Below are 57,671 nucleotides of genomic sequence, written 5' to 3' on the forward strand. Positions count from 1 at the left end.
ACGTTGTGCAGGACGTTCACGCCGCCGTCGTCGTTGCGCAGCACGATCAGGGAGTAGGGACCATAGTCGACGGTGACGTAGTCGCCCGGCTCCGGGAGTTCGGCAATGCTGGCGGCAAAAATCCAGTGCTGGCCAAAAATGGCTTCCATGTCGATTTTGAAAATCGTGGAATCGGTGTAGAAGGGTGCATCGAGGGAATACCCTGCGCGCCGGAAAGCGAACAACTCGGTGATTTCCGCCAGCTGCTCAGCAGGCAATGATGAGGCGAGTTTTCCGCGTGAATTGAGGGGCAGGTGCACTGGAGCAGTCATGGGTTTCCTCCCGGGAGGCGTGGGTACTTGTGAGATCTGTCGAGACCGCGGATGCGTGGTGCAACCGTTGCCAAAAGTCGTTGTTCCACGAGATTAGGGCGGCGCGGGCTGCAATAAAAGCGCAAGATTCCGGAGATAACAGTGCACAATAGGTGCATGATTGATCAACGCCTCACAACACTTCGGGTGTTTGCCCGATGCGGCACCGTCGGCGCAACCGCAGAGCTCTTGGGTTACTCTCCCTCCGCCGTCTCCGCACAATTGCGGGAGCTCCAGCGCGTGCTTGGCATGCAGCTGCTGACGAAGGACGGCCGGGGTGTGCGGCTGACCGCCACGGGCCGCTTTCTGGTGGAGGGCTCGGACGCCCTTGTTGCTGAATGGGAGAGCCTGCGGGCTGCTGCCATGGAGGCAGGCGACCAGGTGCAGTCCCGTTTTGGCCTCGGCGGATTCTCGACGGCGGCCGCCCAGTTACTCGCGCCCTTGGCCGCTGCCTTGCGCTCAACACGCCCCCTGCTGGAGGTGCAGGTTCTGGAAGCCGACCCGGACCGCTGTTTCGACTTGTTGGTTGCCGAGCGAATCGATCTCGCGGTCATCGTTGCCATGCAGTCCCACACCTATGTTGAGGACGATCCCCGCTTCGAGCAGACCGTTCTGCTTGATGACCCCCTGGACGTGATCATTCCCTCCGACCATCCGCTGGCATCGCGGGAAACGGTGACGCTCGAAGAGCTGGCGTCGGAACCCTGGATTACTGAGGCAGCCGGATCCACCTACCATTCCCTGTTCACCGCGGCGTTTACGGCAGTCGGGGTGACGCCCCGTATTGCCCATGAGGCCGTTGAATGGGAAACCCAGATCGCCTTCGTTGGTGCCGGGCTGGGTGTGGGCCTGCTGCCGCGGCTGGCGCCCCTGCGCAGCGCCGAAAATGTGGTTCGACTGCGCATTACGGGCAAGGGGAAGCCTGCGCGCCGGATTGTCGCTGCGGTGCGCAGCGGCAGCATCGCTTCGCCCCTGATCCAGGAATCGCTCGGCATTCTTCAGGACAGGGCCCATCGGATCCTCACGGCACGGCCCGAAGACGATCACTGAAGCAGCACGGTCACGGTTAGTTGCTGACGGGCAGGCAGGTCCACCCGCAATAAAGGCGGGACGTTGAGGGGCAGCTCAGAGTCCCTCAAACAGGTCGGTCAGCAGCGGACTGTTCGGCGGCCTGGCCGGCCACGCGATGATCGAAGACTCCCGGGACACGATTCTGGCCCACCGGCGCTCGTTCACGCCGGGGTCGACAATGACATGTCGCTGGGATTTGTGCTCCAAAAGGCCCGCGACGATCCGGTGCGCCACCGTACTCGTGTCCACGTCAATATCGATCCACTCATCCGGAACCGGGCGCAGATGGTATTCACGGGCAGGGTCCCAAGGCTCCAGGCCCTGTTGTTGCCGCCTCTGGTTCCAGCGTTCAAAGGTGGACGCGCGCAGGGCGCCGTGAACGAGCCGTTTCAATCCAGGGCCCGGAACCTGGCGTGCCCGTGTGAAGGCTTCGTCCGTGGCCCTGCCTATTGCGATGTGGTCGCGGTGCCCTGTGATCCCGTCGGGCCCGAAAGTCGCCACTACCTGCGGGCGCTCCTGGAGCAGGATGGCCAGGATCCTCCTGACCAGCTCCTCGAAGTCCACTTCCGGGACGTGCCCGTCGTCGTAGTCCAGCCATTCGTGCCGGTCCGGAATGGTGCCGTGGGCCCGCCAGGCATTGACGCTTTCCTTTCGCCGCCAAGTGCCCAGCTCCTGCGGCGTAGTGGGGACGCCCTCTGCGATCTGCCCGGCCCCGCCGTCGGTCGCAAGGACCAGGCAGAACCGGAACCCGGGGTCGTTCTCGTGCAGGGCAATGGAGCCCGCGCAGCCATAGGCATCATCATCGGGATGCGCAACCACAACGGCCAGTGAACGGGCTTCGTCCATAGGACAGAGGCTAAACCCCGCGGATCCAGAAATACAGAGTGCCAAGGGGTGCTCGACGACCACCTGCCGCCTTTACCAACGGAAAGCGTTGCTCTTATATCTTTTTTCGGCTATTGATATATGAGTCCTATACTAGGGCTGCATCTGCGAAAGATGGATCGTCAACTCAATGAGGAGTGGAACAGCATGCAGCAACTCGCGCACCGGCTCGAACGTCTGGGCACCGAAACTGCCTTCAGCGTCGCCCAAGCCGCGGCCGCCTGGAAGGCGAAGGGTAATCCTGTGTTCCCCTTCCATCTCGGCGACATCAACATACCGACGGCCCCGCACATCGTTGAAGCAATGAACCGGGCCATCGCCGACGGCCATACGGGTTACTGCCCCGGTCCTGGCATCCCGCAGCTTCGCGAAGCCCTCGCCGAGGATATCGGCGCCCGCCGGGGAATCCAGTTCTCACCCGACAACGTCGTGGTGATGACGGGCGGCAAACCCGTTATCACCAAGTTCCTGCAGGCGGTCATGAACCCCGGCCAGGAAGTGCTCTATCCCAACCCCGGCTTCCCGATCTACGAATCGCAAATCGAATACCTCGGCGGCACGGCCGTGCCGTACCGCTACGTGCCCACAAGCCAGGGCTTCGCCATTGACCTCGACCAGGTGCGTGCATCAATCACCCCGAACACTGTCGCAATCATCTACAACGACCTGCAGAACCCCATCTCGGCCGAATCGACGAGTGCGGAGCGGGAGGCAATCGCGCAGCTCGCGCAGGAGCACGACCTCTGGGTCCTCTCCGATGAGGCGTACTTCGAGACGCGCTATGAGGGTGTCTCGAGCTCCATCGCGTCACTTCCCGGCATGGCCGAACGCACCGTGATCCTCTACACCTTCAGCAAGAAGTTCGCCATGACCGGATCCCGACTGGGCTGCGCCGTCGCCCCGATCCAGGTTGCCAAAATCCTCAGCACACTCAACACCAACGACGAGTCGTGCACCACGCACTACGTGCAATGGGCCGGCATCGAAGCGCTCCGGGGCACCCAGGAGCCTGTACGGGAGATGCTCGACATCCTGCGAGGGCGCAGGGACGCCGCCTGCGAACTCGTGAACGACATTTCCGGCGTGCATGTCGCTGTCCCGCAGTCCACGTTCTACCTGTTCCCTGACGTCACCGACGCCATGCAGCGCATGGGTTACACGGCAGTGGGCGATTTCGCCTCAGCAGCCCTGTACGAGACCGGCGTCTCCTTCTGCACCCGGGAGCACTTCGGCCGCCGCCAGCCCGGTGAAGAGCGGCAGTACATCCGGCTCGCCTACTCCGGCATCGACGTAGCCGATATCCGCGACGGCCTCGGACGCCTCCGCAAGTGGATCGAGACCGCATGAGCCGGGTGGTCGTTACGGGACGTGTACCCGAAACCGCACTCGAGAAGCTGCGCGCAGAGCACGACGTCGATGCCTGGTCCGGCCCGGAGTCCATTGGCCGCGAGGAGCTCCTGCGCCGGGTAGCCGGGGCCGATGCCGTGGTGAGCCTGCTCACCGAACGCATCGACGCCGAGCTGCTGGACGCTGCGGGCCCGCAGCTCAAAGTTGTGGCGAACGTCGCCGTCGGTTATGACAACATCGACGTGCCGGCCTGCACCGCACGGGGCATCGTGGCCACCAACACGCCGGGCGTGCTCACGGAGGCCACCGCCGACATCGCGTTTGGCCTCATCCTCTCGGCAACGCGTCGGCTGGGCGAGGGGGAACGGCTCATCCGCTCCGGCCAGGCCTGGAAGTGGGGCATGTTCTTCCTGCTCGGCAGCAGCCTGCAAGGCAAGACCCTCGGCATCGTCGGGATGGGCGGCATCGGCCAGGCCACCGCACGCCGTGCCAAGGCCTTCGGCATGGAGATCGTCTACCAGTCGCGCAGTGACATCGATCCAAGGGTGGCAGCCGAGCTGGGCGCCCGGCGGCTCGAACTCGATGAGTTGCTGGCTACCTCGGACATCGTCTCGCTGCACTGCCCCTACGGGCCTGCCACCCATCACCTGATCGGCGCGGGGCAATTTGCGGCGATGAAGGATTCGGCATACCTCATCAATACTGCGCGGGGCCCGATTGTCGATGAAGCAGCACTCGTCGCTGCCCTTCGCGACGGGCAGATTGCAGGCGCCGGGCTCGACGTTTTCGAAAAAGAGCCCAGCGTGCACCCAGGATTGCTCGAGCTCGACAATGTGGTGCTCGTGCCGCACCTGGGCTCCGCCACTGTGGAGACGCGAACCGCAATGGCCATGCTTGCCGCCGACAATGCCCTCGCCGTGCTCTCAGGTGAACGGCCGCCTGCACCTATCGCCTAGGACAAACCAGCTGCCCCGAGCGACACAACAACGCGGCCAAGTAAGGCCCCTGTCCATTGGACGGCGGCAGCAATGACCGGGCATCACATCTTAGAGAGAAGAAATAGTGACACGTATTGGCATTGTGGCCGAGTTGGGCCGCGAAACACGGGTGGCGGCGACGCCTGTCACCGTGAAGCAGTTGTTGGGGTTGGGCTACGAGGTTGTGGTCGAGAAGGGTGCAGGTGAGTCGGCATCCTTCCGTGATGAGGCTTACGCCGAAGCGGGTGCCCTGGTTGTGGGCGCTGATGAGGCGTGGGGCAGCGAGGTGGTGTTGCGGATCAATCCGCCCACTGAGGATGAGATCGCCCGTCTCACCGAAGGTGCCACGCTGATCGGGTCATTGAGTCCGGGATTGCGGCCGGAGTTGGTGGAGGCGCTGGCTTCGCGCCCGATCACGGCGCTGGCGTTGGATGCGGTGCCGCGGATCTCCCGGGCCCAGTCAATGGACGTGCTCAGCTCCATGGCAAACATTGCCGGGTACCGTGCCGTGATCGAGGCCGCGCACGAGTTCGGCCGGTTTTTCACCGGTCAGGTGACGGCGGCGGGCAAGGTCCCGCCCGCGAAGGTGCTGGTCGCGGGCGCAGGCGTCGCCGGGTTGGCCGCGATCGGCGCTGCGTCCAGCCTGGGCGCTATAGTCCGGGCGACTGATCCGCGGCCGGAGGTTGCCGATCAGGTGAAATCCATCGGCGGAACCTATCTTAAGGTCGAGGTCGCCGAAGAGATGAAGTCCACGGATGGGTACGCGAAGGCCACGTCCGAGGCGTATAACGCCAGGGCTGCGGAAATTTACTCGGAGCAGGCAGCGGATGTGGACATCATCATCACCACTGCCCTGATCCCTGGGCGTCCGGCGCCGAAGCTGCTCACCGCCGTAGACGTGGCAAGCATGAAGGCCGGCAGCGTGATCGTGGACATGGCAGCGGGCCAGGGCGGGAACGTCGAAGGCTCCGTCGCCGGGGAACGGATTGTGACGGACAATGGGGTGGTGATCCTGGGCTACACGGATCTGCCGGCCCGTTTGCCGGCCCAGGCGTCCCAGCTGTACGGGACCAATATGGTGAATCTCCTCAAGCTCCTCACCCCTGACAAGGACGGGGTCCTTCGGATCGATTTCGACGACGTGGTGCAGCGTTCGGTGACGGTGGTGCGTGAGGGTGAGAAGACCTGGCCGCCGCCCCCGGTCCAGGTCTCCGCCGCACCCGCGGTGAAGACCGACGCCGGAACGGCCGCCGAAAGTACGTCACCGAAGAAGAAACAGGGCCTCAGCACAGCCGGCAAGGCCGGACTCTTCGCCGCGGGCATCGCGGTGCTGTTCGGGATCAACGCGGTCGCCCCGGCGCCGCTGCCGCAGCACTTCACGGTCCTCATGCTCTCGATCGTGGTCGGGTTCTATGTGATCGGGAAAGTCCACCACGCCCTGCACACGCCGCTGATGTCCGTCACGAACGCGATCTCCGGGATCATCGTCGTCGGGGCCCTGCTGCAGGTGACCTCCGAGAACATCGTGATGCAGGTCCTCGCCGCCGTCGCGGTGCTGCTGGCCAGCATCAACATTTTCGGCGGGTTCGCTGTCACCCGGCGCATGCTCGCCATGTTCTCCGCCGGGAAGGTCCGTTCATGAGCGCCGTCCCCGAAACAGCAGCAGGATTTATCTCAAGGAGCTCTACCGTGACTGACACCGTCTCCGGTCCGTTGACCGCCGACTCCATCGCGGGGGCGGCCTACATCGTCGCGGCCCTGCTGTTCATCCTGTCCCTCGCCGGGCTGAGCAAGCACGAGAAAGCCCGCGCCGGGGTCGCCTACGGCATCACAGGCATGGTCATCGCCCTCGCCGCCACCATCTGGCTGACTCTGCAGGACGCCTGGGGCACCGGCCACGCCCTCACCGGCCTGGGCCTGCTGGTCGCCGCGGTCGCCGTCGGCGGGGCCATCGGACTCTGGCGCGCCCGGGTGGTCGAAATGACCGGCATGCCCGAACTCATCGCCCTGCTGCACAGCTTCGTGGGCCTCGCCGCCGTGCTCGTGGGCTGGAACGGCCACCTCGAAGCCCCCGCGTTGTCGTCGGACCTGATGGCGATCCACCACGCCGAGGTCTTCATCGGCGTGTTCATCGGCGCGGTGACCTTCACCGGCTCGATCGTGGCGTTCCTGAAACTCTCGGCCCGGATGAAATCCTCACCCCTGATGCTGCCGGGTAAAAACGGGATCAACCTCGGCGCCCTCGCCGCGTTCGTTGCCCTGACCGTCTGGTACGTCAACGATTCCCAGCTCTGGTTGCTCATCGTCGTCACCGTCCTGGCCCTGGGGCTGGGCTGGCACCTGGTCGCCTCCATTGGTGGTGGTGACATGCCCGTGGTCGTCTCCATGCTCAACAGCTACTCCGGTTGGGCCGCCGCCGCGGCGGGCTTCCTGCTCAACAACGACCTGCTCATCATCACCGGCGCCCTGGTCGGCTCCTCCGGCGCCTACCTGTCCTACATCATGTGCAAGGCCATGAACCGGTCCTTCATCTCCGTGATCGCCGGCGGCTTCGGCATCGCCGCCCCCGCCGGCAAAGGGGACACGGACCAGGGCGAACACCGCGAAATCACCGCCGAAGCCACAGCGGAAATGCTCACCAACGCCTCGTCCGTCGTGATCACCCCCGGCTACGGCATGGCCGTCGCCCAAGCCCAGTACCCCGTGGCCGAACTCGCCCACCAGCTCCGCGAAAAAGGCGTGAACGTCAGGTTCGGCATCCACCCCGTCGCGGGCCGGTTGCCCGGACACATGAACGTCCTCCTTGCCGAAGCCAAAGTCCCCTACGACATCGTCCTGGAAATGGACGAAATCAACGACGACCTCGGCGACACCTCCGTGGTCCTGGTCATCGGTGCGAACGACACCGTCAACCCCGCCGCCGCCGAAGACCCCGGCAGCCCCATCGCCGGCATGCCAGTCCTCAAAGTCTGGGAAGCCGAAAACGTCGTCGTGTTCAAACGCTCCATGGCCGCCGGCTACGCAGGAGTCCAGAACCCCCTGTTCTTCCGCGACAACTCCCAAATGCTCTTCGGCGACGCCAAAACCCGCGTCGAAGACATCCTTCGCGCCTTCTAATTACGAGACGAGAGACCATGACCCTGTCCCGAATATTTCGTAACAGCACTCCCAGCATGGCGACGCGGCTCCGTGAACCGGAGCCAATCACCGAACAAGCACAAGCACAAGCACAAGCGCAGCTTGTCAGTTTCATCGACGAATTCCATGCATCAGCGTGGGTAGGACTCCACCACAGACACGAGTTTTTGCTCCATTACAAGCACGAGCTTTTGGAGCACCAGCACCCAGTGGCCGTTGGGCGTTGGTGACCTGACAGGTCACACTTAGGAGCAACTGGCTGCCCGAGCGATGCAACAAAAACGAGTACGAGCCCCGTCCCGGAGGGACAGGGCTCGTACCCGTTTAAGTAGCGGGGCCGGCGGCGGCTGGGGGAGGTGCACGTGGTCTCAGCCGTACACCTTCGCCGCCGGCTCCGCTGTCAACAGTACGGACGCGACACGAGGGTTACCCGGGTAACGGGTACCCGATTCCCGTGGAAGCCTTACTTGCCCTAGCCTGCCGGGACCGTGCCCGGACTAATGCGTCGCCTTGATTTCGTGGATGGTCAGGTCACGGAAAGTGGCGGCTCCTTCGTGGGCGTACAGGCGGATCCCGCTGTCGCCTTCAAGAGGGAAGACCCGGTGCGAGTGCACCACCCGTCCGTCTCCGACGAACATCTCCACGCTCGTGCGGTCCACGAGGATGCGGATGGTGAGCCTTCCCGTCGAGGGGTCAATCGGCGTCCGGGTTTCACCGCCGGTTGGGTTGATAGTTGGGCGCCTGTTCACGTAAACGAAGGGGCCCCGCAGGAATGCGCCGGCGGCGACATGCCGGCCGCCGCCCGGTGCGCGGCATACTTCAAGGCCGACGTTGGCGGGTGGGGAAGCGGGGTCCCACATTAGCTCGCAGGTGAGGTCGTAAGCGGCTGTGCGAACGTCGAGGTCCCGGGTGCCCCTTACAACGACGTCGCCCAGGAGATGGGTGCGCTTCACATGGTTTTGCAGCGCCGACGTGGGGGCGGAAACGAGGTGGTACACACCGTTCGTGTGTTTGAGGCGGACGTCGCGCACGATCATGTCATCGCCGTTGTAGCCGTCGGTCTCGAGGGTAGGTGTGTTGTGGGGGTAGTCCCAGAAGTTGGCCCACCCGATCGCCCGGCGGAGGGTCTGATCTTCCGCACCCGAGGCGTCGTGATGCGGATATGTGACTGCTCCGTAAAAGTCGTAGCCATAGTCGAGCCATTCGGGCTCGGGGTGATCAGGCGTGAAGGATGTGCCGTCGAAGGTGCCCGTCCAGTACGCGTAGGTGGCGGGCAGGCCGCGGCCTTTGCCGTTGGCGCTCGTGCCGAGGATCCAATGCGGGCTGCCGTCGTCGGCGGTCATCCGGAAGATATCAGGGCATTCCAGCAGCCCAAGATCGGTACGCACGAATTCGCCGACGCGCTGCCAGGACCGCAGGTCGGCCGATGTGTAGAAGCCGAGCTTTTGCCCCTCGGCGTTCATCATGAACCATCGCCCGCGGTCAGCGTCCCAGATCACCTTGGGATCACGGAAGTCATGCACTCCGGGGTTCGGCAACACGGGGGCTGTACCCCCGGGCTGGAACGAGCGTCCCCGGTCGGTTGAGTACCAGAGGTACTGAGCCTGGCGGCCATTCGGCGCCTGCGTCACGAGGGCTATTACCGCACCCTCGCCATACCCGGCGGTATTCCGCTCGTCGACCACAAGGGATCCTGACCAGCAGTCGCCGTTGCCGTCGCTGAACTTTGGGATCGCGACGCCGCGGTCGGTGAATGCCACGTGATCCGTGGTGGTGGCGCGGCGCCACGACGTGCCTCCGCCGCCCTGCAGGTAGTCGGCGTTGTACAGGTAGTAGTAGTGGTATTCCCCGTCCAGGTAGATGGGGCGCTGGGGGTCGTTCTTCCAGTTGTCGGGGACGCTGAAGTGATAGGTCGGGCGCATCCGGCGTGGTGATCCTTTTGACAGTGAGCCTTTTGATCCGGGGTCAGTCGTCTTCGCCGGCGCGGCTGCAGCGGGTTCGGCGAAGGAGGCTGAAAGTGCAAGCGATCCGCTGAGTGCAGCCACCCCGCTTCCGCTAAGGATTGCACGGCGGGAGACCGGGGGTGGCAGTTCAGTCATGCGGTTGCCTTTTCTTGAACGTTCGACGGCGGGACGTTGGGTTGGGCCGGTTCGCCCGCCAGGGCGTGGCCGTCGGCACCGGCCCAGGGCCGGTAGAGGTGGCAGCGCACCCAGTGGCGGTTTGCAGGGTCACCAACCTGATGGCGCACGGGTTCCTCGGCCGAACAGGCCTGGTTCGTGTCGCCGTCGTAAGCGCACGTCGTTGAAGCCATGACCGCTTGCCGCAGTTCGGCGCGGCGGACGGGATCGTATGAGCCTGCCCGCGCGGGGTCCGGGACAGCCGACACCAGGAGTTGCGTGTAGGGGTGCGCGGGGTTTGCCAGCAGGTCCAGGGACTCGCCCTCCTCAACAACTTCACCGGCGAACATCACGGCCGTCCGGTCCGCCAGGTAGCGGGCGGACGCGAGGTCGTGGGTGATGTAGAGCATCGAGATGCCCTGCTCGTCGCGGAGCTTGCGCATCAGGTTCAGCACGCCGATGCGGACGGACACATCCAGCATCGAGGTGGGCTCGTCGGCCAGGATGACTTGTGGTTCAACGGCGAGGGCCCGGGCAATCGCAACGCGCTGGCGCTGGCCGCCGGAGAGCTCGTGCGGATACGAGTTCAGCATGTCAGCCTGCAGGCCAACAGTGGTCATGAGGTCTTCGAGACGCCGCCGGGTCTCCTCCTCGGTACCGCCACTTTTCCCGTGGATCGCCAGCGAACGCCGCAGGAAATGCTCGATCCTGTGGGCAGGGTTCAACGAACCGAAGGGGTCCTGGAAGACCATCTGCAGCTGGGACCGAAATGCACGCGACGCCTGGAAACGATCGCGTTTGAGGATGTCGACGCCGTCGATCAGGATCGCGCCGGAGTTCGGCTTCTCGAGCCGGGCCACACAGCGGGCCAGCGTGCTCTTGCCGGAACCGGACTCGCCGACAAGCGCCACGATTTCGCCGCGGCCGATGGTCAGGTCCACGCCGTGCAGGGCGCGGACCGATGAGCGGGTGAACAGTCCTCCAATGGGGAACGACTTACCCAGGCCACGGATTTCAAGGGCGGGTGTGCTGGTGGTGGACCCAGCCGCCGGGAACGTCAGGGAGTGGCTCATCGTGCGGCTCCTTCCGGGTTTGCGGAATCAATGACTGAAGCGTCGGCACCAAACGGAGCCACGAAATGGCCGGGCGCAGCCTCGCCTAGGTCCGGGATGTTCCGGAACTTCACGCCGTCGGGCAGTCCCGTCAGCGGAACCCGCGGGCCGGTGAGCGGCGGGAACGCGCCCATCAGCGCCTGCGTGTAGGGGTGAAGGGGGTTGGCGTAAACGTCCTGGGCTTTCGCGGTCTCCACGATCCTGCCGCCGTACATCACGGCCATGCGGTGCGAGAGTTCCACCATGAGCGACATGTCGTGCGTGATAAAGAGGACAGAGAAGCCGAGCTCGCGCTGGAGGTCCTTGATCTGCGCCATGATCTCCTGCTGCACCACCACGTCCAGCGCGGTGGTGGGTTCGTCGAGGATCAACAGCGACGGCTTGAGTGCCACCGCCATCGCTATGACAGCGCGTTGACGCATGCCGCCCGAGAGTTGGTGCGGGTAGGACTTGAGGCGCGCCGGGTCTATTCTCACGAGTTCCAGCAGTTCAGCGGCGCGCCGCAGGGATTCCTTGCGGGAGTAACCGGCGTGGGTAGTAAAGATGTCCACGATCTGTTCACCGATGGTCAGCACCGGGTTGACCGAATTCATGGCCGACTGGAAGACCATTGCCACGTCCTGCCAGCGGAAGCGCCGCAGTTCCTCCGGGCTCATGGCCAGGACGTCCTTGCCGCCGAAGGAAATGCTGCCGCCTGCGATCTTCGCAGGATCCTTCAGGAGCCGCATGATCGAATTGGCGATGGTTGACTTCCCGCAGCCGGATTCCCCTGCGAGACCGAACACCTCACCGGTGCCGATGCTGAAGGAAACGCGGTCGACGGCGGTGGTGGAGCGGGTGTCGCCGATGTACTTGACGGTGAGGTCCTTGACGTCCAGGACGGGTTCGTGGGAGCCGAAGGACACTTGGGAGATGGTCATTTGGAGGCGCTCCTTTCGGTGTCTTTCGGGGTTTTGATCTTCCGCAGCCGCGGGTTGGTGACCTCGTCCACGGCATAGTTGATGAGGGCAAGGGCGAAGGCCACCAGCGCGATGCAAACGCCCGAGGGCACGAACACCCACCAGCTGCCGGTCAGCAAGGCGCCTTCGTTGCCCGCCCAGAAGAGGTTGTTGCCCCACGAGACCGTGCTGGCATCGCCCAGGCCCAGGAACTCCAGGCCTGCTTGGGCACCAATGCCGTAGATGACGCAGGCCAGCAGCGTGCCCATCACGATCGAAGCCATGTTGGGCAGGATTTCGCGGAACATGATCCGGCCGGCCCGTTCACCGGACACCACGGCCGCGGCCACAAAGTCCTTCGAGCGGATGGACAGGGCCTGCGAGCGCAGGACGCGCGCTGAGCCTGCCCAGCCGGTGACCACCAGGACAAGAATCACTGTGCCCAGTCCCGGAGGGAGGAACGCGGCCAGGATGACCAGCAGCGGCAGGCCGGGAAGGAGCAGGAAGACGTTGGTTACCAGGGACAGCGCTTCGTCGATGAACTTGCCGAAGTACGCCGAGGCAAGTCCCACCAGGATGCCGACGAAGGTGGACGCGAAGCCCACGGTGAGCCCCACGAACAGCGAACTCCGGGAGCCGTGGACCGTCAGCGCGAGCACGTCCTGACCCTTGGCTGTAGTTCCCAGCCAGTGCTCGGCCGATGGTTCCATGGATGCCATGGCGGTGATCCGCGACGGGTCGCCGGGGAAGAGTACCGGTGCCAGCAGGGCCAGTGCGATGAAGACGAGCATTACTGCCATGCCTGTGAGGGCTTTTTTGTTGGTGAGGATGCCGTGGACGAAGCTGCGGTTGGGCTTGCGGGCCGCCGGGGTTTTGGTGGCCGTTGTGCCGGGTTGCTTCAGGATTGCGGTTGTCATGATCGCTCCCTCTAATTACTGCGCACGCGCGGGTCGAGGCGGACGTAGAGGATGTCCACCAGGAAGTTGGCCAGCAGCACGGCGGCGGTGATGGTCAGGAACAGGCCCTGCATGAGCGGGTAGTCGAGGCCCTGGACGGCGTTGAGGAGCTGGTAGCCGACGCCGGGGTAGGCGAACACCACCTCGGTGAGCAGCGCGCCGCCCACCACGAATCCCAGCCCCATGCCGAAGCTTGTGACGGACGGGAGCATGGCGTTGCGGGCTGCGTAGCGGAGCATGATGCGGCCCGGGCGGAGTCCCTTGGCCTCGGCCATGGTGATGTAGTCCTCGGAGTTGGTGGCGATCATGGTGTTCCGCATGCCCAGCATCCAGCCCCCGATGGAGACCAGCACGATGGTCAATGCCGGAAGCACCAGGTGGGCGCCGACATCGCCAATGAACTCCCAGGTGAACCCTGGCTGCAAACCGGCAGTGAAGGCGTGCCGGATGGGGAACCAGTTCAGGACCACCCCGAACAGGTACAGTGCACCCATCGCGAGCCAGAAGTAGGGGAACGAGCCGATGAACACGAGCAGCGGCGGAAGCGCGGAGTCGACCGCGCCGCCGCGGCGCCAGGCTGCAAGGACACCCAGCAGGTTACCCACGACGGCGGCAATCACCAGGGCGGTTCCGCCGAGCAGGAGGGTCCACCCGATCTGGGACGAGATGACCTCGGTGACCGGGGTGGGGAACCGGGAGATGGAAACGCCCATTTGCCCTGTGAAGATGTTGGTCATGTAGCCGATGTACTGCTCCCAAAGGGGCCGGTCATCGACACCCAGCAGCTTTCGCAGGGCCTCAATCTGTTCGGGCTGCATTCTGTCCTGGGAGCGGGCGAACATACGGGAGACGGGGTCTCCCGGCATGAAGCGGGGGAGCAGGAAATTCAGGGTGATGGATGCCCAGAAGGCAATCAGGTAGAAACCCAGGCGGCGCAGGATGAAGCGCACGGTTTCCCTCCATTCGGGAATTACGGAAAGTTTGGGGGCTGGCCGCCGGATGATCCGGCGGCCAGCTGTTGTGTGCGGCATGGGCCCACGCCGCCCGGGTTCCCTGGCCGAAGCGAAGCGAGGCTAGGGAGGCGGTGGGGTGTTATTTGCGCGGTTCCAGCGTGGTCAGCACCAGCACCGTAGAAGGTGAGCGGACTGAAAGGGTTGCGTAAGGGTTGTCCTCGGTGGGCCAGCCGGTGAAGCGGGTGTCATTGAACGCGCCCCACTCCGGACCGGAGAACAGCGGCACCAGCGGTGCGGCGTCGTCGTATTCTTCCTGCAGCTTGTTGGCGATGTCCTTCTGTTTGGACTCGTCGGCCTCGGCAGCGAACTCCGCCAGCAGGGCGTCGGCGGTGGTGTCGCCGAAGCGGTGGTAGTTGTCGAACGTCTTGGTGCCCACGGGCTTGACCGTCGCAGTGCCCATGGCGGCGTTGAAGTACTTGTACGGGCTGGGATCGTTGGCGCTCCAGACGATGCCGGAGTCGAAGTCGCCCGTCTCGTAGCCGGCAACCACGGCAGCCCAGTCCGGTGACTCCACCTTTGCCGTGACGCCGACTTCTGCCAGGTTCTGCGCGATCACATTGGCCACGGACAGCCAGTCGGAAGAAGACGCTCCCACAGAGATCTTGAATTCGAACGGCTTGCCGTCCTTGAGCGTCCGCTTGCCGTCGGCACCCTTCGGGTAGCCCGCCTTGTCCAGCAGCTCATTGGCCTTCTGGACGTCCAGCTTGGTCCAGGTGCAGTTCTCCTTGACCTCGTTGTTCTTCCAGGTCTCGTAGTTACCGGACAATCCGGTGCAGTCTGCAGGCTCGGCGTAACCGCCCATGCCGATCGTGGTGACCTGCTCGCGGTCCACGGCCATGCTCAGGGCCTTACGGACATCAACATCGTTGAAGGGGGCCTTGGTGGTGTTGAGCTGCCAGTTGATCATGGCGCCGGTGGCCGGGAACCAGTAGTGGCGGTGTTCCTTGTCCTTGGAAACGAACGTCTTTTCGATGTTCGGGATGTACTGCGGGGCCCAGTCCACGTCGCCGTTCGCGGCGGCGAGGTTGGCGCCGTCGTTCCCTGCAAAAGCGAGCATCTTGATACCGGCAATCTTTTGCTTTTCGGGCTGCCAGTAGTTGGGGTTCTTCTTGAGCACAAACGACTGGGCCTGGAAACTGTCAACCTCGGTGTAAGGGCCTGTGCCGACGGGCTTGGCATTGGCGTCCTTCTCCGGGTCGGCAAGGGCGGACCATACGTGCTTGGGCAGGATGGTGAGGTGCCCGACATCGTAGAGGGCCGGCGACCAGGGCTTGTTGAAGGTGAACGTGACCTTATTGCCTTCGGCGCTCACGGTGTCCAGGTACTCGAAGCCGCCCTTGATCTTTTTCTGGAGCTCGAAGGTGTAAGCGACGTCCTCGGCCACGAAGGGCTGGCCGTCGGACCACTTAACGCCGTCGCGCAGGGTGAAGGTGATCGACTTGCCGTCGTCGGCGGCCTCCCAATTAGTGGCCAGCCACGGCACAGTGTCACCCTTGGCCGGGTTGAAGATCAGCAGCGATTCGTAGATGGACTGCTGGACCATTGGGTTGACGGTGGGGGCGAACGGGTTGAAGTTCTGCACGAACGTGCCCATGTCCTCACGCGGAATGGTGAGGAAGGCGCTGGCGTTCGCCGCGGCATCGGTGCCGGCAGCCTTGTTGCCGCTGGCTGCACAGCCGGTCAGCAGCAGTGCGCCTGCCGCCAGGCCGGCCGCCGTGATGCGGGCAGCCCTCAGGAATCGGGGTTGTGTCATGATGGTTGTCTCTTTCCTATCTTCATCTGCAAGGTGAAGGGGTGGGGGAGGGGTTGCTCTTCGAAAGTGATTTCGCGGTCAGACCGAAGAGCGTTCTAGCAGCGGACAGCCGACTAATTGCTGGTCGGCAATTACCGGCTGTCCTGCTGTAAGGGCTGCGAGCGTCTGGACTCCCAGGGCGCCCATTTTTTCGAACGGCAACGCAACCGTGGTCAGCTTGGGCCTGAGGTAGGCCGCAATCAGTTCCTGGTTGTCGAAGCCGATCACGGCGATGTCTCCGGGGATGGTCAGGCCCCGTTCCTTGATGGCGTCGTAAGCGCCCATCGCCATGCGGTCGTTGAGGCAGAACAGCGCGCTTGGCCTGTCCTCCCGTGGGTAGCGGTCCAGGATTTGGCACGCGGCCTCGTACCCGCCGTCCGCCGTTGCGTATCCGGGGACCACGAGCTCGGGATCCAGCTCGAGTCCGGCGGCGGCCAGTGCTTCGCGTGCACCTTCCAATCGCCCCACTGCAGCTGGAATGACCGGGTCAAGGTTGATGACTCCGATCCGGGTGTGGCCCGCCCGGAGCAAACGTTCGACGGCGACCCGGCCACCGCCACGCTCGTCAGGGACGATCGAGGGCAGCTTTCCATCCGCGTCGAAGCAGTTGATCAAGACGGTGGGTACTTCATTGGCGCTCTCCGGAACGTGGACGCCGCGGTGAAAAGTTGCTGCGTACAGAAGTCCTTCCACCCGCTGCTCCAGCAGCTTTTCGGTTGCGGCATCTTCCAGGCCCTGGTTGGGTCCCACGGCATCGGCCTGGTCGGAGGGCGCGATGAGCAGGAACTTGCGGTCGAGCCAGGCTTGGTCTTGTGCACCCTTGATGATGTCGACGGCGAATGGGGCCGTCACGATCTCGGTGACAATCCCGTACCAATCACTTCGCTGCGATGCCAGTGCCCGTGCTCCGGCATTCGGGCGGTAGCCCAGCGCCTGAACAGCTTCGATGATCCGGGAGCGGGTTTCCTCGGAGATGCTGGCATTTTCGCGGTTGCTCAATACGAACGAGACGGCAGTCCGGGAAACGCCGGCGTGCTTGGCCACATCATTCATGGTGACACCCCGCTGCCGCGCGGTCGCAGCATGATTTGAGGTGGTGGTCTTCGCCATTGAATGCTCCGGAGATCGTGGTGATGTTGCTTGCGAGTAACGCGCGTTACTAGTGCGTGTGATAGAGGTTACGCGCGTTACTCTCGCACTGTCAAGGGGTATTTTTCTTGGCTGTGGGGTCAGTGCCGCGCCCCCCCCATGGCGCCGCGGGGAGGGCGGGTGCTACGGGTGGGGCTGATGCTGGAGGCTGGCGCGAAGTTCATCTTCAGTTGGAAGCCGGGCGCCGGCCCGGGATACGGTGATCGCGGCCGCAGCGGCCGCCATGCATCCCAGCTGGTCAAGGACTGCAGGCGCCAGGCCCCCGGCACCGCGGGTGAGGAGTCCCAGGATCAGGGCCGCCATGTATGAGTCACCGGCGCCGATGGTGTCAACAACGGACGTCTTCACTGCAGGGACGGTAAGGGACGCGGCGGGTGTGGCGAGCAATGAACCTGATGGACCCGTGGTGATGACGACCAGGTCCGCCCCCAGGCCCAGGATGTGCGTCGCGGTTTCCTCGAGGCCCTTTTCCGGGTACAGCCATCCGGCGTCCTCATCGCTGAGTTTGACGACGCCGGTGAGGTGCACCAGTTCCTCGAACGTGCGCCGTGCTTCGGCATGGGTTCCGAGCAGGGCTGGCCTGATGTTGGGGTCGTAGGTGATGATGCACTGGCTGCGGAGCTCCTGGAGGATGGCCTTGACTCCACCTGCGCCCGGTGGCAGGAAACTTGCGATCGAACCGGTGTGGAGGACCTTGGGTGGGGTGAGAGCAAGGTCCGGCGCTTTCACATCCCAGGTGATGTCGAAGGCGTAGCCCGCCGAGCCGTCGCCGGCGATGGTGGCGGTCGCCGTCGACGTTCTCGCCTGGGAGCGGGAGCCGGGCAAGAGCGCCACCCCGGCGCCGGTGAGGTGCTCCTCGAGAGCATCACCGCGGCGGTCAGCGCCCATGGAGGTGAGCAGCCCGGTACTGACTCCCAGCCGGGCCAGGCCGTAGGCGACATTCGCCGGCGACCCGCCGGGGTGTTCGTTGGTGCCCTCTGGCGTGGTGACGACGTCGATGAGGGCTTCCCCGATAACGACGACGTCCAGCACCTGCCGCGGAGGGTGCGACTTGCCGTTGTTGTGCATGTCTGTTTTTCCTTGCTGTGGGTGCCGCCCTACGCGAGCTGCGTGACCTGAAGGCTGTTGATGGTGGCCCCGCCGCCGACGGCGTAAACGGCGAGGTCGGTGCTGGTCTCGGCCGGGAAGATCAGTTCGGTCATGGTGACCTGGCCGCCTTGGGCAAAGACTTCAACGGAGCAGTGGTCAACGTAGATAGTGAGCTCGTAGGACCCGTGCTTCGGTAGGACAGGAGCGGTGTCGATGGAGAGGAAGGATGCGTGGAAGTCTGTCTTTCCGGATTCCCGCCGGTCCACGAACAATTGGGCTTGGCCGGGCCGAATGCCCACACGGGTTCCCTTCGTGCCGTCCCCGCGCAGGATGAGCCCGAATTCCTCTGCACTTCCCGGCGTGAAGCTGGCGTCAATGCGCTGGACGGTGCCGGCCGCGCCGGCCAGAACCTGCACGCCGTCGTGGATGGTGGTTTCGGAAAGGCGGAAAGACTCCGGCTGGGCCAGGGCAGCCAGGTCACCCGCGGGCTGCTGGACCAGGCACAGTTTTCCGTCACTGGTCTGGAGTGAGATTTCGCGGGCGAGGCTCATCGGGCTGCGCCAGGGTGTGGTGGGGATGTGGTTGGCGTAGTCCCAGTTGTTCATCCAGGCGATCATGAGGCGGCGGTTGTCCGGGGCGTCGCTGAAGGAGACGGCAGCATAGTAGTCCCGGCCCCAGTCCAGCCACCGGTATTCGCCAAGCCGGTCAGCATCCTGGAGGCCTTCGGTGATGGTGCTGGCGGAGGTGAAGGTGGTTCCGTCGAAGTCTCCGATGAAGTATTGGCCGGCTGAGCCGTTGTTGGGCCCGCCGGGGTTGAGGTTGACGGTAAGGACCCACTTGAGGTTGGCCGGGTCACCGTCCACGGGGAGGGGGAAGAGGTCCGGGCATTCCCAGACGCCGCCGGTGGCGTTTGCGGGACCGAAAGTGCTCAGCAGTTCCCAGTTCTTCAGGTCGTCGGATTTGTAGAGGACCACCTGGAAGTCTTTGGCTTCGACGGCGACCATCACCCAGTAGCTGCCTGCGTCGCCGTCGTACCGGATGACTTTGGGATCACGGAACTCGGCGGACCCGCGGTTCAGGACGGGGTTGCCTGTGTGTTTTGTCCAGGTGTAGCCCCCGTCCAGGCTGTAGGCCAGGGACTGGGCCTGGACTCCCTCATGCACGGAGCCCGGTTTGTAGGCGCTGGTGTAGATCGCCACGAGAGGGGCAACGGACCCGTTGCCGAATCCGCTGGTGTTCTGACGGTCATAGACGATGCTGCCGGAAAAGATGTCTTCGTTCTCGTCGCAGGCGATGGCTACGGGGTGTTCGGTCCAGGCCAGCAGGTCGGTAGAGGTGGCGTGGCCCCAGGACATGTTGCCCCACACGTTTCCCAGCGGGTTGTTCTGGTAGTAGAGGTGATAGACGCCGTCGTGAAAAATCAGGCCGTTGGGGTCATTGAGCCAGGTGTCTTTGGCGGTGTAGTGCAGGGCCGGGCGGTAGGAGTCTGTGGTGGCCGTGCTGATCGGGGTGAGTGTATCCATGGGGTTCCTTTCGAAAGTGTGTGCTATTTGCTCGCGCCGGCCGTGAGGCCTTCGCGCAGGGTGCGTTGGCCGAAGATAAAGACGACCAGTGCGGGCAGCATGGACAGGATCACGCCGGCGAGGACCACCGATATGCTCCCGGTGCCGAGGTTGCCTTGGAGCGTGACCAGGCCGAGGGGAAGCGTGAAGTTCTGCTCGCTGATGGTGAGGATCAGTGGCCGGAAGAACTCGTTCCAGTGGAAGTTGAAGGCAAGGATCCCGACGATGGCCATGCCCGGGACCGCCAACGGAGCGTAAACGGAACGGAAGATCCGCCACGGCCCGGCACCATCAAGGGCGGCCGCTTCCGCGAAATCATTGGGCAGGCCCAGGAAGTATTGGCGCATCAGGAAGGTGCCGAAGGCGGTGGGAATGGCCGGCAGGATCAGGGCCAGCAGCGTATCGGACAGGCCCATCCCACGGATGAGCATGAACACCGGGACGATGGTGACCTGCACCGGGACCATCATGGTGGCCAGCACCAACGAAAAGATGGCCTTCTTGCCGCGGAAGTCCAGGCGGGCGAACGCGTAGCCCGCAAGGGTGGCCGAAGCCATCTGGCCAAGCGCGATCAGCCCGGTCACCAGGGCGCTGTTCAGGACCAGGAGGCCAACGTTGATCTGCCTGAACACCTCCTGGTAGGCGGTGAAGTCAGGATTGATGGGCAGGAAGGACGGGGGCAGGTTGAATGATTCCGACGGCGCCCGCAGCGACGTGGACAGGGTCCACAGGACCGGGCCGAGGGTCAGCGCGGCCGCCACGGCCAAAGCGGTGTACCGGCCCACGGCTCCGGCAGCGGGCAGGCCGCGCTTACGGGAGCGCCTGTGGGTGGCCGGCGTGCCGGTAGTGGAACCGGAATCCTTGTCGGTCCCGGTATGCAGGGTCTGGCTGGACATGAGGGACCTCACTGGTAGAAGACGAAGCGGCGGCTGAGGCGGAACTGCAGGGCGGTGACGGCAAGGATCAGCACGGTGAGGACCAGGCCGATGGCCGAGGCTTCGCCGAACTCCAGTTGCTGGAATGCGGATTCAAAGATCACCATGACAGCAGTCCGGGTGGAATCCCCGGGGCCACCGTTGGTCAGGACGTAGGGCTGGTCGAAGACCTGCAGGGCACTGATGATGGCCATGACGGAGGCGACGAGCACCGTGGGACTGATCAGCGGAAGGGTGACATTGCTGAACTGTTTCCAGCCTGTGGCGCCGTCCAGGTTCGCTGCCTCGTGCAGTTCCTTGGGAATGTTCGTCAGGGCGCCGAGGAAGAGCAGAAAGGAGAACCCGAAGTTCTGCCACACATAGACCAGAACCACCACGGCTGCCGATGCCACGGGACTGGTCAGCCATGGCACTGCGGGAACGCCGATCAGGGACAGGAGCCAGTTCACCACGCCGAACTGTTCGTTGAACATGTACCGCATGAAGATGGACACCGACGCGGCGGAGAGGACCAGGGGAAAGAAGAAGGTGGAACGGAGGAACACCCTCAGCCAGGACGGCATCCTGCCCTGCAGCATGGAAGCCAGGCCAAGGGCGATGCCCAGTTGGAGGATCACCGCGACGATGACGAACATGATGGTGTTCAGGAAGGACACGCGGACGGTGGGGTCCTCTGCCAGTGAGGCGAAGTTGGCGAAACCGACAAACTGTGGTGCCGAAATGATGTCCCAGCGGAAGAAGGCCAGGACCAGCGAGCCGATGATCGGCAGGAAGGTGAACAGGGCCATCCCCAGCAGCGTGGGGGCCAGGAAAATCATGGCCAGCCATCGCTCGACGAACGAGCGGCGCGCGGCCGGCGGTTTTGCGGTCTGGCGCGGGGCGGTGGAAGTGGTGGTCATGGGTTCCTCCTCAGAGCCAGTTCGAGATCACGCTGCAGGGTGCCCATCGCGGTCCGTACATCAGCGGAGCTGCCGCTGACAGCGGTGGAAACATTTTTCATCAGGGCAGTTTCGACGGCGGCCTGCTGGGGCGGCGCGGGGATGGGGCCGGAGGTGGGGAACCGGTCGAGGGTGTCGTAGAACACTTTCCAATGCCGGGGCCCGGTGGCCGCGTAAAAGGACTCGTTGACCATTGACCGGCGGGTCGGAGTGGTGTTCGGCTTGGGAATGGCCAACTGCATCGCTTCCCGGCTGGAGCAGAACTTCACCCATTCCCAGGCTGCGTCCTTGTCCTTCGCCGTGCGCATGATGGCGTAGCCGGCTGCGCCGAACTGGTGCCGCTGCGTCCGCCAGCGGGGGAAGAACTGCACATCGAACTGGTCGGCGGTCATTCCGGCGTCGTGCAGGCCCTGCGCCCAGTAGCCGCCGGCCGGCGTGGTGCCGATGCGGTTGTTGCCGAACAAGCCGACCAGGGTGTTGCCGCCGCCTGATTCAGGACGGACGCCAAGTCCTTCGGCAACCAGTTCGCGCAGGTAGTCGAAGGTCTCGATAACCCGCCCGTCTTCCGCGTTGGGGGCCAGCCATTGATAGCCGCCGCCACGCGTGGCGCGGGCGGGGTCGTTCGGGTAAAAACGGTCCCACATCCAATCCCCGCCGGAAGCCTTGGTTTCGGTGAGAAAGCTGGTGTCGTTGGCGTACAGCCAGGGCACAACCCCGCCGAAAAGCCGGTTGGTCCAGTAATACGGGGTGAAGTCGGCCGGGCGGGCCTTCCGAAGGGCGCGGAGGGTGGCGCTGAAGTCGTCCTGCGTCCAGTCGTCCTTGGGCCGGTCAAGCCCTGCCTGGGCGAAGGTGGTGGTATTCAGATACATGTTCGCCGCGTTCCAGTCCAGCGGAAGCTGGTACAGGCTGCCTTGGTACATGAAGGCTTCCAGCAGGCTCGGATGAACGTCATCGAAGTAGTCGCTCATGTCGGCGGCGTCCCGGCGGACATAGTCATCCAGCGGCTCGGCGAGCTTGTCGGCGAACAGTTGGGCGCCCTCGGTGGCCACGTAGACGACGTCCGGCGGTGTTCCGGCGGCCACCATGGTGAGGATTTTGGAAAAGAAGTCCTTCCAGTCGGCGCCCTGGATGGCCTGTACCTGGACCGGAATATCAGGGTGGGCGGCGGTGAAGGCGTGAATCAGACCCTGCCGGGCGGCCGCATCGGCTGCCGTTCCAAGGATGGCGATGCTCAGGGCCTTGCTGCCGCGGCCCGGAATGTCTGTGCCTGTCAGTCGAGGCCAGGCTCCCACGGTGGCTCCCGCTACAGCAAGTCCCGTAAGGCCGAGCATGGAACGTCGCGTGAGTTGTGATATTCCGCTGCCGGACTGCGGGGCATGCGAGGGGGCTGGTTGCCCCGGTGTCTTTTCAGACGTCATTGTCGGCTCCTCCTAACACGTGTTAAGCAGAGTAGATACGCCACCTAACACGTGTCAAGTAGATGGCTCGATTGTTCGTTCGGGCCTGCTGTGAGGTTTAGAAACCGCAGCGGCTGAAGGTCCCCTGGTCAGCGGGCCGGAACCGCTGCGGTTGAAGCCCGCGGGATGATCCGGCAGGGCATGTAGAGGGTTCCTGCTTCCGGGTTCCCCGCTGCCGGGGTTTGTCCTTCCACCGCATCCAGCAGTATGGACATGGCCGATGCTCCGATTTCGGCGTGCGGAAGTGCCACGGTGGTCAGGGCGGGAACAAGGTTGGCGGCAAGGTTCTGCTGGTCGTCGTAGCCCACCACGGAGAGATCCTGGGGTACGCGCAGTCCCGCGCTGGCTGCATACAGCAAAACACCGGTGGCAACCCTGTCGTTGGAACAAATGATTGCCGTCGGCCGGTCTCTTCCGCCCAGCACAGCGGAAGCGGCCCGGTATCCTTCATCGATGTCCCATCCGGTCGCATGGACGTGCTGCTGTTCACTGCCCAGCCCTGCCTCTTCCATGGCCTCGCGGTATCCCTGTTCGCGTTGCGGGGCGGCAGGTGAGCTGAGGGTTCCGGTCAACAGGGTGATGCGGCGGTGGCCCAGGTCGATCAGCAGCTGTGCCGCGGCGCGCCCGCCGTCGACCTCTGCCGGTATGACCGACTGGAGCCGGGAGCCGGCATCGGTGCAATTGGCCAAAATCGCGGGCAAGGTGAGCATTGCCGGCGGGGCGGTAATTTCGCGCAGGCTGCCGGTGGCGTACATGATCCCGTCTACCTGCCGGTGCACGAGTTGCTGTGCCGCGGCGCTCTCGCGGGACGTGTCGTGTTCTGAATCGACCACCAGGACCATGTACCCGCGGGCCAGGGCCGTGCGTGAGGCGCCGCTGATCAGCCGGCCGGCGAAGGGGCTGGTGACGATGTCATCCGTAATGATGCCGATCGTCGATGTCTGCTGGTTGCGCAGGCTGAGGGCAACGGAGTTGGGCGTGTAATCAAGCTCCGCCGCGGCGCGGAGGACGCGCTCCTGGCGTTCTGCGGTGACGTTGCCGTTTGCCCTGCCGTTGAGCACCAGTGATACTGCACTGCGGGACACGCCTGCCCGTCGTGCCACATCCAGTGCGGTAGCTTTTCGTTTCACCATGCCGATCTCCTCGCTTTGAGTTCAGCATACCTAACTCGTGTGAGGTCCGGGCGGCGAGGTGGCCATGGGACTCAGCCGGGGGTTCTCAGCCGGTGAAGGCAGTCATCCGGATCGAAACGAGTATTCCCGGAAGGTCGACGCCGAGCTTGGCGACGTAGCGTGTCGGAGGGTCGTGCGGGAACCACCTCGCATACTCCTCATTCAATCCCGCGAAGTCCGAGGGAGCACTGAGCAGCACGCCGACCTCAACGACGTCTCCCAGCCCTGCCCCCGCTGCTTCAAGGATGGCCTCGCAGTTTGCAAGAGCCTGGCGCGTCTGGTCCTGGATGCTGTTGCCCGCAAGCTGGCCGCTGACCGGATCGGTGCCAACCGTCCCGGAGACAAAAACGAATGGTCCCGCTTTGACGCCCTGGCTGAAAAACTGTGAACCAGGCGCCTTGTCCGCCCTGACGATCTCCCTCGGCATGACCGATCCTTTCCTGGAGCCCGGTGGATGCTGGCAGCAGAATGGCAGTCATCGCTGGATACCGCAACCCCTGGGCCGCCTCGATACCCGCCGGGTCATCCAGGTATGCGGGTTGCGGGCGGTGGCGCAGGATCTCGTGGCGGTGGGCGTTAACTACTGTCGCAAACTCGCTGGGTGAAGGCCGCCGGGGGTTTGACCTGCGGAAATACCGGGTGGTCCCGGCGCGGTTCCACCGCTACAGAGGGCCGTGAGTGTTTACTGAAGCGGGGGTGGGCAGTGCCATGTCCGGCTCCGCATCCATGGCACCATCCTTCACCGCCCCAAGGAAAGCAGAACCATGCCCGAGAAAACCAGGCCCTTTTCACTTGCCCTGGCGGTGATCGCCGTCATGGGAAGTGCCTTTGCCGGTGTCAGCAGCGCACAAGCCGCGTCTCAGGTCTACAACCCGTGCCAGCGCCTGTCCGCCGGTCAGGTCAAATACTCAAGCTTCGGCGCCAACCGGGTGACGTTTGCAACCGCAGACAGCCGCGACTCGAACAGGGTCACCATCACCGGATGCGTACGCTCCGGCAACCAATACATCCAGGAATGGCAGGACTGGGGCTATGCCGGACTGAAGGGCTTCGCCCCTCCCGGCCTGACCTGGGAAGACACCTACAAGTCTCCCTCCGGGTCCTACAGTGCGACCGAGGCCCTCGGCCGTTCCAACCCGGGAACCGCGCTCGCCTATCACACCGTCAATTCGAACTCCCGCTGGGGCGGCGAATACGGGCCCACCTACAACCAGTATTTTGAAGGCCGCGGCGGTCCTTCAGACGAGAACCTCTACACCTACATGAACCAGGGCTACTACGAGCAGGCCGCGGTCATCAACTACAACCGCCAGCCTGACATGCCGGTAACCCAGGGCGCCTCCTACGCGATCTTCCTGCACGCCGGCCGCACCACCTCCGCCGGCTGCATCTCCACCAGCCTTGAGGTCGTGAACCGTTTCCTTCGCAGCAACCGCCCCGGAGACCGCATCATTATGGGTGCCGTGGACGACGTCTTCACACCCCACTCCAGCGATCCGTTCGGCGCCGTCACGGAGAAATACGCTCAGTCGGGTGGACCGGCGGGCAGGCTCGGAAGTCCCACGTCCAGCGAAACAGGCGGACTGAAAGACGGGGGTGCCTTCCAGAATTTCCAGGGCGGTGCGATCATCTGGTCACCTGGAACCGGCGCACGGTTCTCCTGGGGAGCAACCCGCGACAAGTGGGCTTCCACCGGCTTCGAGAATGGTCCCCTCGGATACCCGATCACTGATGAAGTGGGCGGGCTCAAGGGCGGCGGCGTGTATCAGGTGTACCAGGGCGGCGTCATCATGTACTCGCCCGCATCCGGCGCGCGGCTGTCCTCGTTTGGCCCGATCCGCGACAAGTGGGCCGACACCGGGTTTGAGAACGGGGTCCTTGGCTACCCAGTCAGCGACGTCATCACCGGCCTGAGGAACGGCGGCTCCTACCAGGCGTACCAGCACGGCGGAATCTTTTCCTCGGCGGCAACGGGAACGCACGCGATCACCCATGGGATTAACGGCAAGTGGCGGGCACAGGGAGCCGAGAACGGCCCTCTGGGCTATCCGACTGCTGACGAAGTGCATGGAATCAAGGACGGCGGATCGTGGCAGGGTTTCGAGGGCGGGGCGATCATGTTCTCTCCCGCGTCAGGCGCCGCCATCAGCACAGGGGTCATCCGTGACAAGTGGGCTTCCACCGGCTTCGAGAACGGCCGTATGGGCTATCCGACCACTGACGTTGCCACTGGCCTGAAGGAAGGCGGCTCGTTCCAGAACTATCAGGGCGGATCCATCCTTCATACGCCTGCCCATGGTGCTCACCTTTCCATAGGAGCTATCCGCACCATCTGGGCTTCGCTTGGCTTCGAGCACGGCAGGATGGGCTACCTCACAACTGACGAATATCTGGTCCCGGGCGGGGTGGCCCAGGACTACCAGGGCGGCGTGATAACGGCTGGCCGGTGGGGCGTTTTCCCGGTTTCGGGAGCCACCGCTGACGAGTTCAAGGCCAACACGTGGCTTGGCACTGCAACCACCGGGGCCAACCCTGGTAAGAATGGCGGCACCTGGCAAGGCTTTGAAAAGGGCGTCATCATGTGGTCCCCGGCATCGGGCGCCCACATCTCCTTTGGACCCCTCCGGGACGTCTGGGCCCAGCACGGGTATGAAAACGGTGCATTGGGCTACCCGACGTCAAACGCACTCGACATGAACAGCGGCGTGTACCAGACCTACCAGGGCGGCATCATATTCTGGTCTCCCTCCACAGCAGGGCATGCCCTGCTTGCCGACTACACGAAGAAGTACAACGACGTCGACGGAGGGGGCATCCTCGGCTTCCCCACCTCGGGCAGGGTCAACGGTTTGAAGGAAGGCGGCTCGTACCAGAACTTCCAGTGGGGCGCGTTGATCTCCAACCCCGTCGTCGGCGTTCGTGTCTCCGTCGGAAAGACCCGCGAAGCGTGGGCCGCTACCGGGTTCGAACATGGAAAGCTCGGCTACCCGACCACCGACAACTATGTCACTGCCGATGGGAGCACCGTCCAGGACTACCAGGGCGGGCGGATCACGGTGACCAGGGACGGCACCACGAAGATTGAATATGGGGTGCCGGCACCAGCGGCCACGGTGGCCCCGGAAGCAGCTGGCCCCACTCCAACTTCCGGCACTCAAGCTCCCTCAACGGAAACCAGCCCTGCTCCAACGGCAATTCCTACTCCTGACCGGAGCAGCCCTGCTCCGACGGCAATCCCGACTCCTGACCCGAGCAGCCCGACTCCGACGGCGACCTCCACCAAGGATCCATAGGCAGGGCCCATAGAGGGTGTCGGGCTGTCAGCCGCTCGGTCCGCGCTGCCTGTGACGTAGCCGGCGGCGATGGTGGCCGGGGTGGAGCGCTGTCAGCCCTCTTTCGGTGCAACGAATCCCGGCTCTCCCGGGAAAGGGTAGGTGCTGTACGGGAAGTTCTCCCTGGTGATGTCAAGGATCCCTGGATTCTTCTCAAACCACCGACGGGCCTTGTCATCGGTGACCTCGTACATGGGCTTTGGCAGCCCCTTGGGTTTACGGAGCTTGCGGGCCCGCCATTCCTTGCGGAGTACTGCGGTGCTGGCCAACCAGCCGCCGGTACATATGAGGGTGAGGAATGCGAAGAACAGGGTCAGGACACGCCCATGCCCATGTCACCCAGATCGGGGAAGGACATGATGACCGTGAGGATCCCGAAGGGAATTCCGAATGGGGCCAGGATGGCAGGGACCGTCATGATCAGGGCGACCAAACTCTGGCCGATAACGCTGTTGGCCATGTTGGAGGATTCTGTGGCACTGTGACCTCCGAGGCCCCATTCTTCCTGCGTGTAGGCGTAGACCACGTACTCCTTGTTCCACCCGCCAGTCCCGTACCGGTACTTCGGCACATGCTCCTTGACGTACTCCTCCATGCGCCTCTGCCTCGCAGCCTTGCGCAACTGCCTCTCGGCTTTGCTTCTCATGGTTGAGGGATGCCCGTGGGGCCAATAACGGCGAAGCGAAGGAACAGTGGAGAAGCGCGATTACTGCGGTGAGGGTGGTGAAAGGGCTTGTTCAAGGTTGTCCAATGGGCCGGAGGGCGCGCGGAGGCGGCGCGCCCCCGGCACGATGCAATCCCAGGTACCGGTGAACCACCGGCCCCTGTTGCTCACATAGTCTTCACCCAGCGAAGAACGACCGGTAAGTGCCGGGGATCAATCCATGCGGCTCACGCGAACGCCGCCAACCGCTCCCGTCCACGGCGTATCGCCCGGGCTGGGCAGGGTCAGATGCGCGAAAACGTACCCCTGCTGAAGTTCAAGGACGTGCGACGTGCTCCCGGCACAGTCCAATGCGAGCACTAACGGCCGGAAAGGCGCGCCGGGGTGCTCCTGTCCGACGGATATTTCCGCTCCGGAGGCACCAACACAGGCTGCGGTGACGGTGTACCGCCCGGCCGCCGGTACCCTCGCAGTTTTGCCGAACCCCCTGACCGGTCCGTCCATTGGCCCAACCTCGGAAAGGAGGACTGGCTCCGGCAATTCCCCCAGGAGCCGGTCCAGCTGAGCGTAGTTCCTGGCCTCCAGTTCGAGAATCCGCCGATCGTTGTAAGGTTTCGGGGCCGTCGACGTTGGGCCGGCTGTTGGCATACGCCCCTGTTCGTAGGCGGGTACCGGTGTGTGCACAGGCTCCGAGTATTCATAGGCGCATCCCGCCGTTCCGCTGACCGGGATCAGCAGGCACAGGGCAAATGCGAGCCGGCGCAGCCTGTCCTTCATTTCCACCCTTCAATGGTGGGCAACCCTGCCGCCCAAAACAACCACAAGCATGACCAGTGAAGCCCGCAAGCAAATTGCTAATGATAATAATTTGCATCTAGGGTGTTGCGTCGGACTACTAACGCTTGGCGATCAGAAGGAAAGAACAAATGGGTTGGCAAAAGATGAGGGTGGCTGGCGCGTCCGCCGTCGCACTGTTGATGATCGCGGGGTGCGCCGCGGGCGGCAACGACGCCCCGGCACTTACGCAGCCGCTGAGGGTGGTGGGGCAGTTTGAGTTCCACAGCCTTGACCCCTCCACGGCCGGCGGCTTCTTCACCCGGCTGCAGGTGGCAGAAACCCTGGTGGACGCGGACGTCCAGGGCAACCTCCAGCCCGGACTGGCCGAAAGCTGGAACGCCTCCGCAGACGGACTGTCCTGGACGTTCGCGCTCCGTCCGGATGCCCTCTTCCATGACGGCACGGCTGTCACTGCCGAGGTGGCAGCGGCCGCGCTGACCACGGCACAGGGCAAGGCCGGCACCCCGCTGGCAACGGTTCCCCTCAAGGCGATCTCTGCAGAGGGCAATGCTGTCCGCGTGGAACTGGCGGAGCCGTTTGCACCCTTGCCGGCGGTGCTGGCCCACACGAGCACCCAAATCCTCGCCCCCAGTTCCTACGGTCCTGATCAGGCAGTCACCAAAGTGGTGGGCTCTGGGCCATACCAGGTGTCGCACATCGAGCCGCCGGCCAAGGTTGAACTTGCGGCCTTCGAGCAGTGGCATGGCGAGAAGCCGGACATCTCCGAGGTTACTTATCAGGCCGTCGGAAGGGCCGAAAGCCGGGCCTTGATGGCCGCAAGCGGCCAGGCGGACGTTACCTTCGGCATGGACCCCACCAGCCTCCAGAAGATCAGGCAGGCAGGCAAGCTGGACATTGCCGCCGTGACCCTGCCCAGGAGCATCCTGCTGAAGGCCAACTCCGGCCACGAAATCCTCGGCGACGTCCAGGTGCGCCGCGCCCTCAGCCTGGCCCTGGACCGCGAATCGATGGCAACGGCATTATTGCGTGATCCGGAGATGGCGGCCAACCAGCTCTTCCCGCCATCCCTGCCGGACTGGCACCAGGCATCGGCCACGCCCCTGGAGCACGATACCGCCGCCGCCCGGAAACTGCTGGCCGACGCCGGCTGGGCCCCCGGCAACGACGGCATCCTGGAACGCGACGGCAGGAAATTCACCGTCACCCTGCGGACCTTCCCCGACCGCCCGGAACTTCCCATCCTCGCCACGGCCATCCAGGCCAAGCTGAAGGAACTGGGAATCGCCGTGGACGTGAAGGTGGGCAACTCCAGCGAAATCCCCGCCGGGCATAAGGACGGATCCCTCGAGCTGGCCCTGTACTCCCGAAACTACGCACTGGTACCCGACGCACTGGTAACCCTGACCGACGATTTCGCCCCAGAAGGCGGAGACTACGGTTCCATGGGCTGGAACGACCCCGCCCTCACCTCGGCTTTGCACGACCTGGCCAGCGGCAACGACGCCGGGAAGGCAGCGGAGTCCCGCGGAAAAGTCACGGACATCCTGCAGGCCCAGTTGCCCGTCATCCCGGTGGCCTGGTACCGGCAGAGCGCGGTGGTCAGCCCCCGCGTCGACGGCGTAACGCTGGACCCGCTGGAACGTTCATGGCGCCTGAGCGACCTGGCCTGGAAAAAGTAGGAGGCGGACATCATGACCTTATCCACCGCAGAGCCCCGCACCTTATCCAGGTTCGCTGTTCCTCCCGCCGTGGCCACCACGGCAAGGGTCCTGGGCCGCCGCGCCCTCCAGGCGGCCGGGGTAGTCCTCGTCGTCTCCACCGCCTGCTTCGCCATTGTCCAAAACCTCCCAGGGGATATCGCTTTTCGGATTGCCGCCGGCCGCTACGGCTATGACCAGGTCACCGCTGCGTCCGCCGACAGCGTCCGTGCTGAACTGGGGCTTGACCAGCCGGTCTGGCTCCAGCTCATGGACTGGCTGGCCGGCTTGGTGTCCTTCGACCTGGGCAATTCGCTGGTCACGGGGGCAAGCGTGGCCGGGGAACTTGGCCTTCACCTCGCGAGCAGCCTGCAGCTGGCGGCTGCCGCGCTGGTTCTTGCCTTGATCGTCGGGACTACCGTGGGAGCTCTGGCGGCGGCCCGGCCGGGCGGCCTCCTTGACCGGCTCACCACAGTCTGGGTGTCCGCCGCGCGGGCCTTGCCGCCCTTCCTGCTCGGGCTGCTCCTGATCCTGCTGTTTTCCGTCCACCTGGGCGTGCTGCCGGCCGCCGGCCATGGAGAAGCGAACAACATCGTTCTCCCGGCGGCGACACTCGCCGTCGGCCTCTCCGGGCTGTTCGCCCGGGTAACCCGGGATGCGATGGCGCAGATCCGCCAATCAGACTATGTCCGCTTCGCTGCCACCAAGGGGCTGGGCGGCTGGCTCGTGTTCCTTCGGCACATCTGCAGGAACACCGGCGTGACCCTGATCGCCTACGTCGGCGTGCAGGTCCTGGTTCTCATCGAAGGCGTTGTGGTGGTGGAAAGCCTTTTCGCTTGGCCCGGCCTGGGACACGCCTTGGTCCATGCAATCTTTTGGCGGGACATCCCCATGATCCAGGCCGCGGCACTGGCGCTGGCGCTCATGGTGGTCGCCATGAATACGCTCGTTGACCTCGCCACAGCAGCTGTTGATCCCCGGCCCCGCCACAAGGAGGCAGTACTGTGACCAACGCCGTCGACATGCACGAACTTTCCCCGGCGCCAGCCCAATACGCCAACCGGCCGCAGTGGCTGGCTGACCGGACAAAAACACAACTCGTTTCCGCAGCCCTGCTGGCCGCCCTGGCCGTTTTCGCCATAGCCGGGCCCCTGGCCTGGCCGGACCACGCGCTCCAGGACCTGTCCAGGTTCCTGGAGGCACCAAGCGCCGCAGAGCCGCTGGGCCGTGACCACCTGGGCCGCAGCGTCATCGCGCGGCTGGCCCACGCCACCCAGCTCTCCCTCGTGATGGCGGTGCTGTGCGTCAGCGCCGCCCTGCTCTTCGGCACCCTGGCCGGCATAGCGGCAGCATGGCGGGGTGGCTGGGCCGATTCTGTACTCCACGGCCTGTCCGAAGTCTTCATCGCGCTGCCTGCCCTGCTGGTGGTTCTCGTCGTCTCAGCCATCGCCAACGGTGACCTCTGGACCCTCTGCCTGGGACTCGCCTTGGCGCAGTGGGTGGAGTATTTCCGCATGGTCCGCGCCCGCAGCGGCCTTGTCCTGGCCGGCCCGGCGGTGGAAGCAGCAGGCCTGCTCCGGCTCGGACCCGCACACATCATGCGCCGGCACCTCTTCCCCGAACTGCGGCCACTGCTGACCACCATGGCGACCTTCGGCGTCGGCTCCTCCATCCTTGCGCTGTCCACGCTCGGCTTCGTGGGGATCGGCGTCCGGCCGCCCACACCCGAGCTGGGACTGATGATCACCGAAGCCTTCCCGTATTACCACGAGGCACCCTGGATGGCGCTGGCGCCGGTCCTGGTTCTCACCACCATCCTGATCGGGCTCCTGGGCCTGCGGAGCAAGGAGTCCCGAGCATGAGCCTGCGCCTGAACAACCTCGTCGTAACCCACGGCGGCAAAGTCCTGGTCGAGGCCGACCAGCTGGACTTCGAGCGGGGGCAACCCGTGACGATCGTTGGTGAGAGCGGCTCGGGTAAATCCCTGCTTGCCCACGCCATCATGGGGACGCTCCCGCCAAACCTCACAGCCCGCGGCACCCTGACCGTGGAAGGCCGCTCCTACGACGTCGGCGACCAGTCGAACCGGCGCGGCCTGTGGGGCCGGATCATGTCCCTTCTGCCCCAGGAACCCGTGCTGGCCCTGGACCCCACCATGCGGGCCGGCGAGCAGGTGGCTGAAGGAGCCCTTACCTTCAGTACGGACAAACGCGGCGCGCGGCGGGCTGCGGATACCCTCCTGTCCTCGCTGGGTCTGGGTAAGGCTTCACGGGCTTTTCCACACACGCTGTCCGGCGGCATGGCGCAGCGGGTGGCATTCGCGGCGGCGACCATCGGCGGCGCTCCTGTTCTCATCGCGGACGAGCCTTCCAAGGGCTTGGACCAGCGCGCCAGGACGGAACTGGCGGAACTGCTCCGGAGCCACCTCGACGGCGGCGGCGTCCTGCTGACCATCACCCATGACCTCGACCTGGCCCGCGGGCTCGGCGGGAAGGTCCTGGTGATGAAGGATGCCCATGTTGTGGAGCATGGGCCCGCCGGGCAGGTCCTGGCACAGCCGGAACATCCGTACACCCGGCGGCTACTGGCTGCCGAACCCTCCCACTGGAGGCACCCGTGGATGAGGAGCCCGTTGGATATGGCGGAGCGGACAGGCACCGTTCTGGTCTCGGGAGAGGGCCTCAGCAAGTCCTTCGGCAGCCAGCAACTGTTCAGCGATCTCTCGCTGGAGGTCAGGGCAGGGGAGCGGATTGCGTTAAGCGGTCCGAGCGGAAGCGGGAAGACCACCCTTGGGAATGTACTGCTGCGCCTCCTTCCGCCCGACACAGGGACCGTGCAGCATGCGGACGTCCTCAAACAGGGCCGGCTCCAAAAGCTGTACCAGGACCCGGCCCTGGCATTTCCCCCGCGTGTGCAGCTGAAGGACGCGCTGGGGGACGTGGTCCGCCGCCACGCCCTGGACCGCTCCCGCATTGAGGAGCTCATGGGCTCGCTGCGGCTTGCCCCCGAACTTCTCCACCGCAGGCCGGGGCAGATTTCCGGCGGGGAACTGCAACGGATCGCCATCATCCGGTCGATGCTCCTTGAGCCCGCCCTGGTCTTCGCCGATGAGCCGACATCCCGCCTGGACCTCATCACGCAGGAAGAAACCATGCGGTGCCTTATGGAACAGGTGGACCGGCTGGACTGCGCGCTGGTTCTGGTAACGCACGACGACGGCCTTGCCGCCGCGGTGACCGACCGGAGGGTTCGGTTGGGGGCGGCTTCGCCGTTGCCGGTGCCGGTACCCGACGTTCAGTTCGCAGGAGGCTAGTTCTTAATGCGGGTGGCGGAGGGCTGAGGGTCAGGCGTCAACCAGGGCGAGCACGCGGGAGCGGCCACCCGGATCCTCGATTCCTGCGTATGCCAGTAACGGTGTTTGGGGTTCGCTTTGGGGATCCTCTAAGGTGATCCCCGATGATAGCCCTTGACGAAACGTCCAGTCAGCCCCATGCCGCGTCGCCGCGTGGACCCGTATTCGTCGACGCGTCCGGTCGCCGGCTGAGGCGGGTCAAGCTGATCGGCCTCGGGGCCCTGGGGCTTGTGGCGGCGTACGTCCTGCTCCTTTTAGTGGCGTTCATCAGCGGATCCAATGTTTCCGCTCCCTACCTGCCCCTTCCGGCCGCCGCCGAGGCCCCTGCTCCGCAGCCGGTGCCGTCGGCGCCCGCTTCCAGTGCGGCTGGCCTCCCGGCCGTGGAAGCCCCGGCGGCCGGGCCGGCAGCCCTGCCCGCCCCCCAGGCCGCGGTGGCTGCACCCCCGGCCGCGCCCGTGGCACCGCCGGTCAACAGCCCGCCGGTTCAGGCTGTGCCGCGTGTTGAAGCTCCAGCGCCTGCTGCGGAGCCGGCGGCGCCCGGCATGAGCGGGTCGGCCCCGGGCCAGGCAACCCGGCCATCCGCCCCGCCGCGCCCGTGAGCGTGCGCCGCCGGAGCAAGGGCGCTGTTCCTGTCAACGTAAGGGCTCATTGGTTCGTCCTCATGGCGGTCCTGTTTGCCCTCGGTATTGCCCTCGTGGTGCAGGGATACATGCACCATCTCGCCGCAGTCGGCTACGACTCCGCGCCGGTGAATGGACCGTCCGGCAGCGTCCCGAAGGCCGTATCGCAGGGCGGTCCCGTGATCGACGCCCGGAACGGAGCTGTCCGCACTGTGACGCCACCGGACCGAACGGTCGCCCTGACCTTCGACGACGGCCCGGATCCCGTCTGGACGCCACAAATCCTCGATGTCCTTCGCAAGCACCAGGTACACGCGACGTTCTTCGTCGTCGGTTCGGCCGCGATCGAGCACCCAGATCTTGTGCGGCGCATCATGGCCGAAGGCCACGAGATCGGCGTCCATACCCTCACCCATGCCGACCTTGGCACCGCCGACGAGTGGCGCCGCCAGCTTGAAGTCCAGGGTGCCCAGGACGCGATCATGGGCATCACTGGCCACGCGGCGTCCCTGCTGCGTCCCCCGTACAGCTCCGGAAACGGTGCCGTGGCCGGCGGTACCTGGTCCGCAATGCAGGCATCGGCGGACGAGGGGTACCTCACCGTGTTGAGCAGCCTGGACAGCGGGGACTGGCGGCTGCCGGGCGTCGGGGAAATTGAACGCAATCTGGCTCCTTCCGGGCCGCAGGGGCAGGTGGTCCTGATGCACGACGGCGGAGGAGACCGGGAGCAGACGGTTGCCGCCCTGGACTCCGCCCTTGCAAACTTCGCGGACAAAGGTTTCCGGGTCACCACCGTCGGTGATGCGATCGGCGTCGACACCATGCGGCCGGCAACCGCCACGGAACAGGCCAGCGGGACGGCCCTGGCGTGGGGCATCCGCCTCAGCGGCTTCGTTGTCACGGCCATCTCGTGGGCGCTGGTTGCAGCCGGAGCCGTGACGTTCATCCGTGCCGTCCTCGTGGTCTTCTTCGCCGCGCGGCACAGCCGTGCCGCACGCCGCATCTCAGCGGCCGGCCGCGGCCGCCGCCGGGTGGACGTGCTGGTCCGGCCGGAGGTTACCGGCCCGGTCACAGTGATCGTGCCGGCGTACAACGAGTCGGCCGGCATCGAAGCCGCGGTCCGGTCCATCGTGGCCTCCACCCACCCGGTTGAGATCATCGTCGTCGATGACGGATCCACCGACGGGACCGCCGACATCGTGGACGCGCTCGGACTGCCCGGCGTCACGGTGATCCGGAAGGAGAACGGAGGCAAACCGTCCGCGCTTAACACCGGGCTGCAGGCCGCCACCCACAACCTTGTGGTGATGGTGGACGGCGACACCGTCTTCGAACCGGACACAGTCCATGCCCTCATCCAGCCCTTCGCCGACCCGCGGGTGGGTGCCATCTCGGGCAACACCAAGGTCGCCAACCGCGGTGGCATCCTCGGCGCCTGGCAGCACATCGAGTATGTCGTGGGCTTCAACCTTGACCGCAGGCTGTTCGACGTCGCGGAATGCATGCCCACTGTCCCCGGGGCCATCGGGGCCTTCCGCCGCGATGCCCTCCTCCGCGTCGGTGGAGTCAGCGATGACACACTCGCGGAAGACACGGACCTGACCATGTCACTGTGCCGGGACGGCTGGCGCGTTGTGTACAAGGACGACGCAAGGGCCTGGACCGAAGCGCCGGCGAGCCTCTCGGCGCTTTGGAAACAGCGGTACCGCTGGTGCTATGGAACGCTGCAGGCAATGTGGAAGCACCGCGGCGCGGTGGTGCAGGGAGGGGCAGCCGGCAAGCTGGGGCGGCGCGGCCTCGGCTACCTGCTCGTCCTCCAGGTGCTGCTTCCGCTGTTCGCGCCGGTCGTCGATATCTTCGCTGTCTACGGTCTGATCTTCCTCGATCCACTCCGGATCGTGGCGCTCTGGTTCGTCTTCCTGGCCGTCCAATTCCTCATGGCCGCCTACGCCTTCCGGCTCGACAATGAGCGCCTCCGCCCGCTGTGGACCCTTCCGCTTCAGCAGTTCGTTCACAGGCAGCTCATGTATCTCGTCGTCATTCAGGCCGTTGTCACCGCCGTGGCCGGCGTGCACCTGCGGTGGCACCGGATGGAGAGGTACGGCAGCCTGCGCGTCCCTACCGGACAATCCCAAGAGTAGGGGCCGCCTACTGGACCAGCCGGTAGCGGACATGCGTCACCAAGCTGGTGCCGCTGACCTCCGTCGGTTCAAGCCTGACATTCCGGATGCCGTCCATCAGACGCTCGCCCCCTCCGAGGATGAGCGGTGAGGTGTGGAGCCGCAGTTCGTCGATCAGTCCCGCCGATAGAAATTGCTGCACGGTTCTGGCGCCCCCGGCAATCGCGACGTCCTTCCCGGCCGCAGCCTCCCGCGCCCGGGCCAGTGCTGCCTCGATCCCATCGGCCACGAAGTTGAATGTCGTGCCGCCCTGCATCTCCAGGGGAGGGCGCGGGTGATGCGTGAGGACAAACACCGGTGCGTGGTAGGGCGGTTCCTCTCCCCACCAGCCGCGCCAGTCTTCCGGCCAGGGCCCCGGGCCGGGGCCGGCGAACATGTTCCGGCCCATGATGAAGGCACCTGCCTGGAGGATGCCCTCAATCGCCGCCGCATTCGCCTCCGGTTCTTCAAACATCCAGCGGTGCAGGTCCTCGCCGCCCTCGCCCAATGGCTCGGCCAGGCTTTGATTCGGACCGGCGACGAATCCGTCAAGGGAAACGGTGAGGTCACACGTCACGCTGTTCATGGCTGCCTTCTCGAATGCAAGGGACATTAGGAACGCCGGGCACCGCCAATGCTAGCGGGACCCACCGGCGGCTGGAAGGCGCGTGGGGTTGTGCGGGGGTCCGGCCGCCGCGGCTGCCACAGCAATGGGCAAAGTAGACCTGATGTCAGCGTGGCACCGAGGCGGTTCGCAGTCCGCTGTACGCCACAACCGCCCCGGCCAGGAAAATGAGCGCGGCCACGTAAACCGGTCCGAGGTGGCCAAGCGTTGCCAGTCCCCAGGGGTAGTGGGCGGGGAGGGCCACCGCGAGTCCGACAAACGGGACGATAACGGCTGTGGCGAAGGCCCACCGTTCTCCACGCCGTACGCCGTACCAGGACAGACCCGCGACGGCGAGCCCGGCGGCCGCGATGAAGCCGCTGATCGTGATGTGCAGATGGCTGATGTAGTGGTACAGCTGGGGGCTGAACGCCTCAATCTCCGTTTTTCCCTTGTCCACTTCGTCTGGTCCTATGCCCAGCTCAAGGAAAGCGCCTGTGAAATTAAGCACAAAAAAGACCACGGCGTACCCCACGAAGGCCAGACCGGCCAGTGTCATCAGGGCCGCTCCCGTCCGGACCCGGGACTGCCTTCCCGGGGGAACCTGGATGTCAGGCATGGTCAGGACCCCTTTCTTGTATACGTAGGTCCTCGAATGAGAGTCCTGTGATCGGTGCCTGTCAAGAGACTCCCGGACAGGAAACGAATCCGTGCCGTGCGGAGGGGCGTAACCCGATGTGCGGTGGGCAACGGGCACTGGGTACTGTTCTTCGGATGCGAAAAGACAAGAAACACCTCGCTGCCCTCCTGATCACCCTCGTCCTGGCCGGCGGCCTGCTGACCGCCGGCTCCGCTCCTGCAGGCGCCGCTTCGTGGCCCTTTGGCTGGTGGAACTGGATCACCGCCGGTGCCCAATCGCCGGCTCCTTCAGCGCCTGCCTCAGCCCCCGCAACCCGGACGCCCGCACCGGTTCCGGCCACATCCAGCCCCGCTGCCGCGCCGGCGACGCCGCCGGCTGAGGCTCCCGCAGCTCCTGCTGAGGCTCCGGTTGCCGCAGCGCCCGCTCCGGCTCCTGCCGAAGTTCCGGCCCCCGCAGCTCCGGCACCGGCTCCTGCCGAGGTTCCGGTTGCCGCAGCACCGGCACCGGCTCCCGCCCCAGCGCCCGCACCGGCTCCCGCACCTGCTCCTCCGGTGGCGCCGTCCGCTGCCGGCACGCCGTCCAACGCCGTCGCCCAGCGGTCCTTCCAGCTCATCAATGATTACCGGGCGGCCAACGGCCTTGCCCCGTTGCGCTACAACAGCGGGCTCGAAGCGGTTGCCCAAAACTGGTCGAACACCATGATGAATGACATCAACGCCCAGGGCAGCGCCGGCTTCCGGCACAACCCCGACGCGGCCGCCCAGATCCCGTCCGGCTGGAGCCGCACTGCCGAAAACATTGCCGTGAACGCCGACGCCGATGCACTCTTCGCTGCCTGGAAGGCCTCACCCGGGCACAACGCCAATATGCTCAACGCTGCCCTGACCGACTTCGGGTTCGGCTCTGCCCGGCTCTCCGCCGGTTCGCCGTACGGGGCGCAGCTGGTGGCCACGCAGAACTTCGCCACCTACGCGTAGTTAAACAAGGAACGACGGCGGCCACCCGCCGTCGTTCCTTGTCCCGCGCAGCTGCCAGGCAGTTTGCCGTGCGGCTGTCTGATAGACGCCTCTCCCTAAAGAAGAAGGGGGATTTGCTCGTTGACTTTCAAGTGCAACATGAGGATCCTCAGACTTACATATTTGATGTAGTAATCCCTGCTGAAATCAGGCCGCCATGGGCAATGATGACTATGGAATTTTGGAACTTGACCTCATGCGGTCCTGGCAGCTGCGCCGGGACGGGGCAGTTGTCCATGTTGCTGTTCGGCAGCAGCGGCTTATAGCAGCACTGGCAGTCCGCGGTCCCAGTCTCCGGAACTACCTTGCCGGCATGCTGTGGCCGGAGTATCCGGACGCCAAGGCACTGGAAAGCCTCCGGGTGGCGGTACATCTGATGACGAGGCAGGTGCCGGGCCTGCTGGTCAAGGATGGGGCCCTGCTGACCCTCGACAGCCGGGTTGCCGTTGACCTGTACAGGGTTCGCGCCCTGCTGAAAGAAGCCGCCCTTTCAAGTAGCGGCAGCACGTGGACGCTGCTGCGGGACCTGCGGGACGCGGAATTCCTGCCCGGCTGGTACGAGGACTGGGTGATCTTCGAGCAGAGCCGGCTGCGGCACGACCAGCTCCGGGCGTTTACGCTGGCGGCACGGGAGTTCTCTGGCCGCGGGGACCACGGGGACGCTGCGGAAGCGGCGTTGGCTGCGCTGGAAATCGAACCCCTCTACGAGAGCGCTGTCCGGGTGCTTGTTGCGTCAGAACTGGCACAGGGGAACCTGGCCTCTGCCCTGCTCGCCTACGACAAATACCAGGAACAACTCCTCAGTGACATGGGTGTTCCACCCTCGGACGGTTTGAGGCAGCTGATCGGCCAGACAGCAAAGCCGCAAGCCACCCATGCGGACGCGCAGCTAGTTCCTTCCCTGGACATCGGACTGGGTCAGCAGCCACTGCTGCACAACGTGTAGCACTTTATCCCGGTCGGCAGCGGAAACCGTGGTGCACTCCTGGCCGCGGTCCGGGCCGTAGGTGATCCTGGCCCGGAATCCGGGTGACTGCGCGCCGTCTTCATGCCATGCCCGGATCACCAGCGTGCTGGCGTCGGGAACCGCAGGCGTCCCGTTGTGGCCCTTGCCAGGCGTTGGCCCGGCGTCGTTCATCCGCATCGTCTACCCGCTTTCAGCCAACACCAGCGTCATCCAAGTAGACCCCGCCACCCGTTACTGCTGCATGACCAATCCCGCGCGCTGCCGGACGGCGCGCACGGGGAACGGTAACGCCGTCGTAACGGCCCGTCTGATCAGCTGTCCCCACAAGGTACATGCCCACGGGGGAGGGACACAGGCTTCCGGAAGAGGGGCACGCGCAATGGGCAATCAAGGAGACGACGGCAGGCTGCCCATCATCTACGTCCGCGGCTTCGCCGGAAACGGCAGCGCCATCAACAGTGCGGTGGATGACCCGTTCTACGGCTTCAGCCAGGGATCGGTCCATGTCCGCTCGGACAGCCGCGGCCGGGCGCAGTTCCACCAGTTCGAATCGCCCATGCTGCGCCTCATCACAGACCACAAGTACGAGGTCCCGGTGCATGGGGACCAATGGGCTTTCCTGGAAGGCGTGGCAACCGGCACGGTCAATCCTGCTTCCATCTGGATCTACCGCTTCTACGACAACTCCGCCGACACCTTTGCGGAGGAACCGGACAGCTTTTCGTTTGAAACAGCCGCACGTGACCTGTTCAAGCTCATCAAGCTGGTGCTTGACAGGACGGGGGCTCCGAAGGTCTTCCTGGTGGCGCACTCGATGGGCGGGCTGATCTGCCGCTCCCTGCTGCAGCGCGTGATCCCGGAAGACTCAGCCGACGCGGACGGAAACGTCGATCCTGCCGCCGGAACCAGGTACGTGGCCAGGGTCTTCACCTACGCCACACCGCACGGCGGAATCAGCTTCGCCATCGGATTCGGCCTGCTGGAGCGCATCCGGGACGCAACAGGAATCCACGGTGCCGACATCTTCGGCCCCGACCGCATGTATGACTACCTCACTCCTGCAGCCCGGCGGCCTGTCCTGAAGCGCGACGGCTTCAAGGGAACGGAAATTCCGGCGGGCAGTTTCCCTGTTGATGAGCTCTTCTGCCTCGTGGGCTCGAATCCGGAAGACTATGACGTCGCGCTGGGGTTGTCCTCCAAGGCTGTGGGTGCACGCAGTGACGGATTGGTCCAGATCGACAACGCCGCGGTACGTGGCGCTCCGCTCGCCATTGTCCACCGGGCCCACAGCGGCCGGTACGGGATCGTCAACTCCGAAGAGGGGTACCAGAACCTTCAGCGCTTCCTCTTCGGGGACCTGAAAGTCCAGATTGAGCTTGTGGGCTTCACAGTCGGAAGGAGCGCCCCGGACGAGGTGGAATTCCAGCTGGATGTTGCCTTGGCCATCCGCGGGCTGCCCGTCCTGGTCCATGAACAGACTGCCGCCCACTTTTGCCCCATCCAGATTGAGCGCTGGAAGGAAGGTAACCCCATCGATTCGCCGCAACCCCTCCTCACCACGTTCCTCTCCTCCCACGCTCCCCGGCCCCTGGTGGGCGGAAAGGCGGTGCCCAGGCTCCGGCACGCACTGCGGCTGCGGCTGTTGTCCATGGTCGAAAAGCAAGGCCGCTTCTTCTTCGACGACCACATGGAACAGACGGAAGACTGGCAGGACACGCTGGTGGTGGACATCCAGCCGCCGTCCCCCGGACAACCGCTGCCAAGGGGCTGGGCCGCCTGGAACAGCACCATCCCCACAGCGTTGCGGGACTGGGACCCGGAGGACAAGGACCGGCTGGTGGACCAGGACAAAACGGCCAACAGGTGGCGCGGCCGGATCGATGTTCCGGACCTGATGAAGCCCCTGCTCGGAGACAACGCCGGCTTGCAGATCACCGTGACGCCGCGGGTGCTGCCGGTGTAGCAGCGGGCCACGGAGTAGCCGTAACGGTGACGTAACGCGCGGCTGCCTAGACTCGCTGCCTACCAGTCCACTACGCCGGTTGAGCCAGTCGGAAGAAGGCAATGATGTCCCAGTTGCAGGGGTTTCACTACCACGCCGGGGCGGAAGGTGCGCAGGCGCGGTCCGCCGAGTCGTTCAGGAGCCAACCACCCGCCGGGGCACCGGACGCGCCTGCCCTCTCCTTCAACAGCAACGAGGCCGCCGCCAGGTATTACCTCGACCAACTGCTCCAGCAGGACGAACGTCCGGCCATGAGGTCCCTGGTGGAGCCGGAACTCCCGGAGCGCGTTCCCGGGCTGGTGGTGGAAAGTGAGCGGGAAGTGCCCGCGCTGGGGACCCGGACCTTGCGCTTTTCGCAGACCTACCGGGACATCCCCATCTTCGGGGCAAGCGCGCTGGTGGAGCTCACCTCATCCCGGGAACTGGTGAGCGTGAACGGACAACTGGGTGAAGCTCCGGAGGCCAGCCCTGTCGAGTCCCTGAGCCGGCCCGAGGCACTCGAACGGGTGGCGGTCTTCACCGGTGCGGAGCTTCCTGCCGACGCCGGCGTTGGCGCGCGGCTGAACTTCTACAAGAAGGACGACGACGGGTCGTGGCACCTCGCGTGGTTTTTCACCGAGCTTCCCGCAGAGCCGCCTGGCGCAGGTGACCCTGGAACTGCCCCCGATGAAGGACTGCTGGGCCACGGCCTGGGACGGCGGCCGGTTCCGCCCAGCTACAACTACCTGGTGGACGCCCACAACGGCGAGATCCTGTTCTGCTATAGCGCCGCCCCGACTGCCCTGGCGGTTCCCGCCCGCTGCAAGGGCATCGACGAGGACGAAGAGGAGCAGACGTTTTTCGGTGAACTGGTTGCCCCGAACGAAACCACATGCCGGCTCAACGACCCCCGCCGCATGGTCCGCACGTACGACCTGAAGTTCGCTGACATCGACAACAACCCGCGCGATCCCGACTTTCCCGTAGAGGCGGCCAGCAGCGACTACGGGACGACCAACCGGGCGGCAGTTTCGGCCCACGCCAACGCGTCCCGCGTGTTGGACTTCTACAACGTGGTGCTGCAACGGAACGGCATCGATGACCAGGGGATGGACCTCATCTCGCTGGTCAACGTCACGGCATCGAGCATGCAGGCTCCGCCCGCCCTCCTGAACGCCTTCTGGTTCAGACACCGGATGTGGTACGGCCAGATCCAGAAGAACGGTCGCCTGGTTAGCCTCTCGCGCTTCCTGGATGTCATCGCCCATGAACTCACGCATGGCGTCATCGAAACTACGTCGAACCTGGTCTATGCGACGCAGTCGGGTGCGCTGAACGAATCCTTCGCTGACATTGCCGGTGTCATCATCAAGAACTGGTACGAAGCGCCGGACCGGGCGGACGTTTCCACGTGGGACTGGGAAATCGGCCCCGGACTGCGGCCGGACGGGCGGCCGCTGCGGAACTTCGCCGACCCCTCACGCACCGGCCACCCCAAGCACATGGACAACTTCCGGCACCTGCGGCCCGGTGAACTGCCCAGCGGAGCCAACGACCAGGGGTGGGTCCACTTCAACAGCAACATCCACAACAAGGCCGTCCACAACCTGCTGACGATGGAAAACAACGGAGCCCGGGTGTTCACCGTCGAGGATGTCGCGGTGCTGACGCACTTGGGAATGGCACGGCTGACACCCCTCGCGACGTTCCCGGAAGCCCTTCAGGCGCTGGTGGACGTCGGGCAGACCTACTTCGGCGGCGACGCGCAGAAACAGGAGAAGGTGGACTCCATCCGAACGGCGTACCAGCTGGTCGGAATCGCCTGAGGCAATGCGCCGCTAATGTTGCCCCTTGTCGATCACGAGTTTGTCAGGGGCCCACGACTGGATCCGGCGGGGGAGCGGACCGCCGGCATCAGCGGCGACGGATATTTGGGCCTGCCCGTTTCCGAGGTCTTCCCAGCGACCCGGCGTGGCCTGGCCGCGGTCATCCGGGCTGCTGCCGTGCCAGATGCAGGAGCCGTCCGCCCGTACCTCGATGGCGTCCCGCCAACGGGCGGGACGCAAAGGGTAATCGCGCGGACGGAACACCATGGCGGAGGACGTATCCTCCTCGTGCGAGTGCAGCCAGACTCCTGTAACTTCCGGCGGGATTCCACTCACGGCTCTGCCCGTCCTGGCGCTGTGGTCATCGTCCCATCATCCACCAGTTGAGGCCGTAGCGGCACTGTTCAGCGCCCCGCGGATGCCATCCAGAATCGACTGGATCCGTTCGTTGTCCTTGCGGAGCCGTTCGATTTCCTGCCGCAGCTGCAGCACGTCGCCGTCCTCCTGCTTCTGTTCCGGGCCGGACTGCGCCGGGGCTGCCGTTGCCGCCGCGCCAGGCAGGGCGAAAGCGGGAGTGGCCAGGAAGGAAGCCCGGGCCCCTTCAAGGCAAGCGTCCATGCGCCGCGACTGGCCTTTCGTGAACATAAACATGGCGGCGTCGTCGGTGTAGTCCATGTAGTTCATGAACATGTTGCCGTCCGGTCCGTTGTTGCAGCTGATCTGCGGGAACGTCGGGCTGTTGAAGGTGGCGTCCGCCTGGTTTGGCGTGTCGTCGACGAAGTCGGTTCCACTGCATGACCCGCGGTCATCGCCCCAGATGTGCCGCAGATCCAGCCAGTGCCCGATCTCGTGCGTTGCGGTCCGGCCAAGGTCGAAGGGGGCCTGCGCCGTCCCGCCCTTGCCGAAGCAGAAGCTTGCGATGACAACGCCGTCGGTGGTGGGCGGGCCGCCGGGGAACTGTGCATAACCGAGGATTGTCCGCCCTATGGTGTCCTTTAGATCGTTGCACACCCAGACGTTGAGATACTCATCGCTGGGCCAGCCGTCGGCCCCGCCAGTGTTGCTGGACTTCACGTCGTCGAATTCGGTGGTGAAGAACTGCATGGTTGTCGGCGTCCGGGTGATTCCGTCGGTCGGGTTGCCGTCCGGGTCCTGTGAAGCGAGCCGGAACTCTACGTTGCAGTCCGCCACCCGGTCCGCCCACACCGCCGGAACGCCCGCGACGTCAGGGTTCCCGGCACGGAAGTCCTCGTTAAGGACGTCCACCTGGCTCCGGATCTGGGCTTCGCTGATGTTCTGGGCAGGGTCAGCAGGATTGTGCACCACATGGACCACGATCGGGATGACGAGGACGCCGTGCCGTCCAACGCGGCGGGTCTGTTCCTCGTAGGCCAGCGCCCGGTTGTCGATCAGGGCGCGGCGTTCCTGGTAAGTGACGCTCTGGTTCAGCAGCCGCCGGTGTACTTCCATGGTGCCGCACAGTTCACGGCTCCTCGGCTCCGTAGCGTTCAATTGGTTTGTCTCAAACATCGTTTCTTCTCCTTCACGTGATGGGTCCGGCACTACATGTCCAAGTCGAGGGCCTGCGTAACGAAGGTGGCGTTCATCCGCAGAATCTCCATTGCGAGGCTGATGTCGAGTGTCTCGAGCGTGTCCCGCTCGGTGTGGACCCGGTCATTGGCCGAGTCGGTGCCCTCGATGGTCAGGACGGCCGGGATCCCGAGATCGATGAAGGGCACGTGGTCGCTGTTGAAAGGGTTAAGGCTGGTCTGGACGGCCAGGGACGTGTGTTCCCGGGCGATGCCGGCCAACGCGTCCATGACCGGCTGCGACACCGGTGCACCTTCGAGCAGCACGGCGGGAAGGCTGGAGTTCAGGCAGGCAATCATGTCCATGTTGAGCACGGCGCTGATGCGGGTGCGCTCGGCCCCATCGAGTCCGGCCACGTAATGGCGGCTTCCGAACAGTCCCTGCTCTTCGCCGCCGAACAGGATGAGCCGGAGGTCATGCGTTCCTGTACGGCCGGCGAGGGCCCGCGCGATGGCGAGCACGCCCGCTGTGCCCGATGCATTGTCGTCCGCACCGGGTGCCGCTGCCGCCATGCCTTGGGTGTTCACGGAATCCAGGTGGGCGGTGACGAGCACTGCCTTCCGGTCCCCGCCGTCGCCGGTGCGGTCCGCGATGAGGTTGCGGCTTGTCCCGCCGGGCACCGGCACGGTCTGGACAGACGTGGCAAACCCCAGATCCTGCAGGCGGTCCTTTGCCCACTCAAGTGCACCGAGGAACTCTGCGCTCCTGGAGTGCCTGGTCCGCAGGAAAGCCAGCCTGTCGACGTCGTCCGTGAACGATTCCCGCGACAGCGCAGCGGCCGCCGTGCCCGTGTCATCAGCGGGAACGGCCCCGGGCCGGGCCGGCAGTTCATCGAACACTACTGTGCCGGCCGTAAGCGGCCGGACCGAGTAGCAGGACGCGTGCGGGCCTCCCGGCGGGGCACCGGGATCGGCGTGGACCACCAGGTAGCGTCCCTTGTCCACGATGATCCGGGCGTCGGGGTGGTCCTCCTGGAAAGAGCGGCCGATCTGGGTGACGACGTGCAGCCGCTCCTCCGGAACGAACAGGCGGCCATCACCGGCCACATCGCCGTGCCCGCTGCGCTCTCCTGCTGCGGCGGGTGACCGCACCACCAGCACATCACCGAGCCTCGTCCAGGTACCCCCGGTTGCTGCAACGCGGTCCATGACCGCGCTCCGCGTTGCCGGCGAAACATGCAGCACGGTCGTCTCCACCGGTTCCCCATCATCAAGGAACACCTGCACCAGCGGAACGAGTTCAGCCAACGTTTCCAACCAGCCGTCCGGCTGCCCGGGACCCCGCACGTGAACTGCCACCAGTCCGAGCAGGCCGGCGGCGCGAACGTGGTCGCTGTTCTCGGTAACGAAGAATATGTCCTTGAATTCAAGGGCCGGACTGATCTTCGATGCTGCCGTCCGGAAGACCGCCTCGTCCGGCTTAAATACGCCCACCTCCGTGGAAAGCGTGACCCGCTCTGCGACGGGCTCGAAGAACGCCCGGATGCCGAGGTCATCAAGCAGGCTGTAGTACTGCTGCTGGATGGTGCCGACGTCCGATGGCTGGTGAGGCATGTGGAAGTCTGACACGAGGCCCAGGAGCGGCGCGGCTTGCCCGTCCCTGCGCAGGGAAGCGATGGCCTCCAGCGTCTCGAGTGCCCCGGGCCGCAGGACACCCGCGCTTTCGAGCGTGTCCCCAAGATCGAACAGGACGAGTTTCACAGCGCGGCGTTCCATCTCCGGCCCATCACCACTGGATGTCCGCCAGGCCACCCAGCGGTTCCCGCTCGCCGGCGGCCCGCAGCGACGTACGGGCGTCCGCGTCCTGCATCGCGTCGGCGAAGCGCAGCCCGGTACGTTCTTCGAGTTCCTCCGTGCTGACCTGGAAGGCCCGGAACTCGTCCAGGTCGAGGGCTTCGAAGGGGTTCAGGTTCTGGGTCAGCAGGAAGGCCCTGCTCTTGAACTCGCCGCTTGCCACATAGGCGAGGATCTTCCAGTATTCCCGCGGCAGCCTGACGCCCCGGTACTCGCGGTCATTGTCCTGGAAGATGGGTCCCCCAAAAGCGGTCACCTTCAAGTCCTGGACGTCGACATCGGCGAAGACTGCGTCCTCCAGCCGCCCCCAGACCCCGTCCTTGCTGCTCTGGTTGAAGTCGTCCATCTGCGGCGCGATGTTGGTGAAAAAGAACGAGTCCTTGTTTGCGCTCCTGGCCTCCGTCTCTGAACCCCACACAAGATCCGCACGGCGGGCGAGGTGCCCGCGGTCCAGGCGGTTGCCGCTGTACAGTTCATCGCCGTTCTGGAACTGGGCCGGAATGCGGGAGTCCTTGACGAATGGGATGCCGTTCCGGCTCACCTTCCTGATGCTACCGCCGTCTATATTCCACGCTACCCACCGCGCAAACCCCCGCGACTTGCTGAGGGCGAGGGAGAAGTGCGTGTAGGGAATCGCGGCGGAGCCGTCGAGCTGGACGGCGTCGTCCGACAACGCGGCATCAAGAGCGGGCGGTTCCAGCTCGTTTCCGAGGAACCCGGACGAGTAGCCGCTGGTGCCAAGTTTTTGATTCTGGACCATGGCCGCAACCTAGTACCGGCGGCGTTATCCGTGCGTTACGGCGCCCGTCGGTGTACCGGGCGGGGCCCGCTTGGCCAACCTACCGGTGCAACTGTGCCAGTGCTTCCGCCAGCGGTATGCGCAGTGCGGGACCGTGGCCGGGCAGGATGACCGAAGCGTTGACGCCGGCCAGGCTGCGGGTTGCAGCCACGGCCGCTGCCGGGTCCGCGTGGTACATGGGGTGGAGCATCTGGGGGCCGGTGGTCCGGCTGAGTGGGTGGCCGCCAACGAATGAGTCCCCGACGGCGATCGCGCCTGCACGGGGTAACAGGACTGAGGCGTTGCCGGGGGTGTGGCCCGGCAGCAGGATTGCTTCCGGGGAGCCTGGCAGGCTTCGCAGCCCCGCCGGGTTCCACGCGAGTGCTTGCGTTGCCGGCTTCGCTTTCAGGGCCCCAGCTTGAATGACGTGCAGCAACCAGCGGAAGACGCGCGGGCGCCAGGCCCGGACCAGTACCTGGCCGAACGTGACCTGGTGCTTCTCCTTCCCCTGGACGTGGGGCAGCTCCTCGGGGGCGCACAGGATGGGTGTCCCGAACGACGTGGAGAAAAACGCCGCGGAGCCGGTATGGTCCACGTGGCCGTGGGTGATCAGCATGGCCTTGGCGTCGGCCGGCTCCAGACCCAGATAACGGATGGATTCAAGGACCAGCGGCCGGTCGGCGGGATAACCGCTGTCGATGAGGATAAAGCCGGCCGGGTCACGGACCACAACCCAATTGGCAGCGGGGCCTTCGACGAAATACACGCCGGGTGCCTGCTCTGAAACGTGGTCCGCCGGCTCCCAGCGGGGTGAATGCTGCACAGCTTCCAGACTATCTGCCGCCCCAGCCGGTCCCTCACACCAGTGGTCACGGCACCCGCAGCCCGCTCAGCGGCTCCGACGTTGAATTCACCATCAGCACGGCGGGTGCCTGGCCCTCCACATAGGAGATGGCCGACACCGAACCGGGGCTGATGACGATCCGCTGGAAGAGGTCCAGGTGCGTCCCCATCGCATGGGCCACCGCGGCCTTGATGGGGTCGGCGTGGGAGAAGCATACGACGACGCCTCCGGGGTGTGCGGAGCGCAGCACCTCGAGTGCGGCGACCATCCGTGCCTGCATCTCCGTGAAGCTCTCCCCGCCGGGGAAACGGAAGGTCGAGGGACTGTGCTGGACGGCCTGCCACTGCGGCAAACCAGTCAGGTCGGCGAGCGCGGCCCCGGTCCACTCACCAAAGTCGCATTCGATGAGGCCTGCGTCCTCGTGCACAGCGAGCCCGGCGCTGACTGCAGAGGGCTCCGCGGTCTGGCAGGTGCGCTCCAAAGGCGAGCTGTGGATGGCGTCAACCGGGAGCCCGGCGAGGCGCTCCGCCACCCGTTCCGCCTGCGCCCGGCCCCGCTCGGACAGGTAAAGTCCAGGGGTGCGTCCCGGCAACACCCGGCCGGTGGTGGGCGTCTCCCCGTGGCGCACCAGGAGGAGAAGAGTGCCTTCAGCAGTCATCAGCCCAAGCGTAGATTCCCGGTGGCCGGAGGGCTACCGTAGTGGGGTGACTGACCGTCCAGATATCTTCACCGTTGGCGAACTGCGTGCCGCCGGCCACGTCCATAAAGACCTAAGGCGCGAAATCCGGGACAACCTTCTCGCCGCGCTGGCCACAGGCCGGGATCCGTGGCCCGGGATGTACGGGTTCGGCCGCACCGTCCTTCCCCAGCTGGAGCGGGCCCTGATCGCCGGCCACGACGTTGTCCTGCTCGGTGAGCGCGGCCAGGGCAAGACCCGCCTGCTCCGCACCCTCGCCGGGCTGCTGGACGAGTGGTCACCGGTAGTCGAGGACTCGGAGCTGAACGAACACCCGTACCAGCCCATCACCGAGCAGTCCCGGGCCCGGGCCCTCACCGAAGGGGACCGGCTGCGGGTGGCATGGCGCCACCGTTCGGAGCGTTACGTCGAAAAGCTTGCGACGCCGGACACCTCGGTGGCCGACCTCATCGGCGACGTCGACCCGATGCGCGTGGCCGAGGGCCGCCGCCTCGGCGACCCGGAGACCATCCATTATGGCCTGATTCCGCGCTCCAACCGCGGAATCATCGCCATCAATGAGCTGCCCGACCTTGCCGAGCGGATCCAGGTGGCGATGCTCAACGTGATGGAGGAGCGGGATATCCAGATCCGCGGCTATGTCCTCCGGCTGCCGCTGGACGTGCTGGTGGTGGCGTCCGCCAACCCTGAGGACTACACCAACCGCGGCCGGATCATCACACCCCTGAAGGACCGCTTCGGCGCCGAAATCCGCACCCATTACCCCATCGAGCTCGATGACGAGGTAGCCGTGATCCGGCAGGAGGGCCGGCTCCTGGCCGACGTCCCGCCCGTGATCCTTGAGATCCTGGCCCGCTACACGCGAGCGCTGCGGCAGTCCCCGGCCATCAACCAGACCTCCGGAGTGTCCGCACGGTTCGCCATCGCCGGCGCCGAGACCGTTGCCGCGGCGGCCCTGCGGCGGGCAAGCGTGCGCGGCGAGGACCAGGCTGTTGCCCGGATCATCGACCTCGCGCCCGCGGCCGAGGTCCTCACGGGGAAGATCGAGTTTGAATCGGGTGAGGAAGGGCGTGAGCAGGGTGTCCTTGACCACCTCCTGCGAACGGCCACTGCCGAAGCCGCGCGTGCGCATTTCCAGGGCATCGACCTGGGACCCCTCGTGGCCGCGCTGGATGGCCACACGACCGTGACCACCGGTGAGCACGTCACCGCCCGGGAGTTCCTGCAGAACCTCCCGTCCCTGAACGGTTCAGGCCTCTATGACGAAATCAGTGCACGCCTGGGTGCGGAACACGACGGGCAGCGTGCCGCCGCCGTCGAACTTGCGTTGGAAGGCCTCTACCTTGCCCGGCGGATCTCCAAGGAGTCCGACGACGAGGCGACGGTCTACGGCTAGGTACAGGAGACAGCATGGCGGCTTACAACCGGTCCGCCAGGTACGGCCGGTACGCCGGAGGGCCGGATCCCCTCGCCCCGCCGGTGGACCTTGCGGAGGCGCTGGACGCCGTCGCCGAGGATGTCATGGCGGGATACTCGCCCCGGCACGCCCTGCAGGAGTTCCTGCGGCGGGGCGGCCGGAACCGGGAAGGGCTGGACGACCTCGCCCGGCGCGTCCGGGAGCGCCGCAGTGAACTGCTGGGACGGCACCGGCTGGACGGCACCCTCGATGAGGTTCAGAAACTGCTGGAGACGGCTGTGCTGGAGGAACGCAAGCAGCTTGCCCGCGACGCCATGATGGACAACGCCGACCGTGCGTTCCGGGAGATGCAGCTGCAGAACCTTCCCGCCTCCACCGCGGCGGCGGTCAACGAACTCGCCTCCTACGACTGGCAGTCGAGCGCCGCACGGGAAGCGTACGCGAAGATCAAGGACCTGCTGGGCCGGGAGGTCCTGGACCAGCGCTTCGCCGGCATGAAGCAGGCACTCGAGAACGCCACCGAGGAGGACCGGGCCGCCGTGGCGGAGATGCTGCGGGACCTCAACGAGCTGCTGGACAAACACCGGCGCGGCGAAGACACCGACGCCGACTTCCGGGACTTCATGGCCAGGCACGGAGAATACTTTCCGGAGAATCCGCGGTCCGTCGAAGAGCTGATCGACGCGCTCGCCAAACGCGCCGCGGCGGCTCAGCGACTCCTGCAGTCCATGTCCGCGGAGCAGCGGGAGGAGCTCATGCGGCTCTCCGCCCAGGCCTTCGGCTCGCCCGAACTCATGGCCCAGCTCGATCAGCTTGACTCAAGCCTGCGGTCCCTGCGGCCCGGGGAGGACTGGACCGGCTCGGAACGCTTCGAGGGCCAGGAGGGGCTCGGGCTGGGTGACGGTACCGGTGTGCTGCAGGACATCGCCGAGCTGGACGAGCTGGGCGAACAGCTGTCCCAGTCCTACAACGGGTCACGCCTGGACGATCTTGACCTCGATGCCCTCGCCCGCCAGCTGGGGCAGGACGCCGCCGTCAGCGCCCGCACCCTTGCCGGGATCGAGCGGGCCATGCAGGACGGGGGCTACCTGCGGCGCGGCGCCGACGGTGACCTGCGGCTGTCCCCGCAGGCCATGCGGCGGCTCGGGAAGTCACTTTTGCGGGACACGGCCAGGCAGCTCTCCGGCCGGCAGGGGCGGCGGGAAACCCGGACGGCGGGCGCCGCCGGCGAACAGACCGGCTCCAGCCGCCAATGGGAGTTCGGGGACGCCGAGCCGTGGGACGTCACACGGACCATGACCAACGCCATCCGCCGCACCGTGGCAGACGGCGGTGATCCCGGCCGCGGCTTCCGCCTTGGGGTGGGCGACATCGAGGTGACGGAAACGGAGGCGCGAACCCAGGCCGCCGTCGTCCTTTTGGTCGACGTCTCCTTCTCGATGGCGGCTGAGGGCCGCTGGGTACCAATGAAACGCACCGCGCTCGCGTTGCACCACCTGGTCTCGACCCGGTTCCGTGGCGACCGGCTGCAGCTTGTCACGTTCGGCCGCTATGCGCAGTCAATGGACATCGGCGAACTCACGGCACTGCCCGCCCTGCGGGAGCAGGGCACCAACCTGCATCACGGCCTGCTGCTGGCCGGCCGGTTCTTCCGCCGGCATCCGTCCATGCAGCCCGTCCTCCTGGTAGTGACCGACGGCGAACCCACCGCGCATCTGCTGGCTGACGGTGAGTCATGGTTCTGCTGGCCACCGGATCCGGAGACCATCCGCGTCACGGTTGCCGAACTTGACCGCCTTGCGCGTGCCGGCACGCAGGCCACGTTCTTCCGCCTGGGTTCGGACCCAAGCCTTGAGCGGTTCGTGCAGCGCCTGGCACGCCGCATCGACGGCAGGGTGTCGGCGCCTGAGGTGGGGGACCTCGGCGCTGCGGTGGTGGGGGAGTACCTCCGCGCACACTTCCGCCGCCCCTACGACACTGACGACTGGATGTGACAGACGCCGGCGGCACTGGAGTGACCGTAATGTTCAGTCGCTGGAGACAGCACCGTCCCGCTGCGGAGTGTCCAGTCCCGCCTGCGCCACGAGTTCGGTCAGCCACGGCCGGTGTTCACGATGGAAACGGATGCCCTCCGGCAGCCCTTCCACTGAGGGTTCCGAGCCGCTGATGTTGATGGTCATGCGGCCGCCGGCCATGGGCGCGTTGCTGATATGCAGGTCCCCGAACGACTCGGGCAGAGCCGGGTCCATCCAGAAGCCGCCCCGTGACACGTGGGCGTCGTACCGCATCAGGCTGGTAATCAGCATGATCGGGGTGGTGGCCGCCCACGCCTGCGGCGAACAGGCGGTGGGATACGGCACCGGTTCGGCCACCTGTTCCCGGCTGAAACCGCAAAAGAGTTCAGGAAGCCGGCCATTGGAGTAATCGGCCGCTTCCAGCAGCGCCGTAGCGATTCGCTGTGCCTCCTCCACGTAGCCGTAGCGCATCAGGCCCGCTGCGATGATGGCGTTGTCATGGGGCCACACCGAACCGTTGTGGTAGCTGGCGGGGTTGTAGGCGCCCATATCGGTGGCAAGGGTGCGCACACCCCAGCCGCTGAACATCTCGGGCGACATCAGCCGTTCGGCCACCAGCGGGACTTTGTCGTCGTCCACGATGCCGTGCCACAGGCATTGCCCCATATTCGACGCGCACGCGTCCACTGGCCTCTTCCTGCCGTCCAGGGCGACGGCGAACCAGCCCCGCTCGGGCAGCCAGAACTTTTCGTTGAATCTCTTCTTCAGCCGGGCCGCCTCGTCGGTGAGCCGCGCGGCCATGGGTGCGTCCCCGCCGTCGTACGCCATCCATGCACGGGACAGCAACGCGCTGTACACCAAAGCCTGCACCTCGCACAGCGCAATCGGCGGCTCGGCCAGCGTTCCGTCGGCGAAATTGATGCCGTCCCAGGAGTCTTTCCAGCCCTGGTTCAGGAGGCCCTGATCGTTGAGCCGGGAGTACTCCACAAAGCCGTCACCGTCCTTGTCACCATAGTCCCGGACCCAGTCCAGCGCCCTGTCCGCATGGGGAATCAGGGCAGCAATGATGTCCTTGGCGAACCCCCAGCGGCTGACCGACCCCAGCGTCATAACGAACTGGGGCGTGGCGTCGACGCTGCCGTAGTAGACGGACTTGCCGCCCAGCGCCAGCCCGCTGGAAACACCTAGCCGGACCTCGTGCAGGATCTTCCCGGGTTCCTCCTCGCTCATCGGATCCACCACCTTGCCCTGGCGGTCAGCCAACGTCTGCAGCGTACCCAGGGCCAGCGAGGGGTCCACGGGGAGGGCCATTTCCGACGCCCACAGGGAGTCCCGCCCGAAGAGCGTCATGAACCACGGCGCACCCGCTGCCACCACGATCCGCTCCGGATGGGCGGGATCCTCGATCCGCAGCGCACCCAGGTCGTCATAGCTGCGCCGCAGGGTCCGTTCAATGGAACGGTTGCCCATGTGCAGCCTGGGGATCTTCGCCACCCACTCCCGCCGCCGGCGGTCGCTCGGAGATTCCTGGAGTCCAGCCTGATGGACGGGCGGCGCGGAAGGAGCCCCGGTGCCGGCAGCGGCAGGCGTTGCGCTCAGCCGGGTGTTCCATTGCCCGCGCGGCGGGACAAGCGTCTGATAGGTGAGTGCGTCCGGAGTGGCCACGGCGCCGCTGCCTTTGATGACCACCCGCTTCAGGACGTCGTGCCAGACGGCCTCGATGGTGAGCGACTCGCCGTCGGAGCGCCGGGATTCCTCCCAGTGCCGCTGGACCCGCGCCTCCTTAACTTCGAACAGATCCGCGAAATCCGCTTCAACGCTGACGGAAACACTGCATTCGGCCGGCTCGGACGAGTAGTTCCGGATGGTGATCTCCTCGAAGAGCCCGGCGGCCACTTCGCGCAGGCGCTCCACGATCAGCGGGCTGTCCGCATACCCGTCGGAGCGGGGAACGCGGCCGATGAACAAGGCGCGGTACGGTTCCTTTGTTTCCGCCGTCAGCGGTTCCAGGGGCTGGCCGTTCACCGCCAGGTTCCAGCGGGACACAATGCGCGTGTCCTCGTGGAACACCCCGTGCGGATGTTCCGGGTGCATGTCTCCATTGGCCAGCGAAATGCAGAAGGACGAGCCTTCCACGAGGGTGTTGGTTCCGGCTCCCACAGGTCCGGCAGCTGTGTCAGCGTTCCATCCGGCCACGTCCGCTCCTTCAAGGGTCAGGGCGGAGACGGCTCCCGGCAATCCGGCTCGAACGACCCGTGGCGCCGCCCGCGGAATCGACGCTACGCCTAACGCCGCCGTGATAAAAGGTGTGTCTCCCGCCGGTCCTGCCGCCCGGCACCGGCGCCCTTGATCGCAGGAGCGATGCGGGAATAGCATTGCCCGCACACCGACGTCGATCAGAGCGGGGGCGGCCATGGATGAGCCGGCAGCAGCGGGGTCCGGCGGAAGCCTGATGGTTGACCTGATCATCTCCCTGGACGGATACGCCTCCGCCGAGGGCTGGCCGGGCTGGTGGGGGCTGGAGGGGCCAGAGTACCTGGCCTGGCTCGACGAGGAGGCCGAAAAGAACTACACCGTCCTGATGGGGGCGAACACCTACCGGCTCATGTCCGGCATGTCGGCGGCCGCCTCCGCGGACGGCTCGGGATTCCCGGACAATGAGGGGGCCAGCCTGACCGGACTTGCTGCCGTGCCCAAAGTCATTTTCTCCTCCACCCTGCAGGAACCCCTGGACTGGCCCAACTCGAAGCTGGTCAGGGGTGACGCCGTGGAGGCCGTGTCGGAGATGAAACGGAGCGGCGACCGCCCGCTGAGCACCCTGGGCAGCCTCAGCCTCTGCCGCTCGTTGCTGGCCGCGGGCCTCGTGGATCGTTTCCGGCTGGTTGTCTTCCCGGTAATCACCGGGAAGACGGGGCGGGAACGGATCTACGACGGGTATCCCGACGTCGGGCTCGAGATGGTGGACAGCAGGACCTTCGACGGCCGGCTCCAGCTGCTCGAATACGCGCCCACCGTGCTCACCGGCCCGCCGGGCACTGCCTCCTGAGCCGTATCCGTCAGCGTTTCTTCATCATCGCGGCCTCCTGGAACTCCGATCGGCACCAGGATGTCCCGTCCGGTTGGCTGACCCCTGCTTTGTGCTTCGCAGAAATTTGGCAGACTGCAGGAAGTATGTCATCGGCGAAAGGGTAGTTTTCCACAATGGGCGCGATCGGATACCTTGCTGCTTCCGTCCCCCTGCGGCTGGCCAGCGCGGGTTCGGTGGTGGCGCTCCCCATCCTCGCCGTGGAGCGGCTGGGTGACGTCGCCGTCGGGGGCCTCCTCGTGGCCGCCTCGCTGGGTCCCAGCGTTCTTGCGGCTCCGCTGGTGGGTGCCGTCCTGGACAGTTCCTCCCGCCCGGGAAGGTGGGTTGCCGCCTCGGGGATGGTTACGGCTGCTGCCTTCGCTATGACGGCGTTCATCGGCAGTATTCCGCTGCCCGCCATCTTCGCGGTGCTTGTCCTTGCCGGCACGGCCTCCCCCTTCTACATGGGCGGGCTCTCGAGCTTTGTTGCCGGTGCCATTCCGGACGTTCGGCGGGCGTTTGCCTATGACGCCCTTTCCTACAATGTGGCGGCGGTGGCTGGACCTGCCATCGTGGCGCTGATCGCGGTGTTCCTGCCGGCCCAGTCGGCGCTGGCGGTCCTGGCCGCCGCTGCAGCGTTCGGCCCTCTGGCCCTGCGGGGACTCCGCCTGCATCCCCATGCCCGCGCCCGCGGTTCGCTGTGGCAGGCGGTCAAAGCCGGCCTGCACAGGATTGTCAGCCACCGGCCGCTGGCAGTTGTTACTGCCTCCTCCACCTTCACCCAGCTCGGCCAGGGCGGCCTGGCCATCGCAGCGGTCGCGCTCTCGATCGAAAGGGTCGGTTCGCCCAGCGAGGGCGCCATGGTGGTGACCGCGTTCGCCGTCGGCAGCCTGCTCGGTGCCCTCCTGGAGACAGCCCGGCCTGCGCGAGGCCGCCCCAACATGGTCATGATGACCGGCTTCCTGGCGACGGGACTGCTGACAGTGGCAGCCGCTTTCGACATCGGGACGGCTTGGACCGTGGTGGCCATCGGCCTCTCGGGCCTTTTTACGGCGTCCACCTCGGCCGCCATGCTGTTCCTCCGCAACCTGCACAGCCCGTCCCACCTCAAATCCCAGATCTTCACCGTGAGCGCAGGCTTCCGCGCCAGCGCCTCGGCTGCCGGTGCGGCGCTGGCCGGGTCGGCAACCGGATGGGGTGGCGCCGTGACGGTCGCTGCGGTCGGCATCGTCTGGATTGCCTCGGCAGCGCTGATGGGCGCCTATCCAAAGGGCGATGACTAGAACCTACTTGAAGCAGCAACTACCCGTTAAGGCGCTTCTTCGGCCTAGAGTCGACCACAGCGGGCTTCACGTACAGGACTCCAGGGAACGGACGAATCATGGCAGACACGAACATCCGGCCGAAGTACATCTCTTTTGATGTCTACGGCACGCTCATCAATTTCGAACTCGACCCCACAACGCGTCGCCTGCTGGATGGCCGCATCCCGGAAGAGCAGTGGCCTGCCTTCAAGAGGCAGTTCCGCGGGTACCGGTTCGACGAGGTCCTTGGCGGCTACAAGCCCTACGCACAGGTCCTCCAGGATTCCTTTGACCGGGTGTGCAGGCGCTGGGGCATTGGGCCCACTGAAGGTGCCGGCGCGGCGTTCGCCGACGCTGTACGCGGCTGGGTTGCACACGGGGACGTGCCGGCTCCGCTGAAGACCATGGGCGACAACTATAAACTGGTGGCTTTGTCCAACGCCGACGACAGCTTCCTGGACATCAGCATCCCCAAGCTCGGGGCAAACTTCCACGCCGTGTTGAGCGCTGAGCAG

Annotated in this window: 48 protein-coding genes (2 of these 48 running past the window's edge); 21 read left to right on the plus strand and 27 right to left on the minus strand. The window is 65.4% G+C overall.

Annotation, left to right across the window (positions count from 1 at the left end):
* Positions 1 to 311, minus strand: partial view of an aromatic ring-hydroxylating oxygenase subunit alpha gene (locus tag AC5RWA_RS11950; RefSeq protein ID WP_079595942.1) — the start only. It extends 994 nt beyond the left edge of the window; 311 of the gene's 1,305 nt are visible here — the first part of the coding sequence; it begins with the start codon at positions 309 to 311; its stop codon lies off the left edge, out of view.
* A gap of 156 nt (positions 312 to 467) precedes the next feature.
* Between AC5RWA_RS11950 and AC5RWA_RS11955 the strand changes: the two genes are divergently transcribed.
* Positions 468 to 1,400, plus strand: a complete 933-nt coding sequence (locus tag AC5RWA_RS11955; RefSeq protein WP_275731191.1) for a LysR family transcriptional regulator — start codon at positions 468 to 470, stop codon at positions 1,398 to 1,400.
* A 75-nt stretch (positions 1,401 to 1,475) separates the two neighbouring features.
* On the opposite strand, the gene AC5RWA_RS11960 is transcribed toward AC5RWA_RS11955, so the two are convergent.
* Positions 1,476 to 2,267: a PIG-L deacetylase family protein gene (locus AC5RWA_RS11960; protein ID WP_494057785.1), complete on the minus strand. Its 792-nt coding sequence runs from the start codon at positions 2,265 to 2,267 to the stop codon at positions 1,476 to 1,478.
* A gap of 186 nt (positions 2,268 to 2,453) precedes the next feature.
* Here AC5RWA_RS11960 and AC5RWA_RS11965 point away from each other — a divergent pair, with 186 nt between their 5' ends.
* The 4 genes from AC5RWA_RS11965 to pntB all read left to right on the plus strand — a co-directional run bounded on the left by AC5RWA_RS11965 (position 2,454) and on the right by pntB (position 7,747).
* Complete coding sequence (locus AC5RWA_RS11965) at positions 2,454 to 3,653, plus strand: pyridoxal phosphate-dependent aminotransferase (protein WP_275731195.1); 1,200 nt, start codon at positions 2,454 to 2,456, stop codon at positions 3,651 to 3,653.
* Positions 3,650 to 4,609 carry a 2-hydroxyacid dehydrogenase gene (locus AC5RWA_RS11970; RefSeq protein WP_494057786.1) on the plus strand — a complete coding sequence of 320 codons (960 nt, stop codon included), beginning with the start codon at positions 3,650 to 3,652 and terminating at the stop codon, positions 4,607 to 4,609. Before AC5RWA_RS11965 ends, AC5RWA_RS11970 begins: the two co-directional genes overlap by 4 nt.
* Before the next feature lie 106 nt (positions 4,610 to 4,715).
* Positions 4,716 to 6,272, plus strand: coding sequence for a Re/Si-specific NAD(P)(+) transhydrogenase subunit alpha (locus AC5RWA_RS11975; RefSeq protein ID WP_494057787.1), 1,557 nt, complete (start codon positions 4,716 to 4,718; stop codon positions 6,270 to 6,272).
* Positions 6,269 to 7,747: a Re/Si-specific NAD(P)(+) transhydrogenase subunit beta gene (gene pntB / locus AC5RWA_RS11980; RefSeq protein ID WP_494057788.1), complete on the plus strand. Its 1,479-nt coding sequence runs from the start codon at positions 6,269 to 6,271 to the stop codon at positions 7,745 to 7,747. Before AC5RWA_RS11975 ends, pntB begins: the two co-directional genes overlap by 4 nt.
* A 518-nt stretch (positions 7,748 to 8,265) precedes the next feature.
* Here the strand turns inward: pntB and AC5RWA_RS11985 are convergent.
* The 14 genes from AC5RWA_RS11985 to AC5RWA_RS12050 form a co-directional block, all read right to left on the minus strand.
* Positions 8,266 to 9,690 (minus strand): glycoside hydrolase family 32 protein, encoded by a 1,425-nt coding sequence (locus tag AC5RWA_RS11985; RefSeq protein ID WP_494057789.1) that lies wholly within the window; start codon positions 9,688 to 9,690, stop codon positions 8,266 to 8,268.
* A 173-nt stretch (positions 9,691 to 9,863) separates the two neighbouring features.
* Entirely contained in the window at positions 9,864 to 10,958 is a 1,095-nt protein-coding gene (locus AC5RWA_RS11990; RefSeq protein ID WP_494057790.1) for an ATP-binding cassette domain-containing protein, read from the minus strand.
* Complete coding sequence (locus AC5RWA_RS11995; RefSeq protein ID WP_494057791.1) at positions 10,955 to 11,917, minus strand: ABC transporter ATP-binding protein; 963 nt, start codon at positions 11,915 to 11,917, stop codon at positions 10,955 to 10,957. Before AC5RWA_RS11995 ends, AC5RWA_RS11990 begins: the two co-directional genes overlap by 4 nt.
* Positions 11,914 to 12,852 (minus strand): ABC transporter permease, encoded by a 939-nt coding sequence (locus AC5RWA_RS12000; protein ID WP_494057792.1) that lies wholly within the window; start codon positions 12,850 to 12,852, stop codon positions 11,914 to 11,916. The genes AC5RWA_RS11995 and AC5RWA_RS12000 overlap by 4 nt, the downstream gene beginning before the upstream one ends.
* A gap of 11 nt (positions 12,853 to 12,863) precedes the next feature.
* Positions 12,864 to 13,841 (minus strand): ABC transporter permease, encoded by a 978-nt coding sequence (locus AC5RWA_RS12005; RefSeq protein ID WP_102976344.1) that lies wholly within the window; start codon positions 13,839 to 13,841, stop codon positions 12,864 to 12,866.
* A 142-nt stretch (positions 13,842 to 13,983) separates the two neighbouring features.
* On the minus strand, positions 13,984 to 15,657 hold the full coding sequence (locus AC5RWA_RS12010; RefSeq protein WP_494057793.1) for an ABC transporter substrate-binding protein: 1,674 nt from the start codon (positions 15,655 to 15,657) through the stop codon (positions 13,984 to 13,986).
* A 78-nt stretch (positions 15,658 to 15,735) separates the two neighbouring features.
* Positions 15,736 to 16,806, minus strand: a complete 1,071-nt coding sequence (locus AC5RWA_RS12015) for a LacI family DNA-binding transcriptional regulator (RefSeq protein WP_494057794.1) — start codon at positions 16,804 to 16,806, stop codon at positions 15,736 to 15,738.
* A 162-nt stretch (positions 16,807 to 16,968) separates the two neighbouring features.
* Positions 16,969 to 17,913, minus strand: coding sequence for a carbohydrate kinase family protein (locus AC5RWA_RS12020; RefSeq protein ID WP_494057795.1), 945 nt, complete (start codon positions 17,911 to 17,913; stop codon positions 16,969 to 16,971).
* 29 nt (positions 17,914 to 17,942) lie between these two features.
* Positions 17,943 to 19,457 (minus strand): glycoside hydrolase family 32 protein, encoded by a 1,515-nt coding sequence (locus AC5RWA_RS12025; RefSeq protein WP_494057796.1) that lies wholly within the window; start codon positions 19,455 to 19,457, stop codon positions 17,943 to 17,945.
* A gap of 23 nt (positions 19,458 to 19,480) precedes the next feature.
* Positions 19,481 to 20,392, minus strand: a complete 912-nt coding sequence (locus AC5RWA_RS12030) for a carbohydrate ABC transporter permease (RefSeq protein ID WP_115523337.1) — start codon at positions 20,390 to 20,392, stop codon at positions 19,481 to 19,483.
* 8 nt (positions 20,393 to 20,400) lie between these two features.
* Positions 20,401 to 21,330 (minus strand): carbohydrate ABC transporter permease, encoded by a 930-nt coding sequence (locus tag AC5RWA_RS12035; RefSeq protein ID WP_115523338.1) that lies wholly within the window; start codon positions 21,328 to 21,330, stop codon positions 20,401 to 20,403.
* Positions 21,327 to 22,787: an extracellular solute-binding protein gene (locus AC5RWA_RS12040; protein WP_494057797.1), complete on the minus strand. Its 1,461-nt coding sequence runs from the start codon at positions 22,785 to 22,787 to the stop codon at positions 21,327 to 21,329. The genes AC5RWA_RS12035 and AC5RWA_RS12040 overlap by 4 nt, the downstream gene beginning before the upstream one ends.
* Before the next feature lie 128 nt (positions 22,788 to 22,915).
* Entirely contained in the window at positions 22,916 to 23,959 is a 1,044-nt protein-coding gene (locus tag AC5RWA_RS12045) for a LacI family DNA-binding transcriptional regulator (RefSeq protein WP_258868378.1), read from the minus strand.
* 85 nt (positions 23,960 to 24,044) lie between these two features.
* Positions 24,045 to 24,425, minus strand: a complete 381-nt coding sequence (locus AC5RWA_RS12050; protein WP_115523340.1) for a RidA family protein — start codon at positions 24,423 to 24,425, stop codon at positions 24,045 to 24,047.
* 337 nt (positions 24,426 to 24,762) lie between these two features.
* On the opposite strand from AC5RWA_RS12050, the gene AC5RWA_RS12055 reads away from it, so the two are divergent.
* Positions 24,763 to 27,291: a hypothetical protein gene (locus tag AC5RWA_RS12055; RefSeq protein WP_494057798.1), complete on the plus strand. Its 2,529-nt coding sequence runs from the start codon at positions 24,763 to 24,765 to the stop codon at positions 27,289 to 27,291.
* Between the two features lie 352 nt (positions 27,292 to 27,643).
* On the opposite strand, the gene AC5RWA_RS12060 is transcribed toward AC5RWA_RS12055, so the two are convergent.
* The gene (locus tag AC5RWA_RS12060) at positions 27,644 to 27,976 is read right to left on the minus strand and encodes a hypothetical protein (RefSeq protein WP_494057799.1); all 333 of its coding nucleotides are present in this window, start codon (positions 27,974 to 27,976) and stop codon (positions 27,644 to 27,646) included.
* Positions 27,977 to 28,920: 944 nt separating this feature from the next.
* On the opposite strand from AC5RWA_RS12060, the gene AC5RWA_RS12065 reads away from it, so the two are divergent.
* The 6 genes from AC5RWA_RS12065 to AC5RWA_RS12090 all read left to right on the plus strand — a co-directional run bounded on the left by AC5RWA_RS12065 (position 28,921) and on the right by AC5RWA_RS12090 (position 36,602).
* Positions 28,921 to 30,471 carry an ABC transporter substrate-binding protein gene (locus AC5RWA_RS12065; RefSeq protein WP_494057800.1) on the plus strand — a complete coding sequence of 517 codons (1,551 nt, stop codon included), beginning with the start codon at positions 28,921 to 28,923 and terminating at the stop codon, positions 30,469 to 30,471.
* Between the two features lie 12 nt (positions 30,472 to 30,483).
* Positions 30,484 to 31,497, plus strand: coding sequence for an ABC transporter permease (locus AC5RWA_RS12070; protein WP_494057801.1), 1,014 nt, complete (start codon positions 30,484 to 30,486; stop codon positions 31,495 to 31,497).
* Positions 31,494 to 32,351 (plus strand): ABC transporter permease, encoded by an 858-nt coding sequence (locus AC5RWA_RS12075; protein WP_494057802.1) that lies wholly within the window; start codon positions 31,494 to 31,496, stop codon positions 32,349 to 32,351. The genes AC5RWA_RS12070 and AC5RWA_RS12075 overlap by 4 nt, the downstream gene beginning before the upstream one ends.
* Entirely contained in the window at positions 32,348 to 33,802 is a 1,455-nt protein-coding gene (locus AC5RWA_RS12080) for an ABC transporter ATP-binding protein (RefSeq protein ID WP_494057803.1), read from the plus strand. Before AC5RWA_RS12075 ends, AC5RWA_RS12080 begins: the two co-directional genes overlap by 4 nt.
* Before the next feature lie 143 nt (positions 33,803 to 33,945).
* Entirely contained in the window at positions 33,946 to 34,440 is a 495-nt protein-coding gene (locus tag AC5RWA_RS12085; protein WP_494057804.1) for a hypothetical protein, read from the plus strand.
* A gap of 62 nt (positions 34,441 to 34,502) precedes the next feature.
* A complete protein-coding gene (locus AC5RWA_RS12090) occupies positions 34,503 to 36,602 on the plus strand; it encodes a bifunctional polysaccharide deacetylase/glycosyltransferase family 2 protein (protein WP_494057805.1) in 2,100 nt (699 codons plus the stop codon).
* 7 nt (positions 36,603 to 36,609) lie between these two features.
* Here AC5RWA_RS12090 and AC5RWA_RS12095 read toward each other — a convergent pair whose 3' ends face one another.
* The gene (locus AC5RWA_RS12095; RefSeq protein ID WP_494057806.1) at positions 36,610 to 37,206 is read right to left on the minus strand and encodes a dihydrofolate reductase family protein; all 597 of its coding nucleotides are present in this window, start codon (positions 37,204 to 37,206) and stop codon (positions 36,610 to 36,612) included.
* A gap of 145 nt (positions 37,207 to 37,351) precedes the next feature.
* Positions 37,352 to 37,843, minus strand: coding sequence for a hypothetical protein (locus tag AC5RWA_RS12100; protein ID WP_494057807.1), 492 nt, complete (start codon positions 37,841 to 37,843; stop codon positions 37,352 to 37,354).
* A 155-nt stretch (positions 37,844 to 37,998) separates the two neighbouring features.
* On the opposite strand from AC5RWA_RS12100, the gene AC5RWA_RS12105 reads away from it, so the two are divergent.
* Entirely contained in the window at positions 37,999 to 38,841 is an 843-nt protein-coding gene (locus tag AC5RWA_RS12105) for a CAP domain-containing protein (RefSeq protein WP_494057808.1), read from the plus strand.
* Between the two features lie 196 nt (positions 38,842 to 39,037).
* On the plus strand, positions 39,038 to 39,826 hold the full coding sequence (locus tag AC5RWA_RS12110) for an AfsR/SARP family transcriptional regulator (RefSeq protein WP_494057809.1): 789 nt from the start codon (positions 39,038 to 39,040) through the stop codon (positions 39,824 to 39,826).
* Here the strand turns inward: AC5RWA_RS12110 and AC5RWA_RS12115 are convergent.
* The gene (locus AC5RWA_RS12115; RefSeq protein ID WP_494057810.1) at positions 39,770 to 40,018 is read right to left on the minus strand and encodes a hypothetical protein; all 249 of its coding nucleotides are present in this window, start codon (positions 40,016 to 40,018) and stop codon (positions 39,770 to 39,772) included. The two genes, AC5RWA_RS12110 and AC5RWA_RS12115, sit on opposite strands and share 57 nt — an antisense overlap.
* Positions 40,019 to 40,226: 208 nt before the next feature.
* On the opposite strand from AC5RWA_RS12115, the gene AC5RWA_RS12120 reads away from it, so the two are divergent.
* Positions 40,227 to 41,810 (plus strand): esterase/lipase family protein, encoded by a 1,584-nt coding sequence (locus tag AC5RWA_RS12120; protein ID WP_115523366.1) that lies wholly within the window; start codon positions 40,227 to 40,229, stop codon positions 41,808 to 41,810.
* 104 nt (positions 41,811 to 41,914) lie between these two features.
* Positions 41,915 to 43,654: a M4 family metallopeptidase gene (locus tag AC5RWA_RS12125; protein WP_494057811.1), complete on the plus strand. Its 1,740-nt coding sequence runs from the start codon at positions 41,915 to 41,917 to the stop codon at positions 43,652 to 43,654.
* A gap of 12 nt (positions 43,655 to 43,666) precedes the next feature.
* On the opposite strand, the gene AC5RWA_RS12130 is transcribed toward AC5RWA_RS12125, so the two are convergent.
* From AC5RWA_RS12130 to AC5RWA_RS12155, 6 genes are all read right to left on the minus strand, one after another.
* Positions 43,667 to 43,990 carry a hypothetical protein gene (locus AC5RWA_RS12130; RefSeq protein ID WP_494057812.1) on the minus strand — a complete coding sequence of 108 codons (324 nt, stop codon included), beginning with the start codon at positions 43,988 to 43,990 and terminating at the stop codon, positions 43,667 to 43,669.
* A 36-nt stretch (positions 43,991 to 44,026) separates the two neighbouring features.
* Positions 44,027 to 45,184: a zinc metalloprotease gene (locus tag AC5RWA_RS12135; RefSeq protein ID WP_494057813.1), complete on the minus strand. Its 1,158-nt coding sequence runs from the start codon at positions 45,182 to 45,184 to the stop codon at positions 44,027 to 44,029.
* A 32-nt stretch (positions 45,185 to 45,216) separates the two neighbouring features.
* Positions 45,217 to 46,944: a M20/M25/M40 family metallo-hydrolase gene (locus AC5RWA_RS12140; RefSeq protein WP_494057814.1), complete on the minus strand. Its 1,728-nt coding sequence runs from the start codon at positions 46,942 to 46,944 to the stop codon at positions 45,217 to 45,219.
* Positions 46,945 to 46,969: 25 nt separating this feature from the next.
* Positions 46,970 to 47,797 (minus strand): DNA/RNA non-specific endonuclease, encoded by an 828-nt coding sequence (locus AC5RWA_RS12145; protein WP_494057815.1) that lies wholly within the window; start codon positions 47,795 to 47,797, stop codon positions 46,970 to 46,972.
* Positions 47,798 to 47,876: 79 nt separating this feature from the next.
* On the minus strand, positions 47,877 to 48,638 hold the full coding sequence (locus tag AC5RWA_RS12150) for an MBL fold metallo-hydrolase (RefSeq protein ID WP_494057816.1): 762 nt from the start codon (positions 48,636 to 48,638) through the stop codon (positions 47,877 to 47,879).
* Positions 48,639 to 48,684: 46 nt separating this feature from the next.
* A complete protein-coding gene (locus AC5RWA_RS12155) occupies positions 48,685 to 49,317 on the minus strand; it encodes an MSMEG_4193 family putative phosphomutase (RefSeq protein WP_275725006.1) in 633 nt (210 codons plus the stop codon).
* 46 nt (positions 49,318 to 49,363) lie between these two features.
* Between AC5RWA_RS12155 and AC5RWA_RS12160 the strand changes: the two genes are divergently transcribed.
* Positions 49,364 to 50,752 (plus strand): sigma 54-interacting transcriptional regulator, encoded by a 1,389-nt coding sequence (locus AC5RWA_RS12160; RefSeq protein ID WP_494057817.1) that lies wholly within the window; start codon positions 49,364 to 49,366, stop codon positions 50,750 to 50,752.
* Positions 50,753 to 50,766: 14 nt separating this feature from the next.
* Positions 50,767 to 52,767 carry a vWA domain-containing protein gene (locus AC5RWA_RS12165; protein ID WP_494057818.1) on the plus strand — a complete coding sequence of 667 codons (2,001 nt, stop codon included), beginning with the start codon at positions 50,767 to 50,769 and terminating at the stop codon, positions 52,765 to 52,767.
* Positions 52,768 to 52,800: 33 nt separating this feature from the next.
* On the opposite strand, the gene AC5RWA_RS12170 is transcribed toward AC5RWA_RS12165, so the two are convergent.
* The gene (locus AC5RWA_RS12170) at positions 52,801 to 54,984 is read right to left on the minus strand and encodes an amylo-alpha-1,6-glucosidase (RefSeq protein ID WP_494057819.1); all 2,184 of its coding nucleotides are present in this window, start codon (positions 54,982 to 54,984) and stop codon (positions 52,801 to 52,803) included.
* 217 nt (positions 54,985 to 55,201) lie between these two features.
* Between AC5RWA_RS12170 and AC5RWA_RS12175 the strand changes: the two genes are divergently transcribed.
* The 3 genes from AC5RWA_RS12175 to AC5RWA_RS12185 all read left to right on the plus strand — a co-directional run.
* Positions 55,202 to 55,834, plus strand: coding sequence for a dihydrofolate reductase family protein (locus AC5RWA_RS12175; RefSeq protein WP_494057820.1), 633 nt, complete (start codon positions 55,202 to 55,204; stop codon positions 55,832 to 55,834).
* Between the two features lie 155 nt (positions 55,835 to 55,989).
* Positions 55,990 to 57,135, plus strand: a complete 1,146-nt coding sequence (locus AC5RWA_RS12180) for an MFS transporter (protein WP_494057821.1) — start codon at positions 55,990 to 55,992, stop codon at positions 57,133 to 57,135.
* A 98-nt stretch (positions 57,136 to 57,233) separates the two neighbouring features.
* Positions 57,234 to 57,671 carry the 5' portion of a haloacid dehalogenase type II gene (locus AC5RWA_RS12185; RefSeq protein WP_494057822.1) on the plus strand. The gene runs 237 nt beyond the window's last position, so only the first 438 of its 675 coding nucleotides appear in the window; its start codon is at positions 57,234 to 57,236; its stop codon lies beyond the right edge, outside the window.

This window comes from Arthrobacter sp. 210 2 (genome assembly GCF_059093025.1).

Bases quoted from the DNA above. Each gene is read 5' to 3' on its own strand.
- AC5RWA_RS11955 (WP_275731191.1), top strand. From the start codon at position 468: ATGATTGATCAACGCCTCACAACACTTCGGGTGTTTGCCCGATGCGGC.
- AC5RWA_RS11960 (WP_494057785.1), bottom strand. From the start codon at position 2,267: ATGGACGAAGCCCGTTCACTGGCCGTTGTGGTTGCGCATCCCGATGAT.
- AC5RWA_RS11965 (WP_275731195.1), top strand. From the start codon at position 2,454: ATGCAGCAACTCGCGCACCGGCTCGAACGTCTGGGCACCGAAACTGCC.
- AC5RWA_RS11970 (WP_494057786.1), top strand. From the start codon at position 3,650: ATGAGCCGGGTGGTCGTTACGGGACGTGTACCCGAAACCGCACTCGAG.
- pntB (WP_494057788.1), top strand. From the start codon at position 6,269: ATGAGCGCCGTCCCCGAAACAGCAGCAGGATTTATCTCAAGGAGCTCT.
- AC5RWA_RS11985 (WP_494057789.1), bottom strand. From the start codon at position 9,690: ATGCGCCCGACCTATCACTTCAGCGTCCCCGACAACTGGAAGAACGAC.
- AC5RWA_RS11990 (WP_494057790.1), bottom strand. From the start codon at position 10,958: ATGAGCCACTCCCTGACGTTCCCGGCGGCTGGGTCCACCACCAGCACA.
- AC5RWA_RS11995 (WP_494057791.1), bottom strand. From the start codon at position 11,917: ATGACCATCTCCCAAGTGTCCTTCGGCTCCCACGAACCCGTCCTGGAC.
- AC5RWA_RS12000 (WP_494057792.1), bottom strand. From the start codon at position 12,852: ATGACAACCGCAATCCTGAAGCAACCCGGCACAACGGCCACCAAAACC.
- AC5RWA_RS12010 (WP_494057793.1), bottom strand. From the start codon at position 15,657: ATGACACAACCCCGATTCCTGAGGGCTGCCCGCATCACGGCGGCCGGC.
- AC5RWA_RS12015 (WP_494057794.1), bottom strand. From the start codon at position 16,806: ATGGCGAAGACCACCACCTCAAATCATGCTGCGACCGCGCGGCAGCGG.
- AC5RWA_RS12020 (WP_494057795.1), bottom strand. From the start codon at position 17,913: ATGCACAACAACGGCAAGTCGCACCCTCCGCGGCAGGTGCTGGACGTC.
- AC5RWA_RS12025 (WP_494057796.1), bottom strand. From the start codon at position 19,457: ATGGATACACTCACCCCGATCAGCACGGCCACCACAGACTCCTACCGC.
- AC5RWA_RS12030 (WP_115523337.1), bottom strand. From the start codon at position 20,392: ATGTCCAGCCAGACCCTGCATACCGGGACCGACAAGGATTCCGGTTCC.
- AC5RWA_RS12035 (WP_115523338.1), bottom strand. From the start codon at position 21,330: ATGACCACCACTTCCACCGCCCCGCGCCAGACCGCAAAACCGCCGGCC.
- AC5RWA_RS12040 (WP_494057797.1), bottom strand. From the start codon at position 22,787: ATGACGTCTGAAAAGACACCGGGGCAACCAGCCCCCTCGCATGCCCCG.
- AC5RWA_RS12045 (WP_258868378.1), bottom strand. From the start codon at position 23,959: ATGGTGAAACGAAAAGCTACCGCACTGGATGTGGCACGACGGGCAGGC.
- AC5RWA_RS12050 (WP_115523340.1), bottom strand. From the start codon at position 24,425: ATGCCGAGGGAGATCGTCAGGGCGGACAAGGCGCCTGGTTCACAGTTT.
- AC5RWA_RS12055 (WP_494057798.1), top strand. From the start codon at position 24,763: ATGCCCGAGAAAACCAGGCCCTTTTCACTTGCCCTGGCGGTGATCGCC.
- AC5RWA_RS12060 (WP_494057799.1), bottom strand. From the start codon at position 27,976: ATGAGAAGCAAAGCCGAGAGGCAGTTGCGCAAGGCTGCGAGGCAGAGG.
- AC5RWA_RS12065 (WP_494057800.1), top strand. From the start codon at position 28,921: ATGGGTTGGCAAAAGATGAGGGTGGCTGGCGCGTCCGCCGTCGCACTG.
- AC5RWA_RS12070 (WP_494057801.1), top strand. From the start codon at position 30,484: ATGACCTTATCCACCGCAGAGCCCCGCACCTTATCCAGGTTCGCTGTT.
- AC5RWA_RS12080 (WP_494057803.1), top strand. From the start codon at position 32,348: ATGAGCCTGCGCCTGAACAACCTCGTCGTAACCCACGGCGGCAAAGTC.
- AC5RWA_RS12085 (WP_494057804.1), top strand. From the start codon at position 33,946: ATGATAGCCCTTGACGAAACGTCCAGTCAGCCCCATGCCGCGTCGCCG.
- AC5RWA_RS12090 (WP_494057805.1), top strand. From the start codon at position 34,503: ATGGCGGTCCTGTTTGCCCTCGGTATTGCCCTCGTGGTGCAGGGATAC.
- AC5RWA_RS12095 (WP_494057806.1), bottom strand. From the start codon at position 37,206: ATGAACAGCGTGACGTGTGACCTCACCGTTTCCCTTGACGGATTCGTC.
- AC5RWA_RS12100 (WP_494057807.1), bottom strand. From the start codon at position 37,843: ATGCCTGACATCCAGGTTCCCCCGGGAAGGCAGTCCCGGGTCCGGACG.
- AC5RWA_RS12105 (WP_494057808.1), top strand. From the start codon at position 37,999: ATGCGAAAAGACAAGAAACACCTCGCTGCCCTCCTGATCACCCTCGTC.
- AC5RWA_RS12110 (WP_494057809.1), top strand. From the start codon at position 39,038: ATGGGCAATGATGACTATGGAATTTTGGAACTTGACCTCATGCGGTCC.
- AC5RWA_RS12115 (WP_494057810.1), bottom strand. From the start codon at position 40,018: ATGAACGACGCCGGGCCAACGCCTGGCAAGGGCCACAACGGGACGCCT.
- AC5RWA_RS12120 (WP_115523366.1), top strand. From the start codon at position 40,227: ATGGGCAATCAAGGAGACGACGGCAGGCTGCCCATCATCTACGTCCGC.
- AC5RWA_RS12125 (WP_494057811.1), top strand. From the start codon at position 41,915: ATGTCCCAGTTGCAGGGGTTTCACTACCACGCCGGGGCGGAAGGTGCG.
- AC5RWA_RS12135 (WP_494057813.1), bottom strand. From the start codon at position 45,184: ATGTTTGAGACAAACCAATTGAACGCTACGGAGCCGAGGAGCCGTGAA.
- AC5RWA_RS12145 (WP_494057815.1), bottom strand. From the start codon at position 47,797: ATGGTCCAGAATCAAAAACTTGGCACCAGCGGCTACTCGTCCGGGTTC.
- AC5RWA_RS12155 (WP_275725006.1), bottom strand. From the start codon at position 49,317: ATGACTGCTGAAGGCACTCTTCTCCTCCTGGTGCGCCACGGGGAGACG.
- AC5RWA_RS12165 (WP_494057818.1), top strand. From the start codon at position 50,767: ATGGCGGCTTACAACCGGTCCGCCAGGTACGGCCGGTACGCCGGAGGG.
- AC5RWA_RS12175 (WP_494057820.1), top strand. From the start codon at position 55,202: ATGGATGAGCCGGCAGCAGCGGGGTCCGGCGGAAGCCTGATGGTTGAC.
- AC5RWA_RS12180 (WP_494057821.1), top strand. From the start codon at position 55,990: ATGGGCGCGATCGGATACCTTGCTGCTTCCGTCCCCCTGCGGCTGGCC.